Origin of the sequence: Ottowia sp. (assembly GCF_016703145.1) — a bacterium.
Classification (GTDB): Bacteria; Pseudomonadota; Gammaproteobacteria; order Burkholderiales; family Burkholderiaceae_C; genus Ottowia.
Genome location: NZ_JADJCO010000004.1, coordinates 1 through 55,316, shown reverse-complemented (window position 1 = coordinate 55,316; position 55,316 = coordinate 1). Strand labels below are relative to the sequence as shown.

Genomic DNA, 55,316 nt, shown 5'->3' with positions numbered 1-55,316 from the left:
TCGCCGAGACCGAGATGCCCGGCCTGATGGCGATCCGCGCCGAATTTGCCAAGGCCCAGCCGCTGAAGGGCGCGCGCATCGCCGGCAGCCTGCACATGACGATCCAGACCGCCGTGCTGATCGAGACGCTGCAGGCCCTTGGAGCGCAGGTGCGCTGGTCGTCGTGCAACATCTTCAGCACGCAGGACCACGCGGCCGCCGCGATCGCCGCCGCCGGCACGCCGGTGTTCGCCGTCAAGGGCGAGTCGCTCAAGGACTACTGGGACTACACGCACCGCATCTTCGAGTTCGGCCAGCCCGGCAGCGCGCAGGAAGGCCCCAACATGATCCTGGACGACGGCGGCGACGCCACGCTGCTGATGCACCTGGGCGAGCAGGCCGAGACCGACCGCAAGGTGCTGGCCCACCCCAAGAGCGAGGAAGAACGCGTGCTGTTCGCCGCCATCCAGGCCCGGCTGAAGCAGGACGCCCACTGGTACAGCCGCAAGAATGTCCACATCGTCGGCGTGACCGAGGAGACCACCACCGGCGTGCACCGCCTCAAGGAGATGTCGGCCAAGGGGCAGCTCAAGTTCCGCGCCATCAACGTCAACGACTCGGTCACCAAATCCAAGTTCGACAACCTGTACGGCTGCCGCGAGTCGCTGGTGGATGGCATCAAGCGCGCCACCGACGTGATGGTGGCCGGCAAGGTGGCCGTGGTGGCCGGCTATGGCGACGTGGGCAAGGGCTCGGCCCAGGCGCTGCGCGCGCTCAGCGCCCAGGTGTGGGTGACCGAGATCGACCCCATCTGCGCGCTGCAGGCCGCCATGGAGGGCTACCGCGTGGTCACCATGGACGAGGCCGCGCCGCTGGCCGACATCTTCGTCACCGCCACTGGCAACCGCGACGTCATCACCTACAAGCACATGAAGGCCATGAAGGACCAGGCCATCGTCTGCAACATCGGCCACTTCGACAACGAGATCGACGTCGCCACCCTGGAGGCCAAGTGCCGCTGGGAAGAGATCAAGCCGCAGGTGGACCACGTGATCTTCAAGGGCGGCAAGCGCATCATCCTGCTGGCCAAGGGCCGCCTGGTGAACCTGGGCTGCGCCACCGGCCACCCCAGCTATGTGATGTCGTCCAGCTTCGCCAACCAGACCATCGCGCAGATCGAGCTGTTCACCCGCAGCCAGGACTACCAGCCCGGCCAAGTCTACGTGCTGCCCAAGCACCTGGACGAGAAGGTGGCGCGCCTGCAACTGGCCAAGCTCAACGCCAGCCTGACCGAGCTGACCTCCGCGCAGGCCCGGTACATCGGCGTGCCCAAGGCGGGGCCGTTCAAGCCCGACACCTACCGCTACTGACGTCTAGCGTCGAGCGTTTTGACGAACGTTCCCGGATGCGAGCCGATCAGTTTCTCGTCGAGCGCGGCCTGGCCGCCAGCCGCAGCCAGGCGCAGCGCCTGATCGCCGCCGGTGCGCGCTGGCGCAGCGCCAGCGGCTGGCGGCCGCTGGCCAAGAGCGACGACCTGCCCCCCCACGCCGAGGTGGAGCTGGCGGACCCGTCCGAGGCTGCCTACGTCTCGCGCGGCGGCCTCAAGCTGGCCGGCGCCCTGGCCGCGGCCGGCGTGCCGGTGGCCGGACGCTGGTGCCTGGACGTGGGCCAGTCCACCGGCGGCTTCACCGACTGCCTGCTGAAGCACGGCGCGGCGGGCGTGGTGGGGGTGGACGTGGGGCGCGGGCAACTGCATCCCGCGCTGCGCCTGCATCCGCGGGTGCGGTGCCTCGAAGGGGTCAACGCCCGCTATCTGAGTGCTTCTGATTTGATAGCTCCTGGCGCTTATCCAGTGTGGGCTGAAGGTCAAAAAGACTTCAATTTCGACCTGATCGTCGGCGACCTGTCCTTCATCTCGCTCACGCTGGTGTTGCCTGCGCTGGTGCCGCTGCTGGCGCCGGGCGGCGACCTGCTGATGCTCGCCAAGCCGCAGTTCGAGTTGCAGCCGGCGCAGATCGGCAAGGGCGGCCTGGTGCGCGACCCGGCGCTGCATGCGCAGGTGGAGCAGCGCCTGCGCAACGCCTGCGCCGGCCAGGGCCTGGCCGTGCACGGTTGGTTCGACAGCCCCATCGCCGGCGGCGACGGCAACCGCGAATTCTTCATCCACGCCCGGGCCGCCTGAGCCCGCGCACCGCTTCCTTTGCTGGCTTCACCATGAATCTGCCTCTCAGCTTCGAATTCTTCCCGCCCAAGACGCCCGAGGGTGTCGTCAAACTGCGCGCCGTGCGCCAGAAGCTCTACGCTCTCCAGCCCGAGTTCTGTTCCATGACCTACGGCGCCGGCGGCTCCACCCAGGCCGGCACCTTCGCCGCCGTGTCCGAGATGCTGGGCGAGGGCATGGACACCGCCAGCCACTTCTCGTGTGTCGGCGCCACCCGCCAGACCGTGCGCACGCAACTGGCCGAACTGGCGGCCCTGGGGGTCCGGCGCCTGGTGGCGCTGCGAGGCGATCTGCCCAGTGGCTACGGCGCCGGCGGCGAGTTCCAGTACGCCAGCGACCTGATCGAGTTCATCCGGGCCGAGACCGGCGACCGTTTCCGCCTCTACGTGGCCTGCTATCCCGAGGCGCACCCGCAGGCGCGCAGCCCCCAGGCCGACCTGGCCGCCTTCGCCACCAAGGTGCGCGCCGGCGCCGATGTGGCCGTGACGCAGATGTTCTTCAACGCCGACGCGTACTTCCGCTTCGTTCAGGATGCGCGCGCCGCAGGGATCCAGGTGCCCATCGTGCCCGGCATCATGCCCATCACCAACAGCACCGGCCTGCTGCGCTTCGCCGACAACTGCGGCGCCGAGGTGCCGCGCTGGATCCGCCTGCGGCTGCAGAGCTTCGGCGACGACGCGGCGTCGATCAAGGACTTTGGCGCCGACGTCGTGGCCGCGCTGTGCCAGCGGCTGCGCGAGGGCGGCGCGCCCGGCCTGCACTTCTACACACTCAATCAGTCGGCCGGCACCCTGGCCATCTGCCGCCGGCTGGGGGCGCCGGCGCCCGATTCGATATAACCAATGGGTTAATCGATGCCGGGGTTTCTAGAGTTTTTCATCTAAGAAACCACTGGTTTCGGCTTTTCGGGCGCATCCACCGCTAGAATCCGCCGCATGTTACGGGACACCTCTCCCGGCGCCCCGCTTGCGGGCGCGCCGGTTTCCGGAAGTGCACACCCTTCGCCAGCAGCCCGTCTCCTGTGGATCGGCGCGTTGTGGCTGGCAGCCGGGCCTTTGGCGGCCCAGACGGTGGGTTGGAACGCTTCTTCTGCTGCGTCTTTGTCCGAGCCTTGCTCTTCAGCCAAGGCCGTGCACGACATGCGCTGCCCCAATTACACCGGGTTCAAGCCCCGCGTGCGGATGGGCAGCGCAGACGACGACCCCGCGCGCGAGTCGGCCCGGCCGGCGCCGTCGCTGCCCGAGGGCGGCACCAGCCTGCTGCGCGGCGGCAAGGATCTGCAGCGCGGTGTCGCCTCGTGGTACGGCCCCGGCTTTCACGGCCGCACCACCGCCAACGGCGAGAAATTCAACATGGGCGAGATGACCGCGGCCCACAAGACCCTGCCCTTCGGCACCCGCGTGCTGGTGCACAACCCGCGCACTGGCAAGGAGGTCGTGGTGCGCATCAACGACCGTGGCCCCTATGCGCGCGGGCGTGTGATCGACCTGAGCAAGGCCGCCGCCCACGCGCTGGGCATGAAGACGCGCGGCCACGACGCCGTGGTGCTGCGCGAAGTGCTGCCCGCCCGCGCGGGCCAGAACATGATCGCCAGCGCGGAGACGGGCGCCAATCCCTAGTGCGCCGACACGGAGATATCGAAACATGAAGCCGCGTCTTTGCGCCCAGGGCGGCGTTGCAAATCCTCGCGATACCGCCCGGTATCGCTGCGGTTTTCGCCTTGCCCTGAACGCAAATCCATCGGTTTCATTTCGTTCCGATATCTCCGTGCCGGCGTACTAGCGGGTCGCGCTTCGCGCCCTGAATGACAGGGGGCGCCTCGGCGCCCTTGTTTTCGGGGACGCGAACGGCTCAGCGCTCGTCGTAGCTCACCGTCAGCCGGTCGGTGGTCGGCCGCGCCTGGCAGCTCAGCACGAAGCCGTGCGCCATCTCGTCCTGCTCCAGTGTGTAGTTCTTGTCCATCGTGACCTCGCCCTCCAGCACCTTGGCGCGGCAGGTGCAGCACACACCGGCCTTGCAGGAGTAGGGCAGGTCCAGCCCGGCGCTGAGCGCCACGTCCAGCACGTGCTGCTCGCGCCCCATGCTCATCTCGTGCGGCTTGCCGTCGACGACCACCGTCAGCCGCACCTGGCCGACCGGGGCCTCGGAGTCGGGCTGGGCGACGGCGGCGCGGCGCGCCTCCGGGCTCAGGCCGTCCAGGCGGGGTGAGGTGAAGCGCTCGGTGTGGATGCGCTCGCGCGGCACGCCGGCGGCCGCCAGGGCGGCCTCGGTGGCGTCGATCATGGCCTCGGGGCCGCAGATGAACACCTCGTCCATGCTGGCGGCGGGCAGCAGGGTGTTCAGGAGCTGGCGCACCTTGGCGCCGTCGATGCGGCCTTCGAGCAGGGGCACTTCCTGCGCCTGGCGCGACAGCACGTGGATGAGGGTGAGGCGGTGCCGGTACTTGTCCTTCAGGTCTTGCAGCGCCTCGTTGAACATCACGCTGCCCATGCGCCGGTTGCCGTACACCAGGGTGAACTTGGCGGCGGGGCGCTCCTCCAGCGTGGTGGCGATGATGCTGAGGATGGGCGTGATGCCCGAGCCGGCGGCAAAGCCCACGCGGTGCAGCGCGCGCGGCTTGCGGATGGTGAAGCGGCCGTCGGGCGGCATCACGGCCAGCGTGTCGCCCGCCTTGATCCGGGTGGCGGCCCAGTTGGAGAACTGGCCGCCGTCCATGGGGCGGATGCCGACCTCGAGCTCGCCGTGCCGGGCGTAGCGGCTGCGGGTGCTGCAGATGGAGTAGCTGCGGCGCACGTCCTCGCCGTCGATGGTGCCGCGCAGGGTGAGGAACTGGCCGGGCTCGAAGCTGAAGCGCTCGCGCAGCTCGCCGGGCACGGCGAAGGTGATGGCGACGGCGCCGGCGGCCTCGGGGCTGACGCGCGCGACGGTGAGTTCGTGGAAGCGGGGGGACGACATGCGCGCGGCCTCTACAGGGGTTTGAAGTAGTCGAACGGCTCCAGGCAGTCCAGGCAGCGGTAGAGCGCCTTGCAGGCGGTGGAGCCGAAGGGCGAGGTCTCGGTGGTGTTCACCGAGCCGCATTGGGGGCAGGGGATGCCGGATTGTGAATCAAATTGGCCCTTGGACCGCATGGATGAAGCGCCAGTAGCTCCTGATTTGGGAGTAAACCGGACAGTGGACACCGTCACGCCGGTGGCCCCGCGGCGCGGCGGCGCGATGCCGTAGGCGCGCAGCTTCTCGTGCGCGGCGGGCGTCATCCAGTCGGTGGTCCAGGCGGGCGCGAGCTGGGTGACGACGCGGCCGGGCACGCCTTCGCGGGCCAGCAGGGCGGCGATGTCGTCCGCGATCTGGTCCATCGCCGGGCAGCCGCTGTAGGTGGGGGTGATGACGACCTCCACCTGGCCGTCGGCGGCGCGCCGCAGGGCGCGCACGATGCCCATCTCGCGCAGGGTGACGACGGGGATTTCGGGGTCGGTCAGCTCGCCGAGCGCCTGCCATAGGCGCGCTTCCTCGGTGGCGTCCAGCCTGCCGGCATCGACGGGGGCGGCGGTGGTGGGCATGGCCGGCTCACCAAGTCGCGTCGGGGTGGGCGCGGGCCAGGCTCTGCATCTCGCCCAGCAGATAGCTCAGGTGTTCGGAGTGCAGGCCCTCCTTGCCCTGGGTGACGTAGCCGTTCACGGCGGCGGGGCGGCGCAGCGTGGCCTCGCGCAGGGCCTCGTCCACCAGGGCGTTCCAGGCGTCGCGCAGCGCGGCCACGTCGGCGCCGGCGCCTCGGGCGGCGGCCTCGGCCTCGGGGGCGCTGGCGGTCCAGAACTCGTCGGTGAAGGGCAGCAGGTGGTCCAGCGCGGCCTGCGCGCGGCGGTGCGATTCGGCGGTGCCGTCGCCCAGGCGCACCAGCCAGTCGCGCGCGTGGCGCAGGTGGTAGCGCACTTCCTTCAGGCTCTTGGCGGCGATGGCGGCCAGTTGCGGGTCGGTGGATTGCGCCAGGCGGTCCCACACCAGGACCATCAGCGCGCTGTAGAGGAAGTTGCGCACGATGGTGGTGGCCCAGTCGCGGTCGCCCGTGGCGGTGGGCGCCAGCGGCGGGCCGTGCGGCAGCTCCAGCAAGGTGTAGTTGCGGAATTGGGTGGCGTCGCGGAAGTAGGCCAACGTGTCCTCGGTGGCGCCGTCGCCGGCCAGCGCGGCGGCGTGCTGGTAGAGCAGGCGGGCCTGGCCGATCAGGTCGAGGCTGTGGTTGGCCATGGCCAGGTCTTCCTCGAGGATGGGCGCGTGGCCGCACCACTCGGCGTTGCGCTGGCCCAGCACCAGGGCGTTGTCGGCCAGGTGCAGCAGATAGTCCACCGCGGCTGGTGCGATTGCTTCTATTTTAATAGCTGTTGGCGAAAGCGCGGCGCGGGCTGGTGCCGGATTTGGTTCAAAAATGGTCACATGTGCCCCACTTCGTCGGGAATCTCGTAGAACGTCGGGTGGCGGTAGATCTTGTCGCTGGCGGGCTCGAACAATTCGTCCTTCTGGTCCGGGTCGCTGGCGGCGATCAGGTGCGAGGGCACGACCCAGATGCTCACGCCTTCCTGGCGGCGTGTATAGACATCGCGCGCCATCTGCAGCGCCTGCTGCGCGTCGCTGGCGTGCAGGCTGCCGCAGTGCTTGTGCTCCAGGCCCTGCTTGCTGCGCACGAAGACCTCCCAAAGCGGCCAGTCCTTGAGTGCGGGTTGCGTGTCGGTCATGGGTGTTCTCCTCGGGTCAGGCGGCTTTCAGTGCGCGCTGGCGCTGCTTCTCGGCATGGGTGGCGGCGGCCTCGCGCACCCAGGCGCCGTCGTCGTGGGCTTTCACGCGGGTGGCCAGGCGCTCCTGGTTGCAGGGGCCGTGGCCATTGACGACTTGCCAGAACTCGTCCCAGTCGATGGCGCCGTAGTCATGGTGGCCACGCGCGGCGTTCCACTTCAGGTCGGGGTCGGGCAGCGTCACGCCCAGCACCTGGGCCTGCGGCACGGTGGCATCGACGAACTTCTGGCGCAGGTCGTCGTTGGAAAAGCGCTTGATGCCCCAGCGCATGCCCTGCTGGCTGTTGGGGCTGTCGGCGTCGGGCGGGCCGAACATGGCCAGGCACTTCCACCACCAGCGGTTGACGGCGTCCTGCACCATGCCCTGCTGGGCCGGCGTGCCCTTCATCTGCACCAGCAGCGACTCGTAGCCCTGGCGCTGGTGGAACGATTCTTCCTTGCACACGCGCACCATGGCGCGGGCGTAGGGGCCGTAGCTGCAGCGGCACAGGGGGATCTGGTTCATGATCGCCGCGCCGTCCACCAGCCAGCCGATCACGCCCACGTCGGCCCAGGTCAGGGTGGGGTAGTTGAAGATGGAGCTGTACTTGGCCTGGCCCGAGTGCAGGGCGTCGAGCATCTGCTCGCGGCTGGTGCCCAGGGTCTCGGCCGCGCTGTACAGGTACAGGCCGTGGCCGCCCTCGTCCTGCACCTTGGCCAACAGGATGGCCTTGCGCTTGAGGCTGGGCGCGCGGCTGATCCAGTTGCCCTCGGGCAGCATGCCGACGATCTCGGAGTGCGCGTGCTGGCTGATCTGGCGCACCAGGGTCTTTCGGTAAGCGTCGGGCATCCAGTCGCGCGGCTCGATGCGGCCGTCGGCGTCGATGCGGGTGTCGAAGCGGGCCAGCAACTCGCGCTCGGCCTCGTTGGGCGGCCGGGCGACGGCTTTCAGTCCGGCGGAAGGGCCGTCGGCGGCGTCGGGCACGGAAAAGGATTGCGTGTACATGCGTGGGTCTCCTGGCAGCCCTTGCGGGCGTGTGCCGCCCTCAGACCTGCCAGTATAGAAAATTAACCGACCGAGTGGTCGGCTAACTCGGGAATAAAGGGTTTTCCCTGTATCGGCCCTGCGCTCAGCGCGGGCTGGCGCCGCCGTTTTCCACGCTCCAGGCCTGCCCGCGTCCGCGGCCGGCGCCCAACACCTGCAGGATCTGCGGCAGTGCGGCATCCAGCGCCAGCTTCAGCGTGTGTGGCGGGTTGAACACGAACATGCCGCTGGCCGACAGGCCGCCGCCTTCTGGCGCGGCGCCGACATGCAGGCTGGCGTGCAGCCAGGCGCGGCCGGTCTGCTGGGCCAGTGTCTTCAGGCGGCGCGGCAGGCCGTGCGCCTCCGGGCGCGGGATGATGGGGTACCAGACCAGGTACACCCCCGTGGGAAAGCGCCGCAGGCTGTCCTGCATGCACGCGGCCACCTTGGCGTAGTCGCTCTTGATTTCGTAGCTGGGGTCGATCAGCACCAGGGCACGGCGCGATCCGCCCGCCGCCACCGGGGGCGGCAGCAGGGCTTTCAGGCCCTCGAAGCCGTCCTGCCGCGCCACGGCGATCTGGCGGCCGGCGGCCAGTTGCGCGACGTGGGCGTCCAGCGCCGGCGCATCGCTGGGGTGCAGCTCGAACAGCCGCAGCCGGTCGTGCACGGGCGCGCGGGCAGGTTCGCTCATGAGCGCGTGCATGAGGAAGGGCGAGCCGGGGTACACCCGCCAGCCGCCGCGCGCGGCCGACGCGTTGAAGCTCGCCACGAGATCGAGGTAGTCGGTCAGCGCGGATGCTATATTATTAGTAGCTATTGGCGTAGAATGGGCGCTGGCTGAAGCCGGATTCTGATCTGAAATCGCCGCTGATCGCAGCGCCTGCAGCCGCGCGATCCCGTCCAGGGCCTCGCCCGAGGTCTGCGCCGCCCCGTCGTCCAGCCGGTACACGCCCGCGCCGGCGTGGGTGTCGATCAGCGTCAGCGGCGCATCCTTGCGCATCAGGTGGCGAAGGGTGGCCACCAGGGTGACGTGCTTGAGCACGTCCGCATGGTTGCCGGCATGGAAGGCGTGGCGGTAGCTGAACATAGAGCGCGATGCTACCGCCTTTGTATAATGGCAGGCTTTGCAGCGATTTCGAGGCCCCGCGGCAAAAGCACAAACCGCCACCTAAGAGCTTCCCTTCAGAGGAAGGCCGACCGTGGAAAAGGGCCCGCCAAACCATTTTCCCCAAAGGAAAACTCATGAAAACGTTCAGCGCCAAACCCGCTGACGTGACGCACGAGTGGTTTGTGATTGACGCCACCGACAAGGTGCTCGGACGGGTCGCCAGCGAAGTGGCCCTCCGTCTGCGCGGCAAGCACAAAGCCATTTACACGCCTCACGTCGATACCGGTGACTTCATCGTCATCGTCAACGCTTCCAAGCTCCGTGTCACGGGTGCCAAGGAGCTCGACAAGAAGTACTACCGCCACACCGGCTATCCCGGCGGCATCCGCGAAACCAACTTCCGCGACATGCAGGCCAAGCACCCCGGCCGCGCGCTGGAGAAGGCCGTCAAGGGCATGCTGCCCAAGGGCCCGCTCGGCTACGCGATGATCAAGAAACTCAAGGTGTATGGCGGTGCCGAGCATCCGCACACCGCCCAGCAGCCCAAAGCGCTGGAAATCTAAGGAGCCTTGAGATGATTGGTGAATGGAACAACGGCACCGGCCGGCGCAAATCCAGCGTCGCCCGCGTGTTTCTGAAAAAAGGCTCCGGCAAGATCACGGTCAACGGCAAGGGCATCGAGGAATTCTTCGGCCGCCAGACCTCGATCATGATCTGCAAGCAGCCGCTGGTGCTGACCGACCACGTCGAGTCCTTCGACATCCAGGTCAACGTGCACGGCGGCGGCGAATCGGGTCAGGCCGGCGCGGTGCGCCACGGCATCACTCGCGCGCTGATCGACTACGACGCCAACCTCAAGCCGGCGCTGTCGGCCGCGGGCTTCGTCACGCGCGACGCGCGCGAGGTCGAGCGCAAGAAGGTCGGCCTGCACTCCGCACGCCGCCGCAAGCAGTTCAGCAAGCGCTGACCACGCGCTGGCGTCGCGGTCACCGACGGACGCCAACCACACCGCCGTGCAGGTCCTTCAGGCCTGCACGGTTTTTTTGTGGCCAGCCGCGTGGCCGTGGTAAAAGAACGAAGCACTTGGAGGAATTCGCAATGCTGGGCATGAAGAAGCAGCCGCCGGTCAGAAGCGCCATCGGGCCGGGCATGCGCGTGACGGGGGACTGCACTTTCCAGGACGGCCTGCAGGTTGACGGCACCGTCCTGGGCGACGTGATCGCTGCGGCCGGTTCGCCCAGCGCGCTGGTGGTCACCGGCACCGGTCGCGTCGAAGGCGCCATCAGCGCCGACCACGTGGTCGTGGGCGGCACGGTCGTCGGGCCGGTGTTGGCGCGCGAGCTGCTGGAGCTGCAGTCCACGGCCCGCATCCAGGGCGATGTGCGCTACAAGGCGCTGGAGATGCAGCAGGGCGCGGTGATCGCCGGGCAGCTCCAGCCCCAGGTCACGCCGCCGCCGGCGCCGGTGGAGCCGCAGGCGGCCTTGGCCCCGGCCGCGGAGCCGGCGGAGCCCACGCTGGACCCCGACCGGCCCTGAAATCCGAGTAATTCTGTATACTATTGGCAATCACCACGATTTCAGGAGGCCGCCATGAGCGCCGTACCCCAGGACATCCAGACCCCCGCCGCGATGCCCGATCCCATCGTCTTCACCGACAGTGCCGCCGCCAAGGTGGCGGACCTGATCGCCGAGGAAGGCAACCCGGACTTGAAGCTGCGCGTCTTCGTGCAGGGTGGCGGCTGCTCGGGCTTCCAGTATGGCTTCACCTTCGACGAGATCGCCAACGACGATGACACGACCATGACCAAGAACGGCGTGTCGCTGCTGATCGACGCCATGAGCTACCAGTATTTGGTCGGCGCCGAGATCGACTACAAGGAAGACCTGCAGGGCGCGCAGTTCGTCATCAAGAACCCGAACGCGCAGACGACCTGCGGCTGCGGCTCGTCGTTCTCTCCCGCCGAATAAGCGCGAACCCTCCAATGACAACGGGCGCCCTCGGGCGCCCGTTTCGTTTCAGGGCTGCTTCCGCCGCCTCATTCGAAGCTGGCGCCCGTGATCTGGCCGGCGGCGGCCAGCTGCAGTTTCATGCCCGAGGCCACACGGGCGAAGGCCGCGCGGCCGCCGGGCGACACGGGCACGTACTCGCGCTGCTCGGCCAGCACCACGGTCGGATCCTGCGGCTCGTTGTCGATGCGGAACTCGAAGTGCAGGTGCGGGCCGGTGGCGACGCCCGTGGCGCCCACGGCGCCGATCTTTTCGCCCTGCGCCACGTGGTCGCCGGCCTTCACGTCGATGCGCGACAGGTGGCCGTAGACGGTGGTGTCCTTGCCGTTGCGGTGCTTGACGTAGATGACGTTGCCGTAGCCGCTCTGCACGCCGGCGAACTCGACCGTGCCGTCGCCGACCGTGCGCACCGGCGTGCCGGTGGGCGCGGCGTAGTCCACGCCCGCATGGCCGCGCTGGTAGCCATGCACCGGATGGGTGCGCATGCCGAAGCCGCTGGTCATGCGCGAGACTTCCATCGGCGCCACCAGGTAGGCTTTGCGCAGGCTCTGGCCGTCGAAGGAGTAGTAGCCGCCCTTGGCGGCGCCGTCCTCCCTGAACCAGAGGGCCTGATGCGTCTTGCCGCGGTTGACCATCTCGGCGCTCAGGATGCGGCCGGCGCGCAGGGGCTCGCCATCGGCCTCCAGGGTTTCGTAGATGATGGAGAAACGGTCGTCGCGGCGCAGACCGCGGTGGAAGTCCACGCTGGACTCGAAGATGTCCGTCAGCTGCGTGGTCACGCTGTCGGGCAGATTGGCCTCGTCGGTGGCGATGAACAGGCTGCTGCGGATCACGCCGCTGGCCAGCCGCTGGCTGGCCGCCAGGGGCGCGGTCTCGACGCGCACGCTGAATCCGTCGCCGGCCTTCTCGACCACGAGACGCTTGAACTGGTCGTCGTCCTCCTTGTCGAGCCACCGCGTGCGCAGGGCCAGCAGCTCCTGGCGGTCGCTGGCCTCGGCGGTGACGGTGCGGCCCGCGCGCCCGAACAGGGCTTGCCGGACGGTAGGATCGCGGCGCAGGAAGGCGGCGGCGGCCGGGTCGGCCAGGCCCAGGCGCGTGAGCAAGCTCTCGGGCGTGTCGGCGGCCCGGGTCTGTTCGCTGCGATAGAGAGTGAACGAATACGCTTCGAGAATGGCCGCCTGGGTGCCCAGTTGCCCCAGCTGGACCGTTTCGGACACCAGGCGCAGCGGGTCGGTCGGCGCGGTGGGGGCCAGCGAGGCCACGGCGAAAGCGCCGCCGCCGCCGCCCAGCAGGAAGGCCGCGATCACCGCGGTGATGCGCTTGGGGTAGCGGTGGATGAAGTCTGCAAGGGCGAGGCCGGTGGAAATCAGTTCTTGCTTCACGCGCGGGTGTTCCGAGGAAGAGGGGTTCTGGACACGGCAGGCGCCTTGGGCTGCCCGGCAAAGCGCTCTGGGGGAAGAGCCGGCCTCTAGAATCGCGGCCTGATCGAACAGTATACCGACGTAGGCCAGCGCCTACAACCCAAAGCCTCATGATGCCCGATGACACCGTAACCAGCGCTCCCCTTTCCGACCGCGTGCGCGAGGCCCTGGCCGTCAGCCTGCGCGGCTGCGACGAGTTGCTGCCGCAGGCCGACTGGCTGGCCAAGCTGCAGCGCGCCGAGGCCAGCGGCCAGCCGCTGCGCATCAAGCTGGGCCTGGACCCGACGGCGCCGGACATCCACCTGGGTCACACGGTGGTGCTCAACAAGATGCGCCAGCTGCAGGACCTGGGGCACCAGGTGATTTTCCTGATCGGCGACTTCACCAGCCTGATCGGCGACCCGTCCGGCCGCAACAGCACCCGCCCGCCGTTGACGGCCGAGCAGATCCGCGCCAACGCCGAGACCTACTTCGCCCAGGCCAAGCTGGTGCTGGACGAGAGCAAGACCGAGATCCGCTACAACTCCGAGTGGAGCGACCCGCTGGGCGCGCGCGGCATGATCCAGCTCGCCGCCCGCTACACCGTGGCGCGCATGATGGAGCGCGACGACTTCCACAAGCGCTTCCACGCCGGCCAGTCGATCAGCGTGCACGAATTCCTCTACCCGCTGATGCAGGGCTACGACTCGGTGGCGCTGCGCAGCGACCTGGAGCTGGGCGGCACCGACCAGAAGTTCAACCTGCTGATGGGCCGCCACCTGCAGCAGGAGTACGGCCAGGAGCCGCAGTGCATCCTGACCATGCCGCTGCTCGAAGGCCTGGACGGCATCGAGAAGATGTCCAAGAGCAAGCACAACTACATCGGCATCAGCGAGGACGCCAACACCATGTTCGCCAAGGTACTGTCGATCTCCGACGAGCTGATGTGGCGCTGGTACATGCTGCTGTCCTTCCGCTCGCTGGCCGAGATCGAGGCGCTGAAGGCCGAGGTGGCCGCCGGCCGCAACCCCAAGGACGCCAAGGTGCTGCTGGCCAAGGAGATCACCACGCGCTTTCACAGCGCGCGGGCGGCCGACGCCGCCGAGCAGGACTTCATCCACCGCAGCAAGGGCGGCGTGCCGGACAAGATCGCGGAGGTCGCGCTGGCGGGCGCGCCGCTGGGCATCGGCCTGGTGCTCAAGCTGTCGGGCCTGGCGCCCTCGACCAGCGAGGCCAACCGCCTGATCGACGGCGGTGGCGTGCGGGTGGATTCCAGCGTGGTCGGCGACAAGGGCCTCAAGCTGCCGGCGGGCACCTACGTCGTGCAGGTGGGCAAGCGCAAGTTCGCGCGCGTGACCCTGGCGTGAGAGCGGCCTCGCCGGCCACCAGTCGATTGCAATTTAATTGATAGTTGTTGGCGCAATACCGGCGCTGGTTCCGGGTTGTTTTCGCGCTGAATCCCGCGATGCCGCCCGGGCGCGCCGCCGCCGCGCCACAATGGGCGCCATGACCCCCGCCAGTGCCTGGATGACGCCGCGCCGCCTGATGGCGGTCTCCATCGGCGTCGCCCTGCTCACCATCGCGCTCAAGACGGCGGCCTGGTGGGTGACCGGCTCGGTCGGCCTGCTGTCGGACGCGATGGAATCCCTGGTCAATCTGGCCGGCGCCACCTTCGGCCTGTGGATGGTCACCGTGGCGGCACGGCCAGCGGACGAGGACCACCCCTTCGGTCACGACAAGGCCGAATACTTCTCCTCCGGCTTCGAGGGCATCCTCATCATCGCTGCGGCCGCCGCCATCATCTGGGCCGCGCTGCCGAGGTTCTGGCGCCCGCAGCCGCTCGACCAGCTCGGCTGGGGCCTGGCGCTGTCGATGATCAGTTCGGGGCTGAACGGGGGGCTGGCCGCGGCCATGCTGCGCGCCTCGCGTCGGCACCGCTCGATGGCGCTGGAGGGCGACGCGCGGCACCTGCTGACGGACGTGTGGACCTCGGTCGGCGTGGTCGCTGGCCTCGTGCTGGTGGCCGCGACGGGCTGGCTGTGGCTCGACCCGCTGGTCGCCATCCTGGTGGCGCTGAACATCGTGCGCGAGGGCGGGCGGCTGGTCTGGCGCTCCTCGCAGGGGTTGATGGACGCGGCGGTCGAGCCCGAGGTGCAGGCCCGCGTCGATGCCGTGCTGGCCCGCTTCGCCCAGCGGCACGGCGCGGGAGGGCGCGTGCGCTTCGACCACATGATGACGCGCCGGGCCGGCCAGCGGCGCTTTCTGAGCCTGCACCTGCACCTGCCCGCCGGCTGGAGCCTGGGCCGCGCCGCCGCCCTGCGCGGCGAGCTGGAGCAGGCCCTGGTGGACGCCGTGCCCGGCCTGCGCGCCAGCATCCAGTTGCTGCCGCTGGACGTGGAGCCGCTGGAGTCCGAATGAGGGTGACGACATGCAAGCCCTGATCCAGCGCGTCGCGCAAGCCGCCGTCACCGTGGAGGGCCGCACGGCGGGCCGCATCGGCGCCGGCCTGCTGGTGCTGCTGTGCGCCGAGCGCGGCGACGACGCGGCCACGGCCGACCGCCTGCTGGCCAAGCTGCTGAAGCTGCGCATCTTCGGCGACGAGGCCGGCAAGATGAACCGCAGCGTGCAGGACGTGGGCGGCGACCTGATGATCGTCAGCCAGTTCACGCTGGCGGCCGACACCTCCGGCGGCAACCGCCCCAGCTTCACCGCCGCCGCGCCGCCCGACGAGGGGCGGCGCCTCTACGAGCACTTCGTGGCGCGGGCACGCGCCGCGCACCCGCGGGTGGCGACCGGCGAGTTCGGCGCCGACATGCAGGTCATGCTGGTCAACGACGGGCCGGTGACGATTCCGCTGCGGATGGTGGCGGAACGCTGAATTCGCTCTCATTTCAATAGCATAAAGCGCATGCTCTACACGGGCTGAGGCCGGAAAACTTTTCAAATCCGGTCGGCGCCGGGCTGGTCAGGGCGAAGGCGCGCTCGTCCAGGGCCTCCAGCGGCGCTTGCGCCGGCAGGCTGAGCGTGAAGCAGGCGCCGCCGTGCAGCCGCGCGATGTGCCGCGCCACCCACAGCCCCAGGCCGAAGCCATGCGCCCGGTGGCCGCCGCGCTGCCCGCGCTCGAAGAGCTGTTCGGCCGCGCCGGGCCGCAGGCCGGGCCCCTCGTCTCAGGCCGCCCTGGGTGTCGTCCCGCTGGGCGCACTTGACCGCGTTGTCCACCAGGTTGGACGAGGCGAACCGCGGCACGGTGGTGTGGGCGGGCGGTGAGCGTAGTCTCACCGCCCTACCCGATCCAGGCCGCGCGAGCCGTGGGCCTGTCAACCCAATTCAGCAACCAGCGCAGGCAACTCCCACACTGGCACCACCTCGACGCCGTTCAACAGGTGCCCGCACCTGCGCCGCGGCGGGTAGGGCGCTACGGCGCGCCGCATCCGTCGTCGCCGTATGGGTTGGCAAAGCCCAGCGCGGCCAGGATGGCGGCCTCGCGCGCTTCCATGGCCTCGGCGTCGGCCTCGCTGGTCTCGTGGTCCCAGCCCTGGGCGTGCAGCGCGCCGTGCACCAGCAGGTGCGCGTAATGCGCGCCCAGGGGCCGTCCCAACTCGGTGGCCTCGCGGGCCACCACCGGCGCGCACAGCACCAGGTCGGCCGCGACCTCGGGGGCGCCGGCGTAGTCGAAGGTCAGCACGTTGGTGGCGTAGTCCTTGCCGCGGTAGTCGCGGTTGAGCTGGCGGCCCTCGCCGGCATCGACGATGCGCACCGTGATCTCGGCCGCCTGCACGTCCTCGCTCAGCGCGGCACGCAGCCAGCGCGCGACGCGGTGGCGCGGCAGGGCGGCGCGGTGCGCGGCGGCGCCGTCGAAGCGGGCGAACTGCAGGGACAGGGCCAGGGGAGGCGGCGGCATGGCGGCAGGGGTTTATGAATGTTTTTGGCCTGTAGCCGGCGCCCTATCAGCGTAATTAGCTATGAATAACGCAGCAGCTCAATCGCCGCCGCGCGCGCCGGCACGGCCCCGCGCGTCGTAGGCATCGACGATGCGCGCCACCAGGGGGTGGCGCACCACGTCGGCGCTGGTGAAGCGGGTGAAGGCGATGCCCTTGACGCGCTTGAGCACACGCTCGGCGTCGATCAGGCCGCTGGTGGCGCTCTTGGGCAGGTCGATCTGGCTCACGTCGCCCGTCACCACGCAGCGGCTGCCGAAGCCGATGCGGGTGAGGAACATCTTCATTTGCTCGGGCGTGGTGTTCTGCGCCTCGTCGAGGATGACGAAGGCATTGTTCAGCGTGCGCCCGCGCATGAAGGCCAGCGGCGCGATCTCCAGCTGGGCGCGCTCGAACGCCTTGGCCACGCGGTCGAACCCCATCAGGTCGTACAGCGCGTCGTACAGGGGGCGCAGGTAGGGGTCCACCTTCTGCGTCAGGTCGCCCGGCAGGAAGCCCAGGCGCTCGCCAGCCTCCACCGCCGGGCGCGTGAGCACGATGCGCTGCACCGCGTGGCGCTCCAGCGCGTCGACGGCGCAGGCCACGGCCAGGTAGGTCTTGCCGGTGCCGGCGGGGCCGATGCCGAAGGTGATGTCGTGGCCGGCGATGTTGTCCAGGTACGCGCTCTGGTTGGGCGTGCGCGCCCGCAGGTCGGCGCGGCGCGTCGCCAACACCATCGCGCCGTCGGCCGCCTCGCCGCCGTCGCCGGCCAGCATGAGCTGCACCGTCTCGGGCTGGATCGGGCGCTCAGCCAGCTCGTACAGGGCCTGCAGCACCTCCATGGCGCGCTCGGCCTGCTTCTTGGGGCCGTCGATCTTGAACTGCTCGTGGCGGTGCGCGATGCCGACCTGCAGCCCGGCCTCGATGGTGCGCAGGTGCTCGTCGGTCGGGCCGCACAGGTGGGCCAGCCGCGTGTTGTGGGGGGGATTGAAGGTATGGCGCAGGATCACGCCCGCATTGTCCCGCATTGCCGAGCGCTATTTTTCATATAGCTGCGGGCGCAGGTGGCATCTGCGTGGAGGGCTTGATTTATCATCAAACGATGGCGCCCTAGGCGGCGCTTTCCCACCCGGATCCAGACCCCGTGATCGGACGCCTCAGCGGCCTGCTGGCCGAAAAGAACCCGCCGCAAATCCTGCTCGACTGCCACGGCGTCGGCTATGAGGTGGACGTGCCCATGAGCACCTTCTACCACCTGCCGGCCCTGGGCGAGCGGGTGCAGCTGCTGACCCATTTCGTGGTGCGCGAGGACGCGCAGGTGCTGTACGGCTTCGGCACCGCGGCCGAGCGCGGAGCCTTCCGGCTGCTGGTGCGCATCAGCGGCGTCGGCCCGCGCACGGCACTGGCCGTGCTCTCCGGCATGAGCGTGGCCGAGCTGGGCCAGGCCGTCACCGCGCAGGAGCCGGGCCGCCTGGTCAAGGTGCCGGGCATCGGCAAGAAGACGGCCGAGCGCCTGCTGCTGGAGCTCAAGGGCAAGATCGGCGCCGACCTCGGCGCGCCCGCCGCGCCGGCCAGCGATGCAGAGGGCGACATCCTGCAGGCCCTGCTGGCGCTGGGCTACAGCGACAAGGAGGCCGGCGCCGCGCTGAAGGCGCTGCCGCCCGGCGTGGGCGTGAGCGAGGGGATCCGGCTGGCGTTGAAGGCGCTGGCGAGGTAGTGACATGACATGAGGGGGCAGCATGGCCGTACTTGAGGGGCTCAGCATTCAGAACTACCGCAGTTTGAGGGGTGTGACGCTGGGGCAGACTTTTGATCAGCAACTGGGCAAGGTCTTGCCGCGCTTGATGGCGGTGATCGGCGCCAATGGCGTTGGCAAATCCACCTTGCTGGATGCGCTGGGATTCATGGGTGATTGTTTGAACGACGGCGTGGAGGCTGCTTGCGACCGCCCGCATCGGGGCGGATTCGAACGCTTGCGCACCAAGGGGATTGACGAGCCCATCAAGTTCGAGATTCGCTATCGCGAAACCAGCCAGAGCCGCCCGATCAGCTACAGCCTGCACATCGATACCGACGCAAAGGGGCGCGTATGCGTGGTCTATGAGCGGCTGCGCCAGCGTCGCAAGGGGCAGCCCAACGGGCGACCCTACAGCTTTCTTGAGTTGACAGATGGGAATGGCTACGCCTGGTCTGGCGAGGAGCACGACGGCGTGGAAGGCAATGAGCGCGTCAACGTGCAGATGAGCGACCGCCAGGTACTGGGCATCGCCAGCCTCGGAACGCTCAAGGATCACCCGCGCATCAGCCAGTTCCGCGCTTTTCTTTCAGGATGGTATTTGTCGTACTTCGTGCCCGAACTGGCGCGCACGCAACCCATGGCTGGCGCAGACCCGCATTTGAACCGCAGAGGCGACAACCTGGCCAAGTACCTTCAGTACATCGAACGCGAAAGGCCGAAAGGGTTCAAGGCGGCGCTTGACTTGATCGCCACGAAGCTGCCAGGCATTGAGTCGATCCGATCCGACAAGGCGCCGGATGGGCGCTTGCTGCTGGAGTTTCATGCGGCAGGTTACGACAAGCCGTTCTACCAACAGGACATGTCGGACGGGTCGCTCAAGTTGCTGGCTTATCTTCTGTTGATGGAAGATCCGGAGCCGGCACCTTTGATCGGCATCGAGGAGCCTGAAAATGGCTTGCATCACCAGCTTTTGAGCGTGCTGGCACAGGAGATGCAGGCTTTCTCCAGAAAGGACAATGGACTGCAGATTTTGGTGACCACGCACTCCCCCTATTTCGTGGATGCGCTGACACCCGAGGAGGTGTGGATTCTGGAGAAAGGCGCAGACGGGTTCTCGACCATCACGCGGGCGGCGGACATACCGGGCGTGAAGGCGCTGTTTGACGAAGGCATTCCTACTGGCAGTCTCTGGTACAGCAACCATTTCGGCATCGGCAATCCATGACCGAACCGTATATCGAGGTGCTGCTGGAGGGCGCAGCCGATGTGCCCATGGTGCGGCATGTGCTGACCTCGCGCCTAGGACTGGAGGAGCGTCGCCATTTCAGAATTCATCCGCATCATGGGAAAGGCAGGCTGCCGACCAATCCGCTGAGCATGCCTGATGCCAAGCATCGTGGACTGCTGGATCAACTGCCTGCCAAGTTGCGCGCGTACGGCAAATCGTTGCTACCCCATATGCTGGTTCTGGTGGTCGTCGATGTGGATGATGAGGATTGCCGAGATTTACTGCGACGGCTGAACGAGATGCTGGCAGCGCTGCCGCGCAGGCCACGCGTGCTGTTTCGCTTGGCGATCGAGGAAACGGAAAGCTGGTTTCTAGCGGATCCGAATGCCATCAGGACTGCATTTCCGAAGGCCAAGATCAGCTTGTTGAAAGGAATGGAAGCAGACGCCATTGTCGGGGCATGGGAGCGCCTGGCCGCCGTTCTGAGCGTGGATCTCCCCGTGACCGGGCGTGACAAAGCCGCCTGGGCCGACGCGATCGCGCCTTATCTGAGTTTGGACCCGCCCTGTTCTCCAAGTCTCGGAAAGTTGCTCACCGGGTTGAAGCGCTATCTTGACGAGGTCAGGCCATGACCATTCACACCGACGACTTCGCCCTGCCTCCCGGCGGCCCCGCGCCGCGCGTGGTGTCGGCCGCCGCCGCCTCGCCGCGCGAGGAGGCGCTGGAGCGCGCGCTGCGCCCCAAGCTGCTGGACGACTACGTGGGCCAGGCCAAGGCACGCGCGCAGCTCGAGATCTTCATCGGCGCCGCCCGCAAGCGTGGCGAGGCGCTGGACCACGTGCTGCTGTTCGGCCCGCCGGGGCTGGGCAAGACCACGCTCAGCCACATCATTGCCCACGAGCTGGGCGTGAACCTGCGCCAGACCAGCGGCCCCGTGCTGGAGAAGCCCAAGGACCTGGCGGCGCTGCTCACCGGGCTGGAGCGCAACGACGTCCTGTTCATCGACGAGATCCATCGCCTCTCGCCCGTGGTGGAGGAGATCCTCTACCCCGCGCTGGAGGACTACCAGATCGACATCCTGATCGGCGAGGGCCCGGCCGCGCGCTCGATCAAGCTGGACGTGCAGCCCTTCACCCTGGTGGGCGCCACCACGCGCGCCGGCATGCTGACCAACCCGCTGCGCGACCGCTTCGGCATCGTGGCGCGGCTGGAGTTCTACACGCCCGACGAGCTGGCGCGCATCGTCGCCCGCTCGGCCGGCCTGCTGCAGGTGGAGACCGACCCCGAGGGCGGGTTCGAGATCGCCCGCCGCTCGCGCGGCACGCCGCGCATCGCCAACCGTCTGCTGCGCCGCGTGCGCGACTTCGCCGACGTGAAGGGCGACGGCCGCATCACCCGCGCCATCGCGCACGACGCGCTGGCCATGCTGGACGTGGACCCGCAGGGCTTCGACCTGATGGACCGCAAGCTGCTGGAGGCGGTGATCCACCGCTTCGACGGCGGCCCGGTCGGCCTGGACAACGTGGCCGCCGCCATCGGCGAGGAGCCCGGCACCATCGAGGACGTGATCGAGCCCTACCTGATCCAGCAGGGCTACCTGCAGCGCACCCCGCGCGGGCGCGTGGCCACGCTGGCCGCGTACCGCCACCTGGGCGTGGCGCCGCTCCAGGCTGGGGGCGGCTCGCTCTTGTAGGGCGCGGCGGCGCCGCAACGGAAAGCGGCACGAATGCACGGACACCGCGGGAGAGATCGCGAAAGGGGCGGGCGCTTCACCGGCCTGACATGACTGCACGACACAATGCGAGCAATGGCGCCCGCGGGGGTCGTTCCAGATTTTCTTGCTGACCTGGAGGATGAACATGAACAAGTACCTGGCCGAACTGATCGGTACCTTCTGGCTGGTGCTGGGCGGCTGCGGCAGCGCCGTGCTGGCCGCCGCCTTTCCCGAGCTGGGCATCGGCTTCGCCGGCGTGGCGCTGGCCTTCGGCCTGACGGTGCTGACCATGGCCTACGCCATCGGCCACATCTCCGGCTGCCACCTGAACCCGGCGGTGTCCTTCGGCCTGTGGGCGGGCGGGCGCTTCGCGGGCAGGGACCTGCTGCCCTACGTCGCGGCGCAGGTGGCCGGCGCCATCGCCGCCGCCGCCGTGCTGTACCTCATCGCCAGCGGCAAGCCGGGCTTCGCGGCCGGGGGCTTTGCCAGCAACGGCTTCGGCGAGCTGTCGCCCGGCCAGTATTCGATGACGGCGGTGCTGGTGTGCGAGGTGGTGCTGACAGCGGTGTTCCTGTTCGTCATCATGGGCGTCACGGACGCGCGCGCGCCGGCCGGCTTCGCGCCCATCGCCATCGGCCTGTGCCTGACGTTGATCCACCTGGTCAGCATCCCCGTGTCCAACACCTCGGTGAACCCGGCGCGCTCCACCGGCGTGGCGCTGTTCGCGCAGACCGGCGCGGTGGGCCAGCTGTGGCTGTTCTGGGTCGCGCCCATCGTGGGCGGCATGCTGGGCGCGCTGGTCTACAAGGCGGTGGCCGGGCGGGACTGATGCTATCGGTGGAATAGCTGCCGGTGCTGGATTGGCGCGGGGAAATGCCGGAATCTCTTCAAGAATCGAGCGCCGAGAGGATGCGGGGATAATTCCCCTCATGCACATCCGCTTCACCAAGATGCAGGGCGCGGGCAACGACTTCGTGGTGCTCGACGAGACCGCCGCGCCGCTGGGCTTGAGCACGGCGCAGTACCGCTGGTTGGCCGACCGGCACTTCGGCGTGGGCGCGGACCAGATCCTCAGCGTGCGCCCGGCGCCGAATGCGGACGCCGATTTCGGCTACGTCATCCACAACAGCGACGGCCACGAGGTCGAGAACTGCGGCAACGGCGCGCGCTGCTTCGTGCGCTACGTGCGCGAGCGCGGCCTGACGGACAAGACGCGCGTGCGGGCGCAGCTCAGGCACGGCGTGATCGATCTGGCCGAGCAGCCCGATGGCCGCGTCGCCGTGGACATGGGCGCACCCATCTTCGACCTGGCCGCCGTGCCCTTCGACGCCGCCGGCCGCCCGCCGGTGCCGCACGGCGGCTGGCGGCTCTGGCCACTCGATCTGAAGCCAAAAACGGCGACAGTCGGCATGGATACCGTGCCGAAAGCTATGATCAACGTAGCAATCCTGTCCATGGGCAACCCGCACGCCGTCGCCCTGGTCGAGGATGTGGACGCCGCGCCCGTGGCCGCGCTGGGTCCGCTGATCGAGCACCATCCGGCCTTCCCGCAGCGCGTCAACGCCGGCTTCATGCAGGTGGTCGATCGCGGCCACGTGCGCCTGCGCGTGCACGAGCGCGGCGCGGGCGAGACCCTGGCCTGCGGCACCGGCGCCTGCGCGGCGGTGGTCGCCGGCATCCGCCTGGGCCTGCTCGATCCCTGCGTCCAGGTCCAGGCGCGCGGCGGCCTGCTCACCATCGAATGGGCCAGCGGCGACGCCGACCCGGTGCGCATGACCGGGCCGGCCGCCACCGTGTTCGAAGGCTCCATCGACGTTCCCGCCAACCCCTGATCCCAGAGACGCCAGATGACCGCCATGTCCCCCATCACCGAAGAAGACATCGCCCAGTTCCTGATCCATACGCCCGATTTCTTCGAGCGCCACGCCGACCTGCTGGGCGCCGTGCAGTTGACCAGCCCGCACGGCGGGCGCGCGGTCAGCCTGCAGGAGCGGCAGGCCGAGATGCTGCGCGAGAAGATCAAGGTGCTGGAGCAGCGCCTGATGGAGATGATGCGCCACGGCAACGAGAACATGCTGATCGGTGACAAGCTGCAGCGCTGGTCGCGCCAGCTCTTCCTGGTTGCGCGCGGGGCCGACCTGCCGGCCGTGCTGGTGAGCGAGATCCGCGCCCAGTTCAGCGTGCCGCAGGCCGCACTCAAGCTGTGGGACGTGGCCGAAGTCTACGCCGGCGAGCCGTTCGCGCAGGGCGCTGGCAACGACGCCAGGAGCCTGGCCAGCTCGCTCACCACGCCGTACTGCGGCGTCAACGCCGGCTTCGACGCCGTGCAGTGGCTGGACGACCCCGAGGCCGCCGCCTCGGTGGCGCTCATTCCCCTGCGCGCCGGCGCCACCGCGCCCGCCTTCGGCCTGCTGGTGCTGGCCTCGCCCGACGGCACGCGCTACCAGGCCGGCATGGCCACCGACTTCCTGGAGCGCATCGCCGAGCTGGCCAGCGCGGCGCTCTCCAGGGTGCGGGATGCCTGATTTCTGAGTGAAATCGGCCTGAGGCCGGTGCCCCTATTGTGCTAGAAGCTATTATTTAAATAGCATGGAGACACTGGCCTCACCCCTTTTGTCCGCCGCCGATGCGGCCCTGGTGGAGCGCTACCTGGCGCACGTGCGCGTCGAGAAGCGCCTGGCCGCCCGCACCGTCACCCTCTACGGGCTTGATCTGGACAAGCTCGCCGCCTTCGCCGCCACCGCCGGCGTGGCCCTGGCCGAGGTGCAGCCGGCGCACGTGCGGGGCTGGGTGGCGCGGATGCACGCCGGCGGGCGCGGCGGGCGCGGCATCGCCCTGATCCTGTCGGGCTGGCGCGGCTTCTACGCCTGGCTCGGGCGCGAAGGCCGCATCGCCGCCAACCCGGTGCAGGACGTGCGCGCGCCCAGGCAGCCCCGTCCTTTGCCCAAGGCCCTGGGCGTGGACGAGGCCGTGCAACTGGCCGAGCACGCGGCCGGCGGCGAGGACGACCCCTGGCTGGACGCGCGCGACGCCGCCGTGGTCGAGCTGCTCTACGGCAGCGGCCTGCGCGTGGGCGAGCTGACCGGCCTGGACGTGGCCGCCAGCGACGGCGCGCTGCGCGCCGGGCGCGGCTGGATCGACCTGGACGGCGCCGAGGTGCAGGTGCAGGGCAAGGGCGGCAAGCGCCGCGCCGTGCCCCTGGGCCGGGCCGCCGCGGCGGCACTGCGGCGCTGGTTGGCCCTCCGGGGCGACGTGCCGGCGGCGGCGGGCGCCGACGCGGCGCGGGCCCTGTTCATCGGCCGGCGCGGCACGCGCCTGACCGCGCAGTCCATCTGGCAGCGCCTGCGCCGCCGCAGCCTGCGCGCCGGGCTGGCCACGCCAGTGCATCCGCACATGCTGCGCCACTCCTTCGCCAGCCACGTGCTGCAGTCCAGTGGCGACCTGCGCGCGGTGCAGGAGCTGCTGGGCCACGCGCACATCGGCACCACGCAGGTGTACACGCGGCTGGATTTCCAGCACCTGGCCAAGGCCTACGACGCAGCGCACCCGCGGGCGCACCGCAAGAAGGGCTGACGAGCCGAGGGGGTCAGCGCGGTGGGTACATCCACCCGCGCGACCACGGCAGGCTGTCCGCATCCTGGCCGGCGCGGCGGCACAGCACCTGGAAGAGCGAGATCTCGTCGTGCTCGAAGGCCCACTGGCAGCCCATCAGGTACATGCGCCAGATGCGCCATCGCCGCTCGTCCACCAGGGTCTTCAGGTGCTCGCCCCGGGCCTCGAAGCTGTCGCTCCAGCACTTGAGCGTGCGGGCGTAGTGGCGGCGCAGGCTCTCGGCGTCCACGGCTTCCAGGCCGCCCTGCTGCATGGCGGTGAGCACGGTGCCGATGTGCGGCAGCTCGCCCTGCGGGAACACGTAGCGGTCGATGAAGCGACCGCCGCCGTGGCTGGTCTCGCCGTTGTACGGGTCGGTCGAGGTGATGCCGTGGTTCAGCGCCCAGCCGCCGGGCGCCAGCAGGTCGTGCACGATGCGGAAGTAGGGCGCCAGGTTCTTCAGTCCCACGTGCTCGAACATGCCGACGCTGCTGACGCGGTCGAACGTGCCTTGCACGTCGCGGTAGTCCTGCAGGCGGATTTCCACACGGTCTTGAAGGCCGGCGGCGCGCACGCGCTCGGTGGCCAGGTCGAGCTGGTTGCGCGACAGCGTGATGCCGACGCAGCGGGCGCCGAACCGCCCGGCCGCGCGCAGCACCAGCGCGCCCCAGCCGCAGCCGATGTCCAGCAGCGTCTGGCCGGGCTGCAGGCGCAGCTTGGTCAGGATGTGATCGATCTTCTTGGCCTGCGCCTCGGCCAGGGTCTCGTCGCCGTTCTCGAAGTAGGCGCACGAATAGACCATGGCCGGGTCCAGCCACTCGGCATAGAAGGCGTTGGAGACGTCGTAGTGGTATTGGATGGCCTCGCGGTCCTGCGCGCGGGTGTGGTGCGTGGCGTCGATGAGGCGGCGCACGGCGCGGCCCATCCAGCCCGCGTCCTCATCGGCCGCGCCCGACTCGGCCAGGCGGTGAGCGATGTCGATGACGTCCTGGACCGAGCCGTGGACGTCGATGTGGCTCTCCACGTAGGCCTGCCCCAGGCTGTCCAGCGACGGGGCCAGCAGCGCGGCCGCGCCGGCGGCGTCGCGCACGTCCAGCGTCACGCGCGGGATGTCGAACTGGCCCAGCCGCAGGCCGGCGCCGCCTTGCCAGCGCACCAGCAACGGCAGATCCAGCCGCTGGCGCAGGCGGTCGGCCCATTGGTGGAGAGGGGCCTCCAGGGCGGAGGGGATCGTCACGCGCATCGTGCTCGGGCTCCTTTGCAAGCGGGCTCGGCGGCGCGTCAGGGGCCGCCGCCGTGGCCGGCCATGGGACACAGACGACGCCAAAATTACCACGGCTGTGCGACATTTGCATGCTCCGCGCCGCCATGGCCACGCTGGCCGTGGCAGCGCCGCGGAACCAAACGGTTGGCGCCCGCCTCCCACGCAATTGCCTTCGACCTTGCCCTGATGTTCTTTTCACGCCTTTCGATCGCTTCGCTGGTTGCTACATTAATGGTAGCTATTGGATTAATAACCACGCCGGTTCAAGCCCAAAATGACTTGAAATCCGAGGTGCGGACGGAACAGGTCAACGCCACGCTGCTGGCCCACGCGCCGCAGGGTGTGCCGGTGGACGGGGCGCCCAGCTCGGCGGCGCCCGTGTGGCTGGGGCTGCGGATCACGCACCAGCCCGGGTGGCACACCTACTGGAAGAATTCGGGCGATTCCGGCCTGCCGACCGAGCTGCAGTGGACGCTGCCGCCCGGCGTGATGGCTGGCGACGTCGCCTGGCCGCTGCCCCGCAAGATCCCCATCGGCGACCTGGCCAACTACGGCTACGAGGGCACGGTGCTGCTGCCCGTGCCCTCATCGTCACGCCCGGCTACCAGCCGCCCGTGCTGGCCCGGGCCATGGACATCCGCCTGAAGGCCACCTGGCTGGTGTGCCGGCAGGAGTGCATCCCGCAGGAGGGCGAGTTCGCGCTGCAGCTGCCCTTGCGCAGCTCCACCGCCCTGAACGGCGCCGCCTTCGACGCGGCGCTGGCCAGCCAGCCCGCCGAGCTGCCGGGCGCGCACCAGGCCGCGCTGCGGGACGACGGCCGGCGCTTGGCCGTGCGCGTGGCCGGGCTGCCCGCCAGCGTGCGCGGGCAGGCGCTGGAGCTGTTCCCCGAGACGCCCAACATCCTCGTCGCCGCCGCCGCGCCGGGCGACGCGCCCGGCCCTCGCACCTGGACGCAGCGCTGGGACGGCGACGCGTGGACGGCCGACCTGCCCGTGTCGCCCGACCGCGCCGACAGCCCCGCGCGCCTGCCCCTGGTGCTGGTGGCCGGCGGCCAGGGCTGGCGCGCCGACGCGGCGGTCGAGGGCGACTGGCCCGCGCCAGCGCCGGTGGCCGGCCTGTCGCCCGCGCTGCAGGCCGCGCTGCAGGCCAACGCGGCGGCGGGGGGGGCGTCCCCGGCCGGCGGGTCGCTCCTGCCGCCCGCCGCGCAGGCCGTGCCGGCCGGCACTTTCGCGCTGGCGCTGCTGGGCGCGCTGGTCGGCGGGCTGGTGCTCAACCTCATGCCCTGCGTGTTCCCGGTGCTGGCCATCAAGGTGCTGGGCTTCGCCCGCCACGGCGGTGACCGGCGCGCGCAGCGCCTGGGCGGGCTGGCCTACGGCGCCGGCGTGGTGCTGTCCTTCGTGCTGCTGGGCGCGCTGATGCTGGCGCTGCGCGCGGCCGGGCAGCAGCTGGGCTGGGGCTTCCAGTTGCAGTCGCCCGCCGTGGTGGCGGCGCTGGCGGCGCTGTTCACGGTGATTGGGCTCAACCTGGCGGGCGTGTTCGAGTTCGGCCGCTTCGTGCCCAACGGCGTGGCGACGCTGCAGGCCCGGCATCCGGTCGCCGATGCCGGGCTGTCGGGCGTGCTGGCGGTGGCCGTGGCCTCGCCCTGCACGGCGCCGTTCATGGGCGCCTCGCTCGGGCTGGCGGTGGGGCTGCCAGTGGCGCAGGCGCTGGCCATCTTCGCCGCCATCGGGCTGGGCATGGCGCTGCCCTACCTGGCCGCCACCTGGGTGCCCGCCGTGGCCGGGTGGCTGCCCCGGCCCGGCGCGTGGATGGACGTGTTCAGGAAGTTCATGGCGTTCCCGATGTTCGGCACCGCCGTCTGGCTGCTGTGGGTGCTGGGCCAGCAGAGCGGCATCGACGGCGCCGGCGCGCTGCTGGCGCTGCTGGTGGCGCTGGCCTTCGTGCTGTGGGCGCTGGGGCTGGGGCTGGCCGGCCGCACGCGCTGGGTCGTCGGCGCGCTGGCCGTGGCACTGGCGGCCTTCCTGCTGCCCAGCCTGGGGCCGCTGGTGGTGGCGCCCGCGCCCGCCACGGCGGCGGCCGGCGAGCGCTGGCAGCCCTGGTCGCCCGGGCGCGTGCAGGCCCTGCTGGCCGGCGGCCAGCCGGTGTTCGTGGACTTCACCGCCGCCTGGTGCGTGACCTGCCAATACAACAAGAAGACCACCCTGGCCAGCGCCGAGGTGCTGGCCGCGCTGGACGCGGCGCGCGTGCAGACCCTGCGCGCCGACTGGACGCGGCGCGATGCCGCCATCACCGCCGAGCTGCAGCGGCTGGGCCGCGGCGGCGTGCCCGTCTACCTGCTGCAGGCGCCGGGTCAGGCGCCGGTGGTGCTGAGCGAGGTGCTCAGCGTGGCCGACGTGAAGGCCGCGCTGGCAAGGCTGTGAGCCCTCAGGCGTAGCTGTACACGCCGCGCCCCGTTTTGCGGCCCAGTTGGCCGGCGGCGACCATCTCGCGCAGCAGCGGGCAGGGGCGGTACTTGCTGTCGCCGAATTCTGCCAGGTACACCTCCATCACCGCCAGGCACACGTCCAGGCCCACCATGTCGGCCAGCGCCAGCGGGCCGATGGGGTGGTTGCAGCCCAGGCGCATGCCGGCATCGATGTCTTCGGGCGTGGCCAGGCCCTCGGCCAGCACGAAGAAGGCCTCGTTGATCATCGGCACCAGGATGCGGTTGACGACGAAGCCGGGCGCGTTCTTCACCGTGATGGGCGACTTGCCCAGCCGCACGGCCAGCGCTTTCACGGCCTCGTGCGTGGCGTCGCTGGTCAGGTAGCCTCGGATCAGCTCCACCAGCGCCATCATCGGCACCGGGTTGAAGAAGTGCATGCCGATGAAGCGCTCGGGCCGCGACGTGGCGGCGGCGAGCTGGGTGATGGAGATGGACGAGGTGTTGGTGGCGATGATGACCTCGGGCGCCAGCAGGCCGTCCAGGGTCTTGAGGATCTTGTTCTTCAGCTCGTGGTTCTCGGTGGCGGCCTCGATCACCAACTGGGCGGCCTGCAGGTCGTCGTAGTTGGTCGAGCCTTTGATGCGGCCGAGGGCGATGGCCTTGTCGGCCTCGGTGATCTTCTCCTTGCCGACCAGGCGGTCCAGGCTTTTACCTATGGTGGCCAGGCCCTTGTCCACGGCGGCCTGGGCGATGTCGACCATGACGACCTGGATGCCCGACACGGCGCAGGCTTGCGCGATGCCGTTGCCCATGGTGCCGGCGCCGACGATGCCAACGGTGGTGATGCTCATGCTGTGTTCTCCGGTGAAAAGATGATTCTAAGTAAAATTGGCCTCAATCCCGCGTGGATACTACGCCAACAGCTATAAAAAAAGGAGTTTTCAGCGGCGGAACCGCTGCCGCGTGAAGGCCAGCGCGGCCCAGAAGCTGGCGACCGCGTACAGCGCCAGCACCGCCGCGTGGCGCCAGGGATTGTCGGGCCACTGGTCCAGGAACATCGGCCGCACCAGGTCCACGGCGGCCGACAGCGGCAGCCAGTCGGCGATGGCGCGCACCACGCCGGGCAACTGCTCGCGCGGAAAGAACACGCCGGAGAGGAACATCATGGGCGAAAGCACCACCGTGAAGTAGTAGGTGAAGAAGTCGTAGCCCTTGGCCTTGGCGTTGAACACCAGCGCCATGCTGGCGAAGGTGATGCCCACGCCCAGCAGCACCGGCCAGGCCACCAGCAGCTTGGGGCTGTGGCTGATGCCCAGCGCCAGCATCACGCCCAGGATGGCGGTGACCGAGAACAGCGCCTTGAAGCCGGCCCACAGCATCTCGGCCAGCACCACGTCGTCCAGCTCCACCGGCGCGTTCAGGATGCCGTCCCAGGTCTTCTGCACGTGCATGCGCGAGAAGGCCGAGTACAGCGCCTCGAAGCTGGCCGCGTTCATCGCGCTCATGCAGATCGAGCCGCTGGCCAGGAACAGCAGGTAGGGCACGGCCTGCCCGCCGCCCACCGGTACCTCGCCCACCAGCGCGCCCAGCCCGTAGCCGAAGGCCACCAGCCAGGTCAGCGGCTCGCCGATGTTGGCCAGCAGGCTGGGCACGGCCAGCTTGCGCCACACCAGCAGGTTGCGCCGGAACACTGGCCACCAGCGCATCGACAGGCGCGGCGGCGCCCAGATCGAGGGGTTCTTCATGTGGGTTCCCGTGTTTCCCATGGGCCAGGACGTTTCGCCGCCGGGCCGCCCCAAGGCGGAACAGCCCCCTCGGGGGGCAGCGCACCTCGCGCAGCGGGGGAGCGTGGGGGCCTCATCCATCCTCCCTGATCTGGCGGCCGGTGAGCTTGAGGAACAAGTCCTCCAGGTTCGCCGGCCGGTGCAGCGTGCGCAGCTGCGGGTGCGCCTGCAGCGCCTCCAGCAGGGCGCGGGCGCGGTGGGTGTAGAAGAACAGCGTCTCGCCGCTCTGCTCCACGCGCTGGGCGTGCGCGGCCAGGGGCGAGGCGGCCAGCGCCGGCGCGCCGGGGCCGTAGGCCTCGACCACCTCGCGTTCCAGGTGCTCGGCGATCAGCTCGCGCGGGCGGCCCTCGGCGATCTTGCGGCCGTGGTCCAGCACCAGCAGGCGCGAGCACAGGCGCTCGGCCTCGTCCATGAAGTGCGTGGTCAGCAGGATCGACTTGCCGCCCTGCAGCAGCCGCTGCAGCCGCTCCCACATCAGGTGGCGCGCCTGCGGATCGAGCCCGGTGGTGGGCTCGTCCAGCAGCAGCAGGTCGGGGTTGTTGATGAGCGCGCGCGCCAGCGACAGGCGCCGCCGCATGCCGCCCGACAGCTCGCCAGGCCGGACGTCGGCCTTGTGGGCCAGGGCGGCGAAATCCAGCAGCTGCGGCACGCGCTCATCCAGCACCGCGCGCTTCAGCCCGAAGTAGCGGCCGAAGACCTGCAGGTTCTCGGCGCAGGTGAAGTCGGGGTCGAGCGAGTCGAACTGCGCCACCACGCCCAGCCGCGCCTTGATGGCCAGCGCGTCGCGCGGCATGGCGAGCGCGGTGCCGTCGGGCCGGGCGAAGTACTCGATGCGTCCGGCGTCGGGCGCGGCCAGGCCCAGGCACATGCGCAGGGTGGTGGTCTTGCCGGCGCCGTTGGGGCCGATCACCCCCAGGCATTCGCCCGGCGCGATGGCGAAGCCCACCCCGTCCACCACGCGCGCGCCAGCGTAGGTCTTGACGAGATCCTGCACGTGCAGCAGCAGCGGCGGGGCGGCGGGAGGCATGGGCGGCATTGTGCCCGCGCGCCGTGGCGCGGCGCCGCCAGCGACAATCGGGCCCGTGGCCGATCACCGGCCGATGCGGCGCCTGCCCGGATGCCATGAGGCTTTCCGGCCGGTTGCGCCCACCCACGCTGCGCCACCAGCTATCTTTTTGAAAGCGAACGCCCATGAACAACTACGTCTTCACGCCCGCCCCCCAGGCCGCCGTGCCGGTGCGCGGCGGCGCGCGGCACTACGCCGTCAGCCGCATCTTCTGCGTCGGCCGCAACTACGCCGCCCATGCGCGCGAGATGGGGTCCGACCCCGACCGCGAGCCGCCCTTCTACTTCAGCAAGACGCCCATCGACCTGGTGATGAGCGGCGCCACCGTGCCCTATCCGCTGGGCAGCCAGAACTACCACTACGAGATGGAGCTGGTCATCGCCATCGGCCGGCCCACCTTCCGCGCCGAGCCCGAGCAGGCGCTGGAGAGCGTGTGGGGCTACGCCTGCGGGCTGGACATGACGCGGCGCGACCTTCAGATCAAGGCGCGCGAGGCCGGCCGCCCCTGGGACTTCGGCAAGGACTTCGAGCAGTCGGCCGTGATGAGCGCGCTGGTGCCCGCCAGCGAGATCGGCCACCCCGCCAGCGGCGCCATCCAGCTCAGCGTGAACGGCCAGGTCAAGCAAAGCGCCGACCTGCGGGACTTGATCTGGAGCGTGCCCGAGGTCGTGGCCAACCTGTCGCAGTACTACCACCTGCAGCCGGGCGACCTGATCTACACCGGCACGCCCGAGGGCGTCGGCCCGATCAAGCCTGGCGACGTGCTCGCCGGCCGCATCGAGGGCGTGGGCGAGATCGCGCTGACCATCGGCGAGCCAGAGTAGGCAACGGCCAAAACTAGAATGGCGCGCTGCCCCTCCCACCCGTGCGCCGTGCCCACCGACCTGTCCGACCGCCTCGCCGTCCTGCCCCAGTACCTGATGCCCCGGCGCGCGCTGACGCAGCTGGCAGGCCGGCTGGCGGGCGCCGAGCTGGGCGGGCTGACGCAGGCGGCCATCCGCCGCTTCGTGGCGCGCTACGGGGTGGACATGAGCGAGGCGGCAAATCCCGACATCGCCGGCTACGCCAGCTTCAACGACTTCTTCACGCGCGCGCTGCGCCCGGGCGCGCGGCCGCTGGCGGCGGCCGACTACCTGTGCCCGGTGGACGGCGCCATCAGCCAGTTCGGCGCCATCGAGCGTGGGCAGATTTTCCAGGCCAAGGGCCACCACTACGGCGCGCGCGCCCTGCTGGCGGGCGACGAGCAGCTCGCGGCCGAGTTCGAGGACGGCCAGTTCGCCACGCTGTACCTGAGCCCGCGGGACTACCACCGCATCCACATGCCCTGCGCCGGGCGGCTGGTGCGGATGACGCACGTGCCGGGCGACCTGTTCTCCGTCAACCCCACCACGGCGCGCGGCGTGCCGGGGCTGTTCGCGCGCAACGAGCGCGTGGTCTGCCTGTTCGACACCGTGCGCGGCCCCCTGGCCTTGGTGCTGGTGGGCGCCACCATCGTCGGCAGCATGGCGACCGTGTGGCACGGCGTGGTCAACCCGCCGCGGCCGGGCGCGGTGCGCCGCTTCGACTACGCGGACCGGCCCGTCGATCTGGCCCGGGGCGCCGAGATGGGGCGCTTCCTGCTCGGCTCCACGGTGGTGCTGCTGTGGCCGCGCGGCACGCTGCGCTTCAACCCCGGCTGGGCGCCCGGCGGCGCCGTCCGGATGGGCGAGGCGATGGGACGCGCGCTCGGCTGATTGGCCTGGGATGCTTCTGAAAGCATAGCTGCCAGCGCTTGACTGGCACGGGCAAAGGCCTTTTTATTTTCACAAAGCAAGCGATTTCCAAAAATTGGAAGTCCTGCTATGCTGTGCCCATGTCCCTGGCCGCCGCACCTCTTTCGCTGCCCGCGCGGCGGGGCCGTCCGCGCAAGAGCGCCGAGGAGCGCGACGAGAGCCTGCGCCGCGCCGAGTTGGTGCGCGCGGCGGCGCGGCTGTTCCGTGCCAAGGGCTTCGATGCCACCAGCACGCGCGACATCGCCGGCGCGGCGGGCATGCACAGTGGCTCGCCCTTCTACTATTTCGACAGCAAGAGCGCCTTGCTCTACGCCGTCATGTGCGACGGCATGGCGCAGGCCGGGCGCAGCCAGGCGCAGGCGCTGCGCGCGCTGGGGCCGCGCGCCGGCGCGCGCGCGCGGCTGGGCGCGCTGATCCGCCACCACTTCGAGGTGCTGCTGGGCCCGGACAGCGACTTCATCCCGGTGATGCTGTACGAATGGCGCTCGCTCACGCCGGCGCAGCGCGAGGGCATCGCGGCGCAGAAGGACGCCTACGAAGCGGCGTGGATGCCGGCGCTGAAGGCGCTGCACCGCGCGGGCGCGCTGCGGGCGCAGCCGGCCGTCGCGCGCCTGTTCATCTTCGGCGCGCTGAACTGGACGGCGCAGTGGTATTCCGAGCGCGGCCCGCTGACGCTGGACGATCTGGCACGGCAGGCGCTCGGCCTGTTCACGGGAGAGGCGTGATGGATACGCGGGTGCTGGCCTCATGAGCCGCTTCGAATCGTCGTGGAACCCGCGCGCCGAGGCCGCGCAGGCGCGGCGCCAGGCCATGCTGGCGCGCATCGCCGCCTGGCGCGCGCTGGAGGAGCGCTCGGCCCGGGCCTCGGCCGCCGCGCGGCCGGTGTTCGAGCGGCGCGGCCAGCTGCTGCCGCGCGAGCGGGTGGCGCTGCTGCTGGACCGCGGCGCGCCCTGGCTGCCGCTGTCCACGCTGGCGGGCTATCTGCAGGACACGCCGGACGCGGCGCGGTCGGTGCCCGGCGGCGGGGTGATCGCCGGCATCGGCTTCGTCGAGGGCGTGCGCTGCATGGTGGTGGCCAGCGACTCCGGCATCGAGGCCGGCGCCATCCAGGCCATGGGGCTGGACAAGATCCTGCGCGCGCAGGAGCTGGCGCTGCACAACCGCTTGCCCTTCATCCACCTGGTGGAGAGCGCCGGCGCCAACCTGATGCGCTACCGCGTCGAGGGCTTCGTGCACGGCGGCGCGCTGTTCCGCAACCTGGCGCGGCACTCGGCGGCAGGGCTGCCGGTGATCACGGTGCAGCACGGCTCGGGCACGGCCGGCGGCGCCTACATGCCCGGGCTGTCGGACATCGTCATCATGGTGCGCGGCCGCTCGCGCGCCTTCCTCGCTGGTCCGCCGCTGCTCAAGGCCGCCACTGGCGAGGTGGCGACCGAGGAGGAGCTGGGCGGCGCCGAGATGCACACCAGCGTCTCGGGCCTGGGCGAATACCTGGCCGAGGACGACCGCCACGCGCTCGGGCTGGCGCGGCGCGTGGTGGCGCAGGTTTCTGAATCAAAATGGCCTGAAGCTCGCATGGGATATACGCCAGCAGCTATCAATGAAGTAGCAAAAGAACCCGTCTTCGACGCCGACGAGCTGCTGGGCCTGATGCCGGCGCACCACCGCGAGCCGGTGGACATGCGCGAGGTGATGGTGCGCCTGGTCGACGCGTCCGACCTGCTGGAGTTCAAGCCGCTGTACGGTGGCGCCACCGTCTGCGCGCAGGGGGCCATCGGCGGGCACCGCGTGGGCTTCGTCAGCAACAACGGCCCCATCGACGTGGCCGGCGCCAACAAGGCCACGCACTTCATCCAGTGGATGTGCCAGCTCGGCCATCCCCTCATCTACCTGCAGAACACCACCGGCTACATGGTCGGCAAGGAGGTGGAGCAGGGCGGCATGATCAAGCACGGCAGCAAGATGATCCAGGCCGTCAGCAACGCCACCGTGCCGCAGCTCACCGTGCAGTGCGGCGCCAGCTTCGGCGCCGGCAACTACGGCATGTGCGGGCGCGGCTACGCGCCGCGCTTTCTGTTCAGCTGGCCCAGCGCCACGACGGCGGTGATGGGCGGCGAGCAGGCCGCGCGCACCATGCGGATCGTCACGGAGGCGGCGCTGGCCCGCAAGGGCCTCCAGCCCGATGTCGGGCAGTCGCAAAAGCAGTTCGACCAGATCGTCGCCATGTTCGAGGCCCAGGCCGACGCGCTGTACACCAGCGGCCTGCTGCTGGACGACGGCGTGATCGACCCGCGCGACACGCGCGCCGTGCTGGCCTTCTGCCTGGACACCCTCGCGGAGGGCGCGGCGCGCGCCGTGCGCCCGGTGCAGTTCGGCGTCGCGCGCATGTGAGCCACCCGAGGAAGCACGCCATGCAACTGACCCACGAGCACCAGCAGGTCCGCGACACGCTCAGGCGCTACATCGACGAGCACATCAACCCCCACGTCGATGCCTGGGAAGAGGCGGAGATCTTCCCCGCGCACCAGGTCTTCAAGGGCCTGGGCGACCTGGGCCTGCTGGGGCTGACCAAGCCGCCCGAGTACGGCGGCGCGGGCCTGGACTATTCGTACAGCATGGTCATGGCCGAGACGCTGGGCCTCGTCCGCTGCGGCGCCGTGCCCATGGCCATCGGCGTGCAGACCGACATGTGCACGCCGGCGCTGGCGCGCTTCGGCAGCGACGAACTCAAGCGCCAGTTTCTGGCTCCCGCCATCGCGGGCGACCAGGTGGGCTGCATCGGCGTCAGCGAACCGGGTGCCGGCAGCGACGTGTCAGGCATCAGGAGCGTGGCGCGCAAGGACGGCGGCGATTACCTCATCAGCGGCCAGAAGATGTGGATCACCAACAGCCTGCAGGCCGACTGGATGTGCATGCTGGTGGGCACCGGCGGCGCCAACCCGCACAGGAACAAGAGCCTGGTGATGGTGCCGATGCGCGACGGGCCCGGCGGCCGGCTCACCCCGGGCATCGAGGTGGCGCGCAAGATCCGCAAGATCGGCATGGATGCGTCCGACACCGGCCTCATCTACTTCGACGAGGTGCGCGTGCCGCAGCGCCACCGCATCGGCGAGGAGGGCCAGGGCTTCATCTACCAGATGCAGCAGTTCCAGGAAGAGCGCCTGTGGGCGGCGGCCAATTCGCTCAGCACGCTCGACGCATGCATCCGCGAGACCATCGACTGGGCGCGCGAGCGCCGCATGTTCGGCGGCACCCTGCTCGACCAGCAGTGGGTGCAGTTCAAGCTGGTCGAATTGCAGACCGAGGTGGAGGCGTTGCGCGCGCTCACCTGGGCCGCGGGCGAGCGCTACGTGCAGGGCCAGGACGTGCTGCAGTGGGCCAGCATGGCCAAGCTCAAGGCCGGCCGGCTGATGCGCCAGGTGGCCGACACCTGCCTGCAGTTCTGGGGCGGCATGGGCTTCACGTGGGAGAACCGCGTGTCGCGCCTGTACCGCGACGGCCGGCTGGCATCGATCGGCGGCGGCGCGGACGAGGTGATGATGGGCATCATTGCCAAGACCATGGGTATGGCCAGGCGAGAGCGGGCGGGATAAGAATGCTCCTGAAATCGAAGCGCATGGCGCAATGCCCACGCTGGCTGCAGGCCGAAATCGTTCAAGAACTGGTATCCGAATGCGCCGCATCCTGATCGCCAACCGCGGCGAGATCGCGCGCCGCGTCATCGCCACCGCGCGGCGCATGGGGATCGAGACCGTGGCCGTCCATTCCGACGCCGACGCCGACGCCGGCGCCCTGCACGTGCGCGAGGCCACCCTGGCCTTCGCCCTGGGCGGCACCGCGTCCGCCGACAGCTACCTGCGCGTCGACAAGCTGCTGGCGGCGGCGCGCGCCTGCGGGGCCGATGCGGTGCACCCCGGCTACGGCTTCCTGAGCGAGGACGCAGGCTTCGCCCAGGCCGTCATCGGCGCCGGCCTGACGTGGATCGGCCCGCCGCCCGCCGCCATCCGCGCGCTGGGCAGCAAGGCCGCCGCCAAGGCGCTGGCCGCCGCGCGGGGCGTGCCCTGCCTGCCGGGCTACGCGGGCGAGGACCAGTCCGAAGCGCGCTTCATCGCTGAAGCGGCCAGGATCGGCTACCCCGTCATGGTCAAGGCCGTGGCCGGCGGCGGCGGGCGCGGCATGCGCCTGGTCGCCGAGGCCGCCGGGCTGCCGCAGGCGCTGGCCAGCGCGCGGTCCGAGGCGCTGGCGGGCTTCGGCCACGGCGAGTTGCTGATCGAGCGCGCTGTTCGGCACCCGCGCCACGTCGAGGTGCAGGTGTTCGCCGACGCGCACGGCCACGCCATCCACCTGGGCGAGCGCGACTGCTCGGTGCAGCGCCGGCACCAGAAGATCATCGAGGAGGCGCCCAGCCCGGCCGTCGATGCCGCCCTGCGCGAGCGCATGGGCGCCTGCGCCGTGGCGCTGGCGCAGGGCGCGGGCTACGTCGGCGCGGGCACGGTGGAGTTCCTGCTGGAGGGCAATGATTTCTATTTGATGGAGATGAACACTCGTCTCCAGGTCGAGCATCCCGTCACCGAGGCGCTGACCGGGCTGGATCTGGTCGAGTGGCAGGTCCGCGTGGCGCGCGGCGAACCGCTGCCGCTGGCGCAGGACCAGGTGCGCTTGCGGGGCCACGCCATCGAGGTGCGCCTGTGCGCCGAGGACGAGCGCTTCGTCCCGCGCACCGGCCACGTGCGCCACCTGTCGGCGCCGCCGGCCGCCGCCTTCGCGCCCGCGCCGCTGCGCTTCGACCACGCGCTGGCCGAGGGCCTGGAGGTCACGCCGCACTACGACGCCATGCTGGGCAAGCTGGTCGCCCATGCCGACACGCGCGCGGCGGCCATCGACCAGCTCGTCGCCGCGCTGGCGCGGCTGGAAGTGCTGGGCCTGCCGACCAACCGTGCGTTCCTGATCGAATGCCTGGGCGATGAAGTCTTCCGGCGCGGCGAGGCGCTGATCTCCTGGCTGTCGTCGGATGCCGACCGGCTTTGCGATTTGCTCTATGAAAAAGAGCAAACGGCGCATGACCAATGCGGGCTGGCGGTCATTTTGACTCAGAATCCTTCGCCGCTGGCCTGCCCTTTCGCCGCGCCGCTGCGGCTGCGCCACCGGGGCGAGACGCAGGCGCTGTCGGTGCGTGTGCGGCCGGGCGGGCTGGAGGTGGCGCCCCACGGGGCCGAGCCGCGCGGCCTGGATGCCGTGCCCTTGCCCGACGGCGCGTGGATGGCCGGCGCCAGCGGCGTGTCGCGCCGGCTGCGCGCGGTCGCCGTGCCGCTGCCAAGCGGCCACGCCGGCTGGCATGTGCAGAGCGGCGGCGTGGACTGGTGGGTGGAGGACGCGTCCTTCGAGCCGGCGGCGGGCGACGCGGCCGCACGCGCCGCCACCGAGCTGCGCGCGCCCTTCAACGGCCGCGTGGTCGCCGTCAAGGCGCGGGTCGGGCAGGCGCTGGCCGCGAGGGAGACGGCGGTGGTCGTCGAATCGATGAAGCTCGAGCACAGCCTGGCGCCGCGCGCCCCGGCCCGGGTGGCCGAGGTGCTGGTATCGGAAGGGCAGCAGGTGGCGCCGGGCCAGGTGCTGCTGCGGTTCGCGCCGGAAAAGGACGCTGCATGAGCAAGACGCCGGAAGAACTGCGGGAGGCGCGCACGCAGCTCGCCGCCACCGTCGAGCGCTTCGCGCGCACCGAGATCGCGCCGCACGTCACCGCATGGGACGCGGCGGGCGAGTTCCCGCGCGCGCTCTACCGCCGCGCGGCGGCGCTGGGCCTGCTGGGCCTGGGCTATCCGGAAGAATTCGGCGGCACGCCCGCGCCCCATGCGCTGCGCCTGCCGCTGTGGGTCGCGCTGTGCCGCCACGGCGCCTCCGGCGGCGTGCTGGCCAGTCTGCTGTCGCACAACATCGGCTTGCCGCCGGTGCTGGCGCTGGGCAGCGACGGCCTGAAGCGCGAGGTGATTCCGCCCGTGCTGGCGGGCGAGCGCATCGCCGCGCTGGCGATCACCGAGCCCGGCGGCGGCTCCGACGTGGCGGCGCTGCGCACCACGGCGCGGCGCGACGGCGACCACTATGTGATCGACGGCGAGAAGGTGTTCATCACCTCCGGCATGCGGGCCGACTGGATCACGCTGGCCGTGAGAACCCGCGAGGGACGTGGCGCCAGCGGCATCAGCCTGCTGCTGGTGCCGGGCGACAGCGCGGGCCTCGGCCGCACGCGCCTGGACAAGATGGGCTGGCAGTGCTCCGACACCGCGCACCTGCGCTTCGACGGCGTGCGCGTGCCGGCGCGCTACCTGCTGGGCGAGGAGGGCGCGGGTTTTCGCGCCATCATGGGCAACTTCAACGCCGAGCGCTTCGGCATCGCCGCCGCGGCGCTGGGTTTTGCCCAGGCCTGCCACGACGAGGCGCTGGCCTGGGCGCGGCAGCGCCAGGCCTTCGGCCAGCCGCTGACCGGCCACCAGGCCATCCGCCACAAGCTGGTGGACATGGAGATGCGCATCCGCGCCACCGCCGCCTGGCTGGACCACGTGGCCGCGCGCGCCGACGCCGGCGACACCGGCTCCGACTGGGTGGGCGAGGTCTGCGTGTTGAAGAACCACGCCACGCAGGCCATGCAGTTCTGCGCCGACGCGGGCGTGCAGATCCTGGGCGGCATGGGTTTCATGCGCGGCACGGTGTGCGAGCGGATCTACCGCGAGGTGAAGGTGCTCACCATCGGCGGCGGCACCGATGAGATCATGAAGGAGCTGGCGGCCCGCCAATGGGGCATTGTTTGAGTGTTTTTGCCAGTTGGCCGGCATGGATAAACGCTGTGTAGCTATCGAATTAATAGTTTTAAAACAACATAAGGAGACAACGCCATGATCGACATGCCCCTGTCCGAGGCCAGCCGCCGCATCCGCCGCGTGGCGCTGGGCGACCTGGTGCACCGCACCGCGCGGAAGTTCGGCGATCGTCCCGCGCTGGTCGATGGCGATGTGCGCCTGAACTACGCCGAGCTGGACGCGCGCAGCTCGCGCTTCGCCCACCACCTGCTGGGCGCCATCGGCAGCGGCCGGCAAGTCGGCATGCTGTGCGGCAACTCGGCCGAGATGGTGGTGGCCACCAACGGCATCCACAAGTCCGGCAACGTGTGGGTGCCGGTCAACACCAAGCTGGACGTGGCCGCCATCGACTACATCCTGCGCCACGCCGAGGTGTCGGCCGTGGTGGTGGACGAGGCCCTGCGCGCCGACCCGGCCCTGGGCGCCGCGCTTCATGCCCTGGGCGTGCCGCTCGTCGTCACCCTGGGCGGCGGCGCACCGGGCGCCCCGTCATTGGCGCAGGCCGAGGCCGGCCAGCCGGACACGCTGCCCGAGGTGGACATCGAGGGCGAGCAGCCCGCGCTGCTGATGTACACCAGCGGCACCACCGGCCACCCCAAGGGCGTGGTGCACTCGCACCTGTCGGTGATGACGGCCATCGCCGGCAACGTGGCCACCGTGGGCTACACCGAGCGCGACGTGGTGTCGTGCCTGCTGCCGCTGTTCCACTGCGCCCAGCACGGCCTGGCCGCCAACGCCAGCGCTGTCGGCGCCTGCCTGGTGATCGCGCGCGCCTTCGACCCGGCGCTGCTGCGCCAGTCCATCCTGGACGAGGGCATCACCATCTTCTTCGGCCTGCCCATGATGTACGCCGCGCTGCTGGCCGACCCCGGCTTTGCGCCCACCACCGTGCGCCAGGGCATCTACGCCATGGCGCCCGTCCCGGAACCGCTGCTGAAGGCCATCGCCGCGCGCATGACGCCCAACCTGATGCTGGGCACCGGCCAGACCGAGATCTACCCCGTCACCATGACCTTCAAGCCGGCCGAGCACCCCGCGCTGGGCGGCAACTACTGGGGCGTGTCGGCCATCCACTGCGAGACGGCGGTGATGGACGACGAGGGCCGCCTCCTGCCGCCTGGCCAAGTGGGCGAGATCGTGCACCGCGGCGCCAACGTCATGCTGGGCTACTTCAAGGACCCCGAGGCGACGGCGGCGGCGCAGCGCTTCGGCTGGCACCACACGGGCGATCTCGGCATGTGGGTCGATGGCCAGCTGATGTTCAAGGACCGCAAGAAGGACATGATCAAGACCGGCGGCGAGAACGTGGCCAGCGTCAAGGTCGAGGCCGTGGTGCTGGCCCACCCCGGCGTGGCCGGTGCGGCGGTGCTGGGCCTCCCGCACCCGCGCTGGGCCGAGGCGGTGTGCGCCTTCGTGGTCAGGAAGCCCGGCGCCGACCTGGACGAGGCCACGCTGCTGGCGCACTGCCGGCAGCAGCTGGGCGGCTTCGAAGTGCCCAAGCTGGTCCACTTCGTCGACGCGCTGCCGGCCACCGCCACCGGCAAGGTGCAGAAGAACGTGCTGCGCCAGCAGTTCGCCCCCTGGGCCGAGCAAGCCTGGGCCCGCGAGAGCGCTTGACGATGGCGAGCCACTGCCGTTCGCCAGCTGGGTGGGTCGTGGTCGAGCGTGCTCTAGGACCTGGGCGCCGCGTGCGTGCCCACCGTCACGGACTGTTGCGCACCGTCGGGGGAGGGCGTGGCGATGAGATCCTCGATGATGAATGCGCGGTAGTGGAAGGCCGCCACCGCGCCCTGGGCGGCAATGGTCGAAACCAGCGCGTCGGCATGGTCCTTGCCGGCCATCTCGATCAGCAGGCCATGGTGGCCGGTGCCAGCCAGATCGGCGATCCGGCGCACCATGTCGCCCTCGGCGCCCACCGAGGGCAGGGGGGTGTCGGCGGTGCCCAGCGTCTGCACGATCTCCTGCAGGATCACGTCCGGGCTGGCATGTGCGATGCCGCCCGCATGGCCCGCTGCATGCAGCGCAGCGGCGGCCTGGCGCGCGCGGTCCTCATCCGGAAACAGGGCGAACACGTGGCCCGTGGGATAGAAGACGCCGCCCAGGCTGGTCATGGTGGCGTCGAGGACGAAGGGTTTCATGGCCATCTCCCGAGGCTGTTGCTCTCCAGTCGATTGAACCGCCGGACCCGTGCGCGCCGTGTAGGCCAATGGGCCATTCGACCGTCAGTCGCCGCGCGGCGCGCCGTGCGGTCCAGGGCTGTTCGGTGTCGCGGAATACTACGGAATTAATAGCTGAAAGCCCATATCTCATGCGGGATGTAGCCTGATATATTCAAAAAAATACCGCAGAAAAGCCGCCTGCGGGCGGCTGGCCGGCCGGCGCGCGGTGGCTTCACTTGAAGTAGTCGGACACCACCTTCCATCGCCCGTCCTGGAGCTGCGACATGCGCGCGGCGTCGCTGCCCAGGCGCTTGGTGGGCGAGAACGTCATCTCGGCGTTGCCGAAGATGTCGGACGGGATGGTCATGCTGTCCATGGCCTTGACGAAGCTGTCGGTGGTCAGGCCGGGGCCGGCTTTCTGCGCGCCCTTGATGAAGGCATCCATCAGGATGTAGCCGTAGGCGGAGAGCACCGCCGGGTCTTCGTTGAACTTGGTCTTGTACTTGTTGGCCCAGAAGCGCAGCGGCTGCGAGGCCTCGTCGAGGTAGGGGTTCTGCACCGTCATGGTGGCGTAGAGGCCGTCCATGGCCTTGCCGCCGAGCTTGTGGATCAGGTCCGTGTAGGCGGCGCTGGAGCCCAGGAAGGTGGGCGAAAAGCCCGTCTTGCGCGCCTCGGCGATGGCGCCGATGGTCTCGCGGATGATGGTGCCCAGCACCACCAGGTCGCAGCCGGCGGCCTTCATGCGGGCGGTCTGCGAGGAGAAGTCGGTGGCGTTGCGCTTGAAGCTGGTTTTCTCGGCCAGCTCCATGCCCATGGTCTTGAGGCCGGCCTCGGCGCCGCGCACCACCTCGTGCCCGAACTCGTCGTCCTGGTAGATCGTGCAGACCTTCTTGGCGCCCTTTTCCTTGACCAGCCTGGGCACGGCCTGGCGCATCTGGTCGTAGTAGGTGGCGGCGAAGGAGTACTTCAGCCGGTGCAGCGGCTCGTACATCTCGCGCGCGGCCGTGACGGGGAAGAAGCTGACCACGTTCTTGGCGAACAGCACCGGGAAGGTGGCCAGGTTCTGCGCTGTGCCGATGTGGCCGACCATGGCGAAGATCTGGTCCTGGTTGACGAGCTTCTGCGCCGCCAGCACGGCGCGCTTGGGGTCGTAGCCCGAGTCCTCGACCTTGAGCACGATCTTGCGGCCGTTGACGCCGCCCTGCTCGTTGATCTCGTCCACGCGCAGTTGCATGCCGTTGCGCAGCTGCTTGCCGAAACCCGCGATGGGGCCGGACAGATCCTGGATGGAGCCCAGCGTGATCTCGTTCTTGCTGACCCCCTGCGTCTGGGCGGCGGCGGGACCGGCGGCGCCCAAGGTGCAGGCCAGGGCGAGGAGAGCGTGTTTCAGCAGCATGATGGACCTCCTTGGGTGGATGGCGGATTGTGTGCACGCGGCGCCGGGCGCGGCGGCGGTGATTACCCTGACGGCGGCGGCGCTTCAGCGGTACATGGCCTCGATCTGCGGCGCGTACTTGGCCTGCACCAGCTTGCGCTTGAGCTTCATCGTGGGGGTCAGCTCCTCGTCCTCGGCGCTGAGCTGGGTGTCGAGCAGGAAGAACTTCTTGATCTGCTCCACGCGGGCGAACTTGCGGTTGACCTCGTCGATCACGCCCTGGATCAGCGCCTGCACCTCGGGCGCGCGCGTCAGGCTGGCGTAGTTGGAGAAGGGCACGTCGTGGTCCTGGGCGTACTTCTCGACGTTCTCCTGGTCGATCATGACGATCACCGTCAGGTACGGCCGCGCGTCGCCGACCACCACCGCGTCGGTGACGTAGGGGCTGAACTTGAGCTCGTTCTCCAGCTCGCTGGGCGTGACGTTCTTGCCGCCGGCGGTGATGATGATGTCCTTCATGCGGTCGGTGATGCGGAAGAACCCGCTTTCGTCCACCGTGCCCACGTCGCCGGTGCGCAGCCAGCCGTCGGCGGCGAAGGTCTCCGCCGTCTTCCCGGGCTGGTTCAGGTAGCCCTTGAACACGTTGGCGCCGCGCACCTGGATCTCGCCCGTGGCCGGGTCGAGCCGCACTTGGTTGAAGCCGGCCGCCGGGCCGATGGAGCCGGGCAGCATGCGGTCCGCCGGCACGCCGGTGGCCGCGCCGCACGTCTCGGTCATGCCCCAGACCTCCAGCATCGGCACGCCGAGCGACAGGTACCACTTGACCAGCTCGGGCGAGATCGGCGCCGCGCCGGTGACCAGGAAGCGCGCGCGGTGGATGCCGATGAGCTTGCGCACATTGTCCAGCGCCAGCCAGCGCGCCAGGCGAAAGCGCGTTTTCAGCGACGCCGGCACCGGCTGGCCGGCCAGCACGTGCTCGGCGATCTGCCGGCCCACGCCGATGCCCCAGCCGTACACCGCCCGCTGCAGCGGGGTGCTTTCCTTCAGGGCGATCATCACGCCGGAATAGAACTTCTCCCACACGCGCGGCACGGCGGTGAAGACGGTGGGCGCGATCTCGCGCACGTTCTCGGGCACGGTGTCGGGGTTCTCGACGAAGTTGAGCCGGGCGCCGGTGTAGAGCGAGAAGTATTCCCCGCCCATGCGCTCGGCGATGTGGCACAGCGGCAGGAAGCACATGCATTCGTCCGTCTCGTCGCGGGCGATGAGCGTGTTGTAGCCGCGGGCGGTGTACACCAGCCCGGCGTGCGTGTGCATGGCGCCCTTGGGCTTGCCGGTGGTGCCCGAGGTGTAGACCAGGATCGCCAGGTCCTCCGGCCGGCAGGCGGCCACGCGGCGCTGCAACGCCTCGGGGTGGGCGGCGTGATGCTCGCGCCCCAGGGCGCGCAGCGCGTCCAGGCTGATCACGCCGGGGTCCTGAAGGTCGCGCAGGCCCTTCATGTCGAAGACGACGATCTGGCGCAGGCGCGGCAGCCGCGCGCGCACTTCCAGCGCCTTGTCGAGCTGCTCGTCGTCCTCGACGAACAGGACGCTGGTGCCCGAGTCCTCGCACAGGTAGTGCACCTGCGCGGGCGCGTCGGTGGGGTAGATGCCGTTGGACACGCCGCCGCAGGACAGCACCGCCAGGTCGGCCAGCACCCAGTCCACCACGGTGTTGGAGAGGATGGACGTGGTGTCGCCGGCAGCGAAGCCCAGGCTCATCAGTCCGCCGGCGATCTCGCGCACGGCCTCGCCGGTCCGCGCCCAGCTCCAGCTGCGCCAGATGCCCAGTTTTTTCTCGCGCAGCCAGACCTTGGGGCCGCGCTGCGCCACGGCGTTCCAGAACATCGCGGGGATGGTGTCGCCGTCCAGCACGCTATCGTGGCGTGGGCGGATGTGCGAGAGGTTCCAGAGATTGGACACGAATCTATCTCCAGGTCTTCTTCTTCTTCCAGCGCCGCTCGCCGCGCACGCCGGCGTCCTTCATGCCGAGGTAGAACTCCTTGATGTCCTCTTTCTCGCGCAGGCGGGCGCAGGTGTCCTCCATCACGATGCGGCCGTTTTCCAGCACGTAGCCATGGTCGGCGGCGTTCAGGGCCATGTTGGCGTTCTGCTCGACCAGCAGGAGGGTGGTGCCGCGCTCTCGGTTGATGCGCACCACGATCTCGAAGATCTCCTTGGTCAGCCGGGGCGACAGGCCCAGGCTGGGCTCGTCCAGCAGGATCAGCTCGGGCGCGGCCATCAGCGCCCGGCTGATGGCCAGCATCTGCTGCTGCCCGCCCGACAGCAGGCCGGCGTCCTGCGCCGCGCGCTCCCTCAGGATCGGGAAGTAGGCGAACACTTGCTCCATGTCGCGCGCCACGCCGTCGCGGTCGCGGCGGGTGTAGGCGCCCATCAGCAGGTTGTCCCTCACCGACAGCAGCGGGAACACCTCGCGCCCCTCGGGCACGTGGGACAGGCCCTGCTGCACGATGAAGGCGGGGTCCTTCGCGGTGATGTCCTGCCCCTTGAACTCGACCGAGCCCTTGCGCGGATCGATGATGCCGGAGATGGTTTTCAGGATGGTGGTCTTGCCGGCGCCGTTGCTGCCCAGCACGGTGGCGATCTGGCCGCGGGCCACCTGCAGGCTGACGCCGCGGATGGCCTTGATGGGGCCGTAGGCGCTCTCCACGTTCAGCAGCCGCAGCAGGGCATCGTTCATGTGGCCCCCACGCTCCCCCGCTTCGCGAGGTTCGCTGCCCCCCGAGGGGGTCTTTGCGTCTTCGGGCGGCCGGGCGGCGGTCATGCCGTCCTCCGCAGCGAGGACACGTCGTCCACCGAGCCCAGGTAGGCCTCGATGACCGCCGCGTCGCCCTGCACTTCGGCCGGCGTGCCCATGGCCAGCACCCGGCCCTGGTTCATCGCCACCACGCGGTCTGACACGCGCGAGACCAGCGCCATGTCGTGCTCCACCATCAGCACCGTGATGCCCAGCTCCTGCACGATGTCCTGGATCCAGAACGCCATGTCCCCGGTCTCCTCGACGTTCAGGCCGGAGGACGGCTCGTCCAGCAGCAGCAGCCGGGGTTCGGCGCACAGCGCGCGTGCCAGCTCGACCACCTTGCGCACGCCGTAGGGCAGGCCGGCCACCACCGATTCGCGGTGGTGCTGCAGGTCCAGCAGATCGATCACGCGCTCCACGCGCTCGCGCGCCCGCACCTCGGCCGCGCGCGTGGCGGGGGTGAAGAACAGCTCGCTCCAGAAGCCCGTGCGGCGGTGCGTGTGGCGGCCGATCAGCAGGTTGTGCAACACGCTGGCGTGCTCGAACAGCTCGATATTCTGGAACGTGCGCGCGATGCCCAGCGAGGCCACCCGGTGCGGCGGCTGCGCCGTGAGATCGATCGGTCCTTGCGGACCGGCGTAACTGATCTTGCCGCTGGTGGGCGCGTAGATGCGGCTGATCAGGTTGAACACCGTCGTCTTGCCCGCGCCGTTGGGGCCGATCAGCGTGAACACCTCGCCGCGCCGTACGTCGAAGCTGACGTCGTCCACCGCCAGCACGCCGCCGAAGCGCACGCTCAGGTGCCGGGCCGACAGCAGCACGTCGTCGGTCATTTCAAGCGATCCGACTTCTGGAAGGACTTCTGCCGCTTGAACATGCCCTGGCGGTAGAAGGGGAGCATCTGCAGCCAGGTGCGCACTTTCAGCCAGCGCCCGTACAGGCCCAGCGGCTCGAACAGCACGAACGCGATCAGCACCGAGCCGTACACCACCGCCTGCAGGCCGGGCGCCTGGCCCACGGCGTCGGGCAGCCAGTCCTTGCCGAGGGCGATGAGCTGCGGCATGGCGATGAGGAAGATGGCCCCCAGGAAGGCGCCGTGCACCGAGCCCAGCCCGCCGATCACCACCAGCAGCAGCAGGTCGATCGACTGGAGGATGCTGAACTGGTCCGGCGACAGGAACTGCAGCTTGTGCGCGTACAGCGCGCCGGCCACGCCCGCCAGCGCGGCCGAGAGGGCGAACGACAGCGTCTTGTAGCGCGCCAGGTGGATGCCCATGCTCTGCGCCGAGATCTCCGAGTCGCGGATGGCGACGAAGGCGCGGCCCGTGGGCGAGCGCAGCAGGTTCAGGAGGCCCAGCGTGGCCAGCATGGCAGTCACCAGGCAGACGGCGTAGAAGCTCTCGCTGGAGTCGATCGTCCAGCCCAGCAGGGTGGGCGGGTTGACCATCATGCCGCTGTTGCCGCCGGTCACCGGCTCCCAGCGCGCGAACACTTCTTCCACGATGAAGCCGAAGGCCAGCGTGGCGATGCCCAGGTAGATGCCCTTCACGCGCAGCGCCGGCAGGCCCACCACCACGCCCACCGCGGCGGCCAGCAGCGCCGCGCACGCCATGGCCAGCGGAAACGGCCAGCCGGCGTTGGCCAGCACCGCCTGCGTGTAGGCACCCACGCCCAGGAAGGCGGCATGCCCGATCGAGAACTGCCCGGTGTAGCCGGACAGCAGCATCAAGCCCAGGCCCGCGATGCCGTAGATGAGCACGAAGGTGAGCTGCGCCAGCCAGTACTCCGGCAGCAGCCAGGGCGCCGCGGCCAGGAAGGCCAGCAGCAGCCCGTACCAGAACACCTGCCCGCCATGCCTGGCCAGGCGGATGTCCTGCGCGTAGCTGGTCTTGAAGATGAAGCGCATCTCAGTGATCCATGGACCCCAGCACCACCCGCGCCGCATGAAACAGCACGGATCGAATGGCCGCGGAGCAGGCCACGCCAGTGCACCCGTGGCCGGGGTCCTCCCGGCCAGTGGGTGCGCCCCCTCGAGGGGGGAGGCGCAACATCGCGCAGCGAGTGGAGACACGGGGGTGGTTCATTTCACACCTTCTTGCGCAGCTTCTCGCCGAACAGCCCGTTGGGCCTGACCATCAGCATGATCAGCACCACGACGTACGCGGCGATGTCCTTGAACCCCTCCGGCAGGTAGAAGCCGGCCAGCGACTCGACGATGCCGATCACGAGTCCGCCGACGATGGCCCCCGGCAGGCTGCCGAAGCCGCCCACCACCGCGGCCGGAAACGCCTTCAGCCCGATGAAGCCCATGTTGGCGTGCACGAAGGTGATGGGTGCCAGCAGCAGCCCGGCCACCGCCGCCACCGCCGCGGCCAGCCCCCACACCAGCCCGTTCAACCGCTTGACCGGGATGCCCATGTAGTACGCCGCCAACTGGTTCTGCGACGCGGCCTGCATGGCGATGCCCAGCTTGCTGTAACGGAACATGGCGAACAGGCCGCCGCACAGCAGCGCCGTGCCGGCGATCACCACCAGTTGCTCGGCGCTGAGCACCAGCGGGCCGACGTTCAGCACCACGTCCTTGTAGGGCACGGGCAGCAGATGGGTTTCGGTGCCGACGCCGGGGATCATCGTGACCAGCCCGCGCGCCACGTAGCCGATGCCGATGGTCAGCATCACGATGGAGAACGCCGGCTGCCCCAGGATGGGGCGGACGACCACGCGCTCCAGCAGCACGCCGAACAGCGCCATGGCGGCGATGGCCGACAGCACCGCCAGCCAGAACGGAAAGCCCAGCAGCGCCATGCCGGCGAGGCCGCAGAAGGCGCCCAGCATCATCAGCTCGCCCTGGGCGAAGCTCACGGTCTCGGTGGCCTTGTAGATCAGCACGAAGCCCAGCGCGATCAGGCCGTAGATGCAGCCCTGCGCCGCGCCGCTGATCACCAGTTGCAAAAACTGCAATGCGTCTCCAGAAGGATTGATGCGTCCATCGTGATGGTGTGTCACTCTAGCGACGCCGCCGTCGCCGGGGGCCCCCGAGAAACCCTAAGGAAACCGTACTGCTTGGAGCCGTCGGCAGGGGGGCTCCGCTAAACTGCCAAGCTTGGTTTCGCACTCGCCGGCCTCGGCAACTCTCCATGTCCCTCATCCCCGCCACCATCGTCACCGGCTTTCTCGGTTCGGGCAAGACCACGCTGCTCAAGCGCGTGCTGACCGAGGCGCACGGCCAGAAGATCGCCGTGATCGAGAACGAATTCGGCGAGGAGAACATCGACAACGACATCCTCGTGGGCGACACCGAGGAGCAGATCATCCAGATGAGCAACGGCTGCATCTGCTGCACCATCCGAGAAGACCTGCGCGCAACCCTGCAATTGCTGGCCGCCAAGAAGCGCAAGGGCCTGCTGGACTTCGAACGCGTGGTCATCGAAACCACCGGCCTGGCCGACCCCGGCCCCGTGGCGCAGACCTTCTTCATGGACGACGAGATCGCCGAGAGCTACCTGCTCGACGCCATCGTCACCCTGGTGGACGCCAAGCACGCCGCCGGCCAGTTGGACGACCGCCTGGAGGCGCAGCGCCAGGTGGGCTTTGCCGACCAGATCTTCATCAGCAAGGCCGACCTGGTCGACGCCGCCAGCCTGGACGCGCTGCAGCACCGCCTCAGGCACATGAACCCGCGCGCGCCGCAGCGCGTGACTCACTTCGGCGAGGTGCCGATCGGCGAGGTGTTCGACCTGCGCGGCTTCAACCTGAACGCCAAGCTGGACATCGACCCCGACTTCCTCAAGGACGACGCGCACGAGCACCACCATCACCATGACGGCGAACACTGCGACCATCCCTCGCACGGACACGATCATGATCAGGGCCACCATCACCACCATGACGACGACGTCAAGAGCTTCGTGTTCCGCTCCGAGCGTGCGTTCGACCCCGTCAAGCTCGAGGATTTCCTGGGCGCCATCGTCAACATCTACGGCCCGCGCATGCTGCGCTACAAAGGCGTGCTGTGGATGAAGGGCGCCGAGCGCAAGGTCATCTTCCAGGGCGTGCACCAGCTCATGGGCAGCGACCTGGGCCCCGCCTGGTCTCCGGGCGAGACGCGCGTCAGCAAGATGGTGTTCATCGGCATCGACCTGCCCCGGGACATCCTGCTGCAGGGACTGGAGCAGTGCGTGCTCTGAACCACCAGCGCGGCGCTCGCCCTGTCTCGCGAGGAAACCGGGAAACTTCGGGCGAGCTGGCGCTTTCTTGATCTCCCTGTTTCAGGGCCGTGTCCAGGGTCGATACAATCGCCGCCTTCGAGCCCCTCCGCCCCTGTTGTCTCGGCGGTGTGGCCGAAGCGCCCAAGAAGGTCTATAAGAGGGCTTGGTGCGGATGGAGATGCCCTCCTTCATCCGTCGAACACGCGGTTGGAGGCTGCGGCGCGCCGCACCTTCCTCAACAGCAACCATCTTGAATGACTAACTCAAGCTATCCCTGCGATCTCGTTGCGCCAAGGCGACTTGGTGCGAGCGATGGCGTTCAGGATGATCAGCAGTTTGTGCATGCAGGCCACGAGGGCGACCTTCTTGGGTTTGCCCGCCACCAGCAGCTTTGCGTAGAAGGCTTTGAGCACTGGATTGAAGCGTGTACCGACGAGCGCGGCCACGTAGAGCACGCGACGCACGTCGGAGCGCCCGCCGAAGATATGACGCTGCCCGCGCAAGGTGCCCGAGTCGCGGTTCATCGGGGCCAAGCCCACCAGCGAGGTGATCTGCCTGCGGTTGAGGTGACCGAGTTCAGGCAGCTGCGCCAGGAGCGTGCTGGCTGTCGTGGGGCCAACGCCTTTGACGGAGGTCAGCAGTTTGGCCAGGTCAGCGTGGTGAGCCCGCACGTGTTCGCGCAGCTGCCCGTCCACGTCGTGGAGCTGGGCGGCGATCGCATCCATGATCGCCAGGATGCTGGCCTTGGCCTTCGGATGGGCCAGCGCCAGGCGCTGGCGCTCGGCCACCAGCATGGCGACCAACTGACGTCGGCGCGTCACCAGCGCGGTGAGTTCGCGCTGCTGCGCATCGAGCAGCGCACGCGGCTCATGACCCTGCGCGTCCAGCAGGGCGGCGAAGCCGCGCAACACCTGCGCGTCGATGCGATCGGTCTTGGCCAGCTTGCCCGTGCAGCGGGCGAAGTCGCGTGCCTGGCGCGGGTTGATGACCGAAACGCGCAGGCCCGCCGCAGCCAGCGCAAGCGCCAGCAGTCGCTCATGGCCGCCCGTGGCCTCCAGCAGGATCAGGCGCGGTGCCAGCGGTACCAGCACCTGGCACAACTCGGCGTGGCCCGGCCTCGTCGTTGCCCAGACTCAAGGTTTGCGCCTCGCCGCTGGCAGCCACCTCGAAGCTGGCCTTGGCGACATCGATACCCACGTAGACAGGTTCACTCATAGCAGTTCTCCGGCTCCCAGCCTTATGAATACGAAATGTGTTCGATCAACCATTCGGGATGCAGCAGAACAAAAAAAGACCACCACCGCGCGCCCTGTGCTGTGGTTCGAGCTCGGGCTCGCAGGAGACCCAGGCTGCGCAATGGCGAGTCAACCCGTTCACTGATCGACGTGCTTGCCTGCACTTCGACCACTGAAGTTTGAATTATTTGAAAGATATAAGGAGACGGAAGACGTGAAACCTGCGGCAGCCAAAACCCCGGCCGAACCCAAGGCAACGCTCGCCAAGGCCGCGCCAGCGCTGGCCAAGCGCCCGAGCCCGCCTGTCGCCAAGACCGCTGCGCCGGCCAAGGCGCCTGCGGCGTCCAAGAAGATCGCCCCCTCCCTGGCCACCACGCCAATCCCGCCCAAGATTCTGCCCATGCCCACCGTTGTCGCTGCCCCCGTGCCCACGCCCGTCAAGAAAGACCCGCGCCTGGCCAACAACTGGAAAACCAAGACCGCCCACGAGCTGACCGATGCCGAAGTCATCGCCATGCCGGACAGCGAGTACATGAACGACAAGCAGATGGCGTACTTCCGCCTGAAGCTGGTTCAGCTCAAGGACGACATCCTGGCCAACGCCGGCGAGACCACCGAGCATTTGCGCGAGGACACCGTGGTGGTGCCCGATCCCGCCGACCGCGCCACCATCGAGGAAGAGCATGCGCTGGAGCTGCGCACGCGCGACCGCGAGCGCAAGCTGCTGAAGAAGATCGAGCAGTCCATCGGCCGCATCGACGCCGGCGACTACGGCTATTGCGACGAGACGGGCGAGCCCATTGGCGTGCCCCGCCTGCTGGCGCGCCCCACCGCCACGCTGTCGCTGGAGGCGCAACAGCGGCGTGAGCTCAAGCAGAAGATGTTCGGGGACTGATCGCGCGGTTTTTCACGGGAGGCCACCAGCCACATGAGCAAGGACAAAGATCCTGGGGCAGGCGGCGGCGGGTTGTTGTCCAAGGTGGTTCGTTTCGTCAAGAGCCCGACCACGCACTGGTCCGATCTGGACCGTCCCGACGGCGATGCCGGCGACAGCGAGTCGCGCCTGGCGCTCAAGGAGATGATCGAGCGCAAGCGGCGCAACGACTTCGTGCGCAACCGCGAGTTCGACATGCTGCGCAAGATCCGCCGGCGCGGCACGCTGCGAGACGAGGATGCCGCGGGCCTGCCCAGCAGCCAGGCCGCCAACACCGGCGAGCGCGTGCGTACACTGAGGAAGATCGACGAGATCGAGGTCCAGATGTCCGGGAACTGGTGTCGACGGCACGGCGGGGCGCCCGGCAAGGGCGCTGCCCCGGCGATCCAGGCCGGGTCGTCGCCCGGTTTCGACAAGACCAGTCCCTTGCCTCTGCGCGAGGCGGAGCCAGGCCCGCCGGGCTTCCATGGCGCGCGCGACGCCCGGCCCTTGTGAAACCCGCCTTCATCCCCACCTAGCCCCGATGGAACCATTTCACGGCACGACCATCCTCAGCGTGCGGCGCCAGACGCACGAAGGCTGGCAGGTGGCGATCGGCGGCGACGGCCAGGTGACCCTGGGCAACATCGTCGTCAAGGGGTCGGCGCGCAAGGTGCGCAAGCTCCATCACGGCCGGGTGCTGGCGGGCTTTGCCGGCGCCACGGCGGACGCCTTCACCCTGTTCGAGCGCTTCGAGGCCAAGCTTGACAAGCACCAGGGCCACCTGACGCGCGCGGCCATCGAGCTGACCAAGGACTGGCGCACCGACCGCGTGCTACGCCGGCTGGAGGCCATGCTGGCCGTGGCCGACCGGGAGGCCTCGCTCATCATCACCGGCAACGGCGACGTGCTGGAGCCCGAGCACGGCCTGGTGGCCATCGGCTCCGGCGGCGCCTATGCCCAGTCGGCGGCCAAGGCGCTGCTCGACCACACCGACCTGCCGGCCGACCAGATCGTCAAGAAATCGCTGGAGATCGCCGGCGAGCTGTGCATCTACACCAACATGCACCACACCATCGAGACGCTCTAGGATTGCTATCCTATTGATAGCTTTCGGTGCAATATCCAAGCCGGCTAGTGGCTAATTTCATTCAGAAAACGTTTTTCGCCCCCCCCCCGCAGACCGCCATGTCGTCCATGACCCCGCAGGAGATCGTCTCCGAACTTGATCGCCACATCGTCGGCCAGCAGGACGCCAAGCGCGCCGTGGCCATCGCGCTGCGCAACCGCTGGCGGCGCCAGCAGGTCGACGAGAAGCTGCGGCCCGAGATCACGCCCAAGAACATCCTCATGATCGGCCCCACCGGCGTGGGCAAGACCGAGATCGCGCGCCGCCTGGCGCGGTTGGCGGGCGCGCCCTTCATCAAGGTCGAGGCGACCAAGTTCACCGAGGTCGGCTACGTCGGCAAGGACGTCGATTCGATCATCCGCGACCTGGCCGAGATGGCCGTCAAGCAAGCGCGCGAGCAGGCCATGCGCCAGCATCGCACGCGCGCCGAGGACCTGGCCGAGGACCGCATCCTCGACGTGCTGATTCCCCCCGCCCGCAACGCCGACGGCAGCACCCCGCCGGCCGCCGACGGCGCCGCGCGGCAGAACTTCCGCAAGCGACTGCGCGAGGGCCAGTTGAGCGACAAGGAGATCGAGATCGAGCTGGCGCAGCCCCAGCCCTCGCTGGAGATCATGGGCCCGCCCGGCATGGAGGAAATGGCCGAGCCAGCTCAAGGGCATGCTCGGCAACATCGGCGCCGGCCGCCGCAAGATGCGGCGCGTGAAAATCGGCGAGGCCCTGAAGCTGCTGGTGGACGAAGAGGCCGGCAAGCTGGTCAACGAGGACGAGATCCGCGTGCAGGCGCTGCAGAACCTGGAACAGAACGGCATCGTCTTCATCGACGAGATCGACAAGGTGGCCTCGCGCGGCGAGGGCGGCGGCACGGGCGAGGTGTCGCGCCAGGGCGTGCAGCGCGACCTGCTGCCGCTGGTCGAGGGCACCACCGTGAGCACCAAGTACGGCATGGTGCGCACCGACCACGTCCTGTTCATCGCCTCCGGCGCCTTCCACCTGGCCAAGCCCAGCGACCTGATCCCGGAGCTGCAGGGCCGCCTGCCGATCCGGGTCGAGCTGGCCTCGCTGTCGGTGCGCGACTTCGAGGCCATCCTGACCCAGACCGACGCCTCGCTGGTGCGCCAGTACCAGGCGCTGCTGGCCACCGAGGGCGTGACGCTGGCGTTCGCGGAGGGCGGCATCTCGCGTCTGGCCGAGATCGCCTGCGCGGTCAACGAATCGACCGAGAACATCGGCGCGCGGCGCCTGGCCACCGTGATGGAGCGCCTGCTGGACGAGGTGAGCTTCGACGCCACGCGCCTGCAAGGACAGACCGTGACCATCGACGCCGCCTACGTCGATGTGCGGCTGGCGGCGCTGAGTCGCGACGAAGACCTGTCCCGTTACATCCTCTGAGCGACGGCTCGCTGTCGCCCGGCTCCGCCATCCGTAAACAAATTCACACGAGCGCCTTCCTCGTGATTCGGGGCCGGTGCGGCGCGAGCCTGTCAGCTTACTTTGACTATCACTGCTAAGTGCCTAATTCCAAAGTATTTTTGATTTTTGGTTATGGTGGAAAACCCAGCTAAGGCCTTGATTTCATTGAAATAATTTGTAGGGTGCCTGCCCCGTTCCCGTGATTCCTGCTACAGTGCAAAAAAGTGCAATTAAG

Annotated in this window: 52 protein-coding genes and 3 pseudogenes (1 of these 55 running past the window's edge); 33 read left to right on the top strand and 22 right to left on the bottom strand. The window is 69.4% G+C overall.

Translation table 11 applies throughout. From position 1 onward, the window contains the following. The 4 genes from ahcY to IPG65_RS12965 form a co-directional block, all read left to right on the top strand. On the top strand, nt 1–1,349 hold the 3' portion of the coding sequence (gene ahcY / locus IPG65_RS12980; protein ID WP_293190217.1) for an adenosylhomocysteinase. The gene continues 82 nt to the left of window position 1, outside the view; 1,349 of the gene's 1,431 nt are visible here — the last part of the coding sequence; the start codon falls outside the window, past its left edge; it ends in the stop codon at nt 1,347–1,349. 35 nt (nt 1,350–1,384) lie between these two features. Then, nucleotides 1,385–2,161 carry an SAM-dependent methyltransferase gene (locus IPG65_RS12975; protein WP_293190215.1) on the top strand — a complete coding sequence of 259 codons (777 nt, stop codon included), beginning with the start codon at nt 1,385–1,387 and terminating at the stop codon, nt 2,159–2,161. Between the two features lie 32 nt (nt 2,162–2,193). Beyond that, entirely contained in the window at nt 2,194–3,039 is an 846-nt protein-coding gene (metF, locus tag IPG65_RS12970) for a methylenetetrahydrofolate reductase [NAD(P)H] (protein WP_293190213.1), read from the top strand. Nucleotides 3,040–3,381: 342 nt separating this feature from the next. Further along, a complete protein-coding gene (locus IPG65_RS12965) occupies nt 3,382–3,819 on the top strand; it encodes a septal ring lytic transglycosylase RlpA family protein (protein ID WP_293190246.1) in 438 nt (145 codons plus the stop codon). Nucleotides 3,820–4,051: 232 nt separating this feature from the next. Here the strand turns inward: IPG65_RS12965 and paaE are convergent, their stop codons facing one another. From paaE to rlmJ, 6 genes are all read right to left on the bottom strand, one after another. Beyond that, the gene (gene paaE, locus IPG65_RS12960; RefSeq protein WP_293190211.1) at nt 4,052–5,155 is read right to left on the bottom strand and encodes a 1,2-phenylacetyl-CoA epoxidase subunit PaaE; all 1,104 of its coding nucleotides are present in this window, start codon (nt 5,153–5,155) and stop codon (nt 4,052–4,054) included. Nucleotides 5,156–5,166: 11 nt separating this feature from the next. Continuing rightward, nucleotides 5,167–5,757 carry a 1,2-phenylacetyl-CoA epoxidase subunit PaaD gene (gene paaD / locus IPG65_RS12955; RefSeq protein ID WP_293190209.1) on the bottom strand — a complete coding sequence of 197 codons (591 nt, stop codon included), beginning with the start codon at nt 5,755–5,757 and terminating at the stop codon, nt 5,167–5,169. A gap of 7 nt (nt 5,758–5,764) precedes the next feature. Beyond that, complete coding sequence (gene paaC, locus IPG65_RS12950) at nt 5,765–6,553, bottom strand: 1,2-phenylacetyl-CoA epoxidase subunit PaaC (protein ID WP_366820513.1); 789 nt, start codon at nt 6,551–6,553, stop codon at nt 5,765–5,767. 68 nt (nt 6,554–6,621) lie between these two features. Further along, entirely contained in the window at nt 6,622–6,924 is a 303-nt protein-coding gene (paaB, locus tag IPG65_RS12945) for a 1,2-phenylacetyl-CoA epoxidase subunit PaaB (RefSeq protein WP_293190208.1), read from the bottom strand. A gap of 16 nt (nt 6,925–6,940) precedes the next feature. After that, on the bottom strand, nt 6,941–7,966 hold the full coding sequence (gene paaA, locus IPG65_RS12940; protein ID WP_293190206.1) for a 1,2-phenylacetyl-CoA epoxidase subunit PaaA: 1,026 nt from the start codon (nt 7,964–7,966) through the stop codon (nt 6,941–6,943). Nucleotides 7,967–8,090: 124 nt separating this feature from the next. Continuing rightward, nucleotides 8,091–9,071, bottom strand: coding sequence for a 23S rRNA (adenine(2030)-N(6))-methyltransferase RlmJ (gene rlmJ, locus IPG65_RS12935; RefSeq protein ID WP_293190204.1), 981 nt, complete (start codon nt 9,069–9,071; stop codon nt 8,091–8,093). A gap of 155 nt (nt 9,072–9,226) precedes the next feature. Here rlmJ and rplM point away from each other — a divergent pair, with 155 nt between their 5' ends. From rplM to erpA, 4 genes are all read left to right on the top strand, one after another. Continuing rightward, nucleotides 9,227–9,655: a 50S ribosomal protein L13 gene (gene rplM / locus IPG65_RS12930; protein ID WP_293190202.1), complete on the top strand. Its 429-nt coding sequence runs from the start codon at nt 9,227–9,229 to the stop codon at nt 9,653–9,655. Between the two features lie 11 nt (nt 9,656–9,666). Continuing rightward, nucleotides 9,667–10,059: a 30S ribosomal protein S9 gene (gene rpsI / locus IPG65_RS12925; RefSeq protein WP_293190199.1), complete on the top strand. Its 393-nt coding sequence runs from the start codon at nt 9,667–9,669 to the stop codon at nt 10,057–10,059. 131 nt (nt 10,060–10,190) lie between these two features. Further along, nucleotides 10,191–10,628, top strand: coding sequence for a polymer-forming cytoskeletal protein (locus IPG65_RS12920; protein ID WP_293190196.1), 438 nt, complete (start codon nt 10,191–10,193; stop codon nt 10,626–10,628). A 54-nt stretch (nt 10,629–10,682) separates the two neighbouring features. Beyond that, on the top strand, nt 10,683–11,060 hold the full coding sequence (gene erpA, locus IPG65_RS12915; RefSeq protein WP_293190194.1) for an iron-sulfur cluster insertion protein ErpA: 378 nt from the start codon (nt 10,683–10,685) through the stop codon (nt 11,058–11,060). Between the two features lie 68 nt (nt 11,061–11,128). On the opposite strand, the gene IPG65_RS12910 is transcribed toward erpA, so the two are convergent. Beyond that, on the bottom strand, nt 11,129–12,481 hold the full coding sequence (locus IPG65_RS12910) for a M23 family metallopeptidase (RefSeq protein WP_293190192.1): 1,353 nt from the start codon (nt 12,479–12,481) through the stop codon (nt 11,129–11,131). A 152-nt stretch (nt 12,482–12,633) separates the two neighbouring features. Here IPG65_RS12910 and tyrS point away from each other — a divergent pair, with 152 nt between their 5' ends. The 3 genes from tyrS to dtd all read left to right on the top strand — a co-directional run bounded on the left by tyrS (nt 12,634) and on the right by dtd (nt 15,377). Continuing rightward, entirely contained in the window at nt 12,634–13,866 is a 1,233-nt protein-coding gene (tyrS, locus tag IPG65_RS12905) for a tyrosine--tRNA ligase (protein ID WP_293190190.1), read from the top strand. 139 nt (nt 13,867–14,005) lie between these two features. Continuing rightward, nucleotides 14,006–14,917 carry a cation diffusion facilitator family transporter gene (locus IPG65_RS12900; protein WP_293190188.1) on the top strand — a complete coding sequence of 304 codons (912 nt, stop codon included), beginning with the start codon at nt 14,006–14,008 and terminating at the stop codon, nt 14,915–14,917. Between the two features lie 10 nt (nt 14,918–14,927). After that, complete coding sequence (gene dtd, locus IPG65_RS12895; protein ID WP_293190186.1) at nt 14,928–15,377, top strand: D-aminoacyl-tRNA deacylase; 450 nt, start codon at nt 14,928–14,930, stop codon at nt 15,375–15,377. 13 nt (nt 15,378–15,390) lie between these two features. Here the strand turns inward: dtd and IPG65_RS19385 are convergent, their stop codons facing one another. The 3 genes from IPG65_RS19385 to IPG65_RS12885 all read right to left on the bottom strand — a co-directional run bounded on the left by IPG65_RS19385 (nt 15,391) and on the right by IPG65_RS12885 (nt 17,426). After that, the gene (locus IPG65_RS19385; protein ID WP_366820511.1) at nt 15,391–15,651 is read right to left on the bottom strand and encodes a hypothetical protein; all 261 of its coding nucleotides are present in this window, start codon (nt 15,649–15,651) and stop codon (nt 15,391–15,393) included. Nucleotides 15,652–15,914: 263 nt separating this feature from the next. Then, entirely contained in the window at nt 15,915–16,400 is a 486-nt protein-coding gene (gene ybeY, locus IPG65_RS12890; protein WP_293190184.1) for an rRNA maturation RNase YbeY, read from the bottom strand. Between the two features lie 78 nt (nt 16,401–16,478). Beyond that, nucleotides 16,479–17,426 (bottom strand): PhoH family protein, encoded by a 948-nt coding sequence (locus IPG65_RS12885; RefSeq protein ID WP_293190242.1) that lies wholly within the window; start codon nt 17,424–17,426, stop codon nt 16,479–16,481. Nucleotides 17,427–17,560: 134 nt separating this feature from the next. Between IPG65_RS12885 and ruvA the strand changes: the two genes are divergently transcribed. The 8 genes from ruvA to IPG65_RS12845 all read left to right on the top strand — a co-directional run bounded on the left by ruvA (nt 17,561) and on the right by IPG65_RS12845 (nt 24,669). After that, nucleotides 17,561–18,133 carry a Holliday junction branch migration protein RuvA gene (ruvA, locus tag IPG65_RS12880; protein WP_293190182.1) on the top strand — a complete coding sequence of 191 codons (573 nt, stop codon included), beginning with the start codon at nt 17,561–17,563 and terminating at the stop codon, nt 18,131–18,133. A gap of 22 nt (nt 18,134–18,155) precedes the next feature. Beyond that, nucleotides 18,156–19,379: an AAA family ATPase gene (locus tag IPG65_RS12875; RefSeq protein WP_293190180.1), complete on the top strand. Its 1,224-nt coding sequence runs from the start codon at nt 18,156–18,158 to the stop codon at nt 19,377–19,379. After that, entirely contained in the window at nt 19,376–20,014 is a 639-nt protein-coding gene (locus IPG65_RS12870) for a hypothetical protein (RefSeq protein ID WP_293190178.1), read from the top strand. The genes IPG65_RS12875 and IPG65_RS12870 overlap by 4 nt, the downstream gene beginning before the upstream one ends. Beyond that, the gene (gene ruvB, locus IPG65_RS12865) at nt 20,011–21,075 is read left to right on the top strand and encodes a Holliday junction branch migration DNA helicase RuvB (RefSeq protein ID WP_293190176.1); all 1,065 of its coding nucleotides are present in this window, start codon (nt 20,011–20,013) and stop codon (nt 21,073–21,075) included. Before IPG65_RS12870 ends, ruvB begins: the two co-directional genes overlap by 4 nt. Nucleotides 21,076–21,235: 160 nt before the next feature. Next, a complete protein-coding gene (gene aqpZ / locus IPG65_RS12860; RefSeq protein ID WP_293190174.1) occupies nt 21,236–21,925 on the top strand; it encodes an aquaporin Z in 690 nt (229 codons plus the stop codon). A 100-nt stretch (nt 21,926–22,025) separates the two neighbouring features. Beyond that, a complete protein-coding gene (gene dapF / locus IPG65_RS12855; protein WP_293190172.1) occupies nt 22,026–22,928 on the top strand; it encodes a diaminopimelate epimerase in 903 nt (300 codons plus the stop codon). 15 nt (nt 22,929–22,943) lie between these two features. Next, a complete protein-coding gene (locus IPG65_RS12850; RefSeq protein ID WP_293190170.1) occupies nt 22,944–23,621 on the top strand; it encodes a DUF484 family protein in 678 nt (225 codons plus the stop codon). 64 nt (nt 23,622–23,685) lie between these two features. Continuing rightward, nucleotides 23,686–24,669 (top strand): tyrosine recombinase XerC, encoded by a 984-nt coding sequence (locus IPG65_RS12845; RefSeq protein ID WP_293190168.1) that lies wholly within the window; start codon nt 23,686–23,688, stop codon nt 24,667–24,669. 13 nt (nt 24,670–24,682) lie between these two features. Here IPG65_RS12845 and IPG65_RS12840 read toward each other — a convergent pair whose 3' ends face one another. Further along, a complete protein-coding gene (locus IPG65_RS12840; protein ID WP_293190240.1) occupies nt 24,683–25,918 on the bottom strand; it encodes a cyclopropane-fatty-acyl-phospholipid synthase family protein in 1,236 nt (411 codons plus the stop codon). Between the two features lie 264 nt (nt 25,919–26,182). Between IPG65_RS12840 and IPG65_RS12835 the strand changes: the two are divergent. Further along, nucleotides 26,183–28,371, top strand: a pseudogene (locus IPG65_RS12835) (thioredoxin family protein). A gap of 4 nt (nt 28,372–28,375) precedes the next feature. On the opposite strand, the gene IPG65_RS12830 reads toward IPG65_RS12835, so the two are convergent. The 3 genes from IPG65_RS12830 to IPG65_RS12820 all read right to left on the bottom strand — a co-directional run bounded on the left by IPG65_RS12830 (nt 28,376) and on the right by IPG65_RS12820 (nt 31,187). Then, nucleotides 28,376–29,227, bottom strand: a complete 852-nt coding sequence (locus IPG65_RS12830; protein ID WP_293190167.1) for a 3-hydroxybutyryl-CoA dehydrogenase — start codon at nt 29,225–29,227, stop codon at nt 28,376–28,378. Between the two features lie 90 nt (nt 29,228–29,317). Continuing rightward, a complete protein-coding gene (locus tag IPG65_RS12825) occupies nt 29,318–30,121 on the bottom strand; it encodes an ABC transporter permease (protein ID WP_293190165.1) in 804 nt (267 codons plus the stop codon). Between the two features lie 112 nt (nt 30,122–30,233). Beyond that, entirely contained in the window at nt 30,234–31,187 is a 954-nt protein-coding gene (locus IPG65_RS12820; protein ID WP_366932136.1) for an ATP-binding cassette domain-containing protein, read from the bottom strand. Nucleotides 31,188–31,351: 164 nt separating this feature from the next. Here IPG65_RS12820 and IPG65_RS12815 point away from each other — a divergent pair, with 164 nt between their 5' ends. From IPG65_RS12815 to IPG65_RS12780, 8 genes are all read left to right on the top strand, one after another. Beyond that, nucleotides 31,352–32,050, top strand: a complete 699-nt coding sequence (locus IPG65_RS12815; protein ID WP_293190161.1) for a fumarylacetoacetate hydrolase family protein — start codon at nt 31,352–31,354, stop codon at nt 32,048–32,050. Nucleotides 32,051–32,110: 60 nt separating this feature from the next. After that, the gene (asd, locus tag IPG65_RS12810) at nt 32,111–32,959 is read left to right on the top strand and encodes an archaetidylserine decarboxylase (RefSeq protein WP_293190238.1); all 849 of its coding nucleotides are present in this window, start codon (nt 32,111–32,113) and stop codon (nt 32,957–32,959) included. Between the two features lie 119 nt (nt 32,960–33,078). Next, on the top strand, nt 33,079–33,723 hold the full coding sequence (locus tag IPG65_RS12805; protein ID WP_293190159.1) for a TetR/AcrR family transcriptional regulator: 645 nt from the start codon (nt 33,079–33,081) through the stop codon (nt 33,721–33,723). Nucleotides 33,724–33,745: 22 nt separating this feature from the next. Then, nucleotides 33,746–35,389, top strand: coding sequence for a carboxyl transferase domain-containing protein (locus IPG65_RS12800; RefSeq protein ID WP_293190157.1), 1,644 nt, complete (start codon nt 33,746–33,748; stop codon nt 35,387–35,389). Nucleotides 35,390–35,409: 20 nt separating this feature from the next. Continuing rightward, complete coding sequence (locus IPG65_RS12795; protein ID WP_293190155.1) at nt 35,410–36,591, top strand: acyl-CoA dehydrogenase family protein; 1,182 nt, start codon at nt 35,410–35,412, stop codon at nt 36,589–36,591. A 79-nt stretch (nt 36,592–36,670) separates the two neighbouring features. Then, nucleotides 36,671–38,644, top strand: a complete 1,974-nt coding sequence (locus IPG65_RS12790; protein ID WP_293190153.1) for a biotin carboxylase N-terminal domain-containing protein — start codon at nt 36,671–36,673, stop codon at nt 38,642–38,644. Further along, the gene (locus tag IPG65_RS12785) at nt 38,641–39,801 is read left to right on the top strand and encodes an acyl-CoA dehydrogenase family protein (protein WP_293190151.1); all 1,161 of its coding nucleotides are present in this window, start codon (nt 38,641–38,643) and stop codon (nt 39,799–39,801) included. Before IPG65_RS12790 ends, IPG65_RS12785 begins: the two co-directional genes overlap by 4 nt. A gap of 84 nt (nt 39,802–39,885) precedes the next feature. Further along, a complete protein-coding gene (locus IPG65_RS12780; RefSeq protein ID WP_293190149.1) occupies nt 39,886–41,466 on the top strand; it encodes an AMP-binding protein in 1,581 nt (526 codons plus the stop codon). 53 nt (nt 41,467–41,519) lie between these two features. Here IPG65_RS12780 and IPG65_RS12775 read toward each other — a convergent pair whose 3' ends face one another. From IPG65_RS12775 to IPG65_RS12745, 7 genes are all read right to left on the bottom strand, one after another. Continuing rightward, entirely contained in the window at nt 41,520–41,987 is a 468-nt protein-coding gene (locus tag IPG65_RS12775) for a hypothetical protein (protein ID WP_293190147.1), read from the bottom strand. Between the two features lie 253 nt (nt 41,988–42,240). Continuing rightward, the gene (locus IPG65_RS12770; RefSeq protein ID WP_293190145.1) at nt 42,241–43,404 is read right to left on the bottom strand and encodes an ABC transporter substrate-binding protein; all 1,164 of its coding nucleotides are present in this window, start codon (nt 43,402–43,404) and stop codon (nt 42,241–42,243) included. A gap of 84 nt (nt 43,405–43,488) precedes the next feature. After that, on the bottom strand, nt 43,489–45,345 hold the full coding sequence (locus IPG65_RS12765; protein WP_293190143.1) for a long-chain fatty acid--CoA ligase: 1,857 nt from the start codon (nt 45,343–45,345) through the stop codon (nt 43,489–43,491). 4 nt (nt 45,346–45,349) lie between these two features. Then, nucleotides 45,350–46,123, bottom strand: coding sequence for an ABC transporter ATP-binding protein (locus IPG65_RS12760; RefSeq protein ID WP_293190141.1), 774 nt, complete (start codon nt 46,121–46,123; stop codon nt 45,350–45,352). Between the two features lie 80 nt (nt 46,124–46,203). Continuing rightward, nucleotides 46,204–47,016, bottom strand: a complete 813-nt coding sequence (locus tag IPG65_RS12755) for an ABC transporter ATP-binding protein (protein WP_293190139.1) — start codon at nt 47,014–47,016, stop codon at nt 46,204–46,206. Further along, nucleotides 47,013–48,089 carry a branched-chain amino acid ABC transporter permease gene (locus IPG65_RS12750; protein WP_293190137.1) on the bottom strand — a complete coding sequence of 359 codons (1,077 nt, stop codon included), beginning with the start codon at nt 48,087–48,089 and terminating at the stop codon, nt 47,013–47,015. The genes IPG65_RS12755 and IPG65_RS12750 overlap by 4 nt, the downstream gene beginning before the upstream one ends. 179 nt (nt 48,090–48,268) lie before the next feature. Then, nucleotides 48,269–49,144, bottom strand: coding sequence for a branched-chain amino acid ABC transporter permease (locus tag IPG65_RS12745; RefSeq protein WP_293190135.1), 876 nt, complete (start codon nt 49,142–49,144; stop codon nt 48,269–48,271). Nucleotides 49,145–49,320: 176 nt separating this feature from the next. Here IPG65_RS12745 and IPG65_RS12740 point away from each other — a divergent pair, with 176 nt between their 5' ends. Next, nucleotides 49,321–50,370, top strand: a complete 1,050-nt coding sequence (locus IPG65_RS12740; protein ID WP_293190133.1) for a GTP-binding protein — start codon at nt 49,321–49,323, stop codon at nt 50,368–50,370. A gap of 284 nt (nt 50,371–50,654) precedes the next feature. Here the strand turns inward: IPG65_RS12740 and IPG65_RS12735 are convergent. Continuing rightward, a pseudogene (locus IPG65_RS12735) lies at nt 50,655–51,606 on the bottom strand (transposase). 234 nt (nt 51,607–51,840) lie between these two features. On the opposite strand from IPG65_RS12735, the gene dksA reads away from it, so the two are divergent. From dksA to hslU, 4 genes and pseudogenes are all read left to right on the top strand, one after another. Next, on the top strand, nt 51,841–52,521 hold the full coding sequence (gene dksA / locus IPG65_RS12730; protein WP_293190132.1) for an RNA polymerase-binding protein DksA: 681 nt from the start codon (nt 51,841–51,843) through the stop codon (nt 52,519–52,521). Between the two features lie 33 nt (nt 52,522–52,554). Continuing rightward, nucleotides 52,555–53,055, top strand: coding sequence for a hypothetical protein (locus IPG65_RS12725; RefSeq protein ID WP_366820062.1), 501 nt, complete (start codon nt 52,555–52,557; stop codon nt 53,053–53,055). A 28-nt stretch (nt 53,056–53,083) separates the two neighbouring features. Next, a complete protein-coding gene (gene hslV / locus IPG65_RS12720; RefSeq protein WP_293190130.1) occupies nt 53,084–53,629 on the top strand; it encodes an ATP-dependent protease subunit HslV in 546 nt (181 codons plus the stop codon). Between the two features lie 98 nt (nt 53,630–53,727). Beyond that, nucleotides 53,728–55,060 (top strand): annotated as a pseudogene (gene hslU / locus IPG65_RS12715) (ATP-dependent protease ATPase subunit HslU). Nucleotides 55,061–55,316: the final 256 nt, after the last annotated feature.

What these genes read in the sequence shown, in the direction of transcription:
- rpsI (WP_293190199.1), top strand. Translation starts at nt 9,667, where the DNA reads ATGATTGGTGAATGGAACAACGGCACCGGCCGGCGCAAATCCAGCGTC.
- paaB (WP_293190208.1), bottom strand. Translation starts at nt 6,924, where the DNA reads ATGACCGACACGCAACCCGCACTCAAGGACTGGCCGCTTTGGGAGGTC.
- metF (WP_293190213.1), top strand. Translation starts at nt 2,194, where the DNA reads ATGAATCTGCCTCTCAGCTTCGAATTCTTCCCGCCCAAGACGCCCGAG.
- IPG65_RS12870 (WP_293190178.1), top strand. Translation starts at nt 19,376, where the DNA reads ATGACCGAACCGTATATCGAGGTGCTGCTGGAGGGCGCAGCCGATGTG.
- IPG65_RS12920 (WP_293190196.1), top strand. Translation starts at nt 10,191, where the DNA reads ATGCTGGGCATGAAGAAGCAGCCGCCGGTCAGAAGCGCCATCGGGCCG.
- tyrS (WP_293190190.1), top strand. Translation starts at nt 12,634, where the DNA reads ATGCCCGATGACACCGTAACCAGCGCTCCCCTTTCCGACCGCGTGCGC.
- IPG65_RS12975 (WP_293190215.1), top strand. Translation starts at nt 1,385, where the DNA reads ATGCGAGCCGATCAGTTTCTCGTCGAGCGCGGCCTGGCCGCCAGCCGC.
- IPG65_RS12850 (WP_293190170.1), top strand. Translation starts at nt 22,944, where the DNA reads ATGACCGCCATGTCCCCCATCACCGAAGAAGACATCGCCCAGTTCCTG.
- IPG65_RS12825 (WP_293190165.1), bottom strand. Translation starts at nt 30,121, where the DNA reads ATGAAGAACCCCTCGATCTGGGCGCCGCCGCGCCTGTCGATGCGCTGG.
- IPG65_RS12755 (WP_293190139.1), bottom strand. Translation starts at nt 47,016, where the DNA reads ATGACCGACGACGTGCTGCTGTCGGCCCGGCACCTGAGCGTGCGCTTC.
- IPG65_RS12800 (WP_293190157.1), top strand. Translation starts at nt 33,746, where the DNA reads ATGAGCCGCTTCGAATCGTCGTGGAACCCGCGCGCCGAGGCCGCGCAG.
- IPG65_RS12795 (WP_293190155.1), top strand. Translation starts at nt 35,410, where the DNA reads ATGCAACTGACCCACGAGCACCAGCAGGTCCGCGACACGCTCAGGCGC.
- ruvB (WP_293190176.1), top strand. Translation starts at nt 20,011, where the DNA reads ATGACCATTCACACCGACGACTTCGCCCTGCCTCCCGGCGGCCCCGCG.
- dtd (WP_293190186.1), top strand. Translation starts at nt 14,928, where the DNA reads ATGCAAGCCCTGATCCAGCGCGTCGCGCAAGCCGCCGTCACCGTGGAG.
- aqpZ (WP_293190174.1), top strand. Translation starts at nt 21,236, where the DNA reads ATGAACATGAACAAGTACCTGGCCGAACTGATCGGTACCTTCTGGCTG.
- erpA (WP_293190194.1), top strand. Translation starts at nt 10,683, where the DNA reads ATGAGCGCCGTACCCCAGGACATCCAGACCCCCGCCGCGATGCCCGAT.
- IPG65_RS12740 (WP_293190133.1), top strand. Translation starts at nt 49,321, where the DNA reads ATGTCCCTCATCCCCGCCACCATCGTCACCGGCTTTCTCGGTTCGGGC.
- IPG65_RS12780 (WP_293190149.1), top strand. Translation starts at nt 39,886, where the DNA reads ATGATCGACATGCCCCTGTCCGAGGCCAGCCGCCGCATCCGCCGCGTG.
- IPG65_RS12830 (WP_293190167.1), bottom strand. Translation starts at nt 29,227, where the DNA reads ATGAGCATCACCACCGTTGGCATCGTCGGCGCCGGCACCATGGGCAAC.
- IPG65_RS12845 (WP_293190168.1), top strand. Translation starts at nt 23,686, where the DNA reads ATGGAGACACTGGCCTCACCCCTTTTGTCCGCCGCCGATGCGGCCCTG.
- paaA (WP_293190206.1), bottom strand. Translation starts at nt 7,966, where the DNA reads ATGTACACGCAATCCTTTTCCGTGCCCGACGCCGCCGACGGCCCTTCC.
- IPG65_RS12760 (WP_293190141.1), bottom strand. Translation starts at nt 46,123, where the DNA reads ATGAACGATGCCCTGCTGCGGCTGCTGAACGTGGAGAGCGCCTACGGC.
- IPG65_RS12815 (WP_293190161.1), top strand. Translation starts at nt 31,352, where the DNA reads ATGAACAACTACGTCTTCACGCCCGCCCCCCAGGCCGCCGTGCCGGTG.
- rplM (WP_293190202.1), top strand. Translation starts at nt 9,227, where the DNA reads ATGAAAACGTTCAGCGCCAAACCCGCTGACGTGACGCACGAGTGGTTT.
- IPG65_RS12750 (WP_293190137.1), bottom strand. Translation starts at nt 48,089, where the DNA reads ATGCGCTTCATCTTCAAGACCAGCTACGCGCAGGACATCCGCCTGGCC.
- IPG65_RS12790 (WP_293190153.1), top strand. Translation starts at nt 36,671, where the DNA reads ATGCGCCGCATCCTGATCGCCAACCGCGGCGAGATCGCGCGCCGCGTC.
- hslV (WP_293190130.1), top strand. Translation starts at nt 53,084, where the DNA reads ATGGAACCATTTCACGGCACGACCATCCTCAGCGTGCGGCGCCAGACG.
- IPG65_RS12770 (WP_293190145.1), bottom strand. Translation starts at nt 43,404, where the DNA reads ATGCTGCTGAAACACGCTCTCCTCGCCCTGGCCTGCACCTTGGGCGCC.
- IPG65_RS12820 (WP_366932136.1), bottom strand. Translation starts at nt 31,187, where the DNA reads ATGCCTCCCGCCGCCCCGCCGCTGCTGCTGCACGTGCAGGATCTCGTC.
- IPG65_RS12900 (WP_293190188.1), top strand. Translation starts at nt 14,006, where the DNA reads ATGACCCCCGCCAGTGCCTGGATGACGCCGCGCCGCCTGATGGCGGTC.
- IPG65_RS12725 (WP_366820062.1), top strand. Translation starts at nt 52,555, where the DNA reads ATGAGCAAGGACAAAGATCCTGGGGCAGGCGGCGGCGGGTTGTTGTCC.
- dapF (WP_293190172.1), top strand. Translation starts at nt 22,026, where the DNA reads ATGCACATCCGCTTCACCAAGATGCAGGGCGCGGGCAACGACTTCGTG.
- paaE (WP_293190211.1), bottom strand. Translation starts at nt 5,155, where the DNA reads ATGTCGTCCCCCCGCTTCCACGAACTCACCGTCGCGCGCGTCAGCCCC.
- IPG65_RS12785 (WP_293190151.1), top strand. Translation starts at nt 38,641, where the DNA reads ATGAGCAAGACGCCGGAAGAACTGCGGGAGGCGCGCACGCAGCTCGCC.
- IPG65_RS12775 (WP_293190147.1), bottom strand. Translation starts at nt 41,987, where the DNA reads ATGAAACCCTTCGTCCTCGACGCCACCATGACCAGCCTGGGCGGCGTC.
- paaD (WP_293190209.1), bottom strand. Translation starts at nt 5,757, where the DNA reads ATGCCCACCACCGCCGCCCCCGTCGATGCCGGCAGGCTGGACGCCACC.
- IPG65_RS12805 (WP_293190159.1), top strand. Translation starts at nt 33,079, where the DNA reads ATGTCCCTGGCCGCCGCACCTCTTTCGCTGCCCGCGCGGCGGGGCCGT.
- IPG65_RS12875 (WP_293190180.1), top strand. Translation starts at nt 18,156, where the DNA reads ATGGCCGTACTTGAGGGGCTCAGCATTCAGAACTACCGCAGTTTGAGG.
- IPG65_RS12965 (WP_293190246.1), top strand. Translation starts at nt 3,382, where the DNA reads ATGGGCAGCGCAGACGACGACCCCGCGCGCGAGTCGGCCCGGCCGGCG.
- rlmJ (WP_293190204.1), bottom strand. Translation starts at nt 9,071, where the DNA reads ATGTTCAGCTACCGCCACGCCTTCCATGCCGGCAACCATGCGGACGTG.
- ybeY (WP_293190184.1), bottom strand. Translation starts at nt 16,400, where the DNA reads ATGCCGCCGCCTCCCCTGGCCCTGTCCCTGCAGTTCGCCCGCTTCGAC.